This window comes from Chroococcidiopsis cubana SAG 39.79 (assembly GCF_003991895.1).
Lineage (GTDB): Bacteria > Cyanobacteriota > Cyanobacteriia > Cyanobacteriales > Chroococcidiopsidaceae > Chroococcidiopsis > Chroococcidiopsis thermalis.
Window position 1 is genome coordinate 1 of the sequence record NZ_RSCK01000042.1, and the last position, 56597, is coordinate 56597.

A 56597-nucleotide genomic window follows, 5' to 3' on the forward strand; every position below is an offset into this window, starting at 1 on the left:
CAGCTATTTATGCTGTTATGACTCGAATTATGCTACGTCGCCTATCTGCTTAAAGGTTTACTTTATAAATAGGTTCTAAAGCAGTGCCTAATATACAAAGTGTTAAATACAAAACTTGCACCATCTCAATTTCTCCTTTTCAGTTGTCAGTTGTCAGTCATTAGGCGAGAGGCGAGAGATAGATTCTGACTTTTAACTTTTAACTTTTGACTTTTCCTCGGTTTTTTATACCGAACATGCGTTATGCTTTGAAACAAATAAAATCTATAGTTGAATTGCTGTTTCTACCTGTAAATTTGTCAACCCAGCTACCTGTTGACTAGCTTCTGGAGTTAGGCGAATCTCCACCTCTACTATGCGCCGATCTAGATTTTCTCCAGGTTGGTTGCTGAAGACATTCTGTCGATCGACTTGTAAACCGATTTGGGAAACCTTACCGCGCAACTGTCCTGTAATTGCTTGACTGGTAATGACGGCTGGCTGTCCCAACTGAACTTTACCGATATCAGTCTGATAAACTTCAGCGACAGCAACCATTTGAGCCGTTTGTCCCATTTCTACAATCCCCGAATCACTAATTTTTTCTCCTTCTCGCGTGCGAATCTTGAGAATTTGCCCAGACATAGGGGCGCGAATATAGGCTTCTTGTAGCTGCGTTTCCGATGTTTTCACAGCGGCGATCGCAGTATCCACTTCTGTTTGGGCTGCATCCACATCTACCGGACGTACCTCGGCAATCCGATTCAGGGTAGCTTTGGCTTCTTGTAGTTGAGCCTGTAAAGTTTCCACCGTGCGGTTTTTCCCCGAAAGCGCTTCCTTTAATTGTGCTTGAGCGGTTTCTAGGGTTAATCGCCTGCTATCTATGTTCGATGCAGAGATTGCACCTTGACGATATAATTGTAAAAAACGATTATACTCTGCTAGGGCGTTGTTAACTTCTGCTTGATAGCGAGCAATAGTAGCATTTTGAGTTGACGTTTCTCCAGCAATTTCTGCTTGTATCCGGGTAATAGTCGCTTCTTGCGCCTTAATTTCTCCTGTTTTTGCCCCTGCTCTCACCTGTGCTAACTTAGCTTGGGCAACTCTGACTTGTTCGCGTGCTTGTGCCAAAGCATTTTGCAAGCGATCACGAGAATCTAAAATCGCAATAGTTTGTCCTGCTTTGACGCGATCGCCTTCTTTAACTAATAATTGGTCTACGCGATCGCCATCCAATGCAGATGGGGCAAATAAGCGAATTGCTTCTGTTTCTGGTTCCAGTCGTCCCAAAGCCGTAACTTGCGTCACTGGGGGAGTTGTCGCCACAGGAGGAGAAGGCTGAGAAGATTGAGAAACGACATAAAAGCCAGTTGCCCCTGTTATAGCAGTTGCCGTCAGAATTAACCCCGCTATCCAGCGATTTGAAGGTTTTAAAATTTCATTGGTCATTGGTAGTTGGTAATTGGTAATTGGTAATTGGTAATTGCTCCCTGATAACTGATAACTGATAACTGATAACTGATTATTTCAGGTATGCTACAAGAATTTTGCTGAGTAAGGTTGCTTGTTCTGGATAGGAAATTGTTTCAGTTTCAAATATTCCTCGCATTAATAAACCGTAAAGATAGTTCAGGACAAAATCCGCGATCGCTTTATCTGGTACTTGCAAATAGTCGGCGATCGCTTGCGTAGTCTTATCCCAAGAGCTGTGAAAAGCATTATTTTTGGTCAGTTCAGCTTTTTCCTGCTGGTAGAATTCCACCCAAAGTAAAACTTGCTTGCAAAAATTATCTTCATTTTTAGCAACAAAATTGAACATAGTTTCAATTCGCTCTGTTAAGGTGGGTGGATTTCCCGCCTCAGCCAAGAAGTTGAGCAAGTCTTGTCTGTCTAGTTCTTCTACCAACTGAAGAAATAAGGCTTGTTTGCTGGGAAAGTAATGATAAAGCGTCCCTGTAGACACGCCCAATCCTTGAGCTAACTGTCGCATGGTGATCGAACCGTAGCCTCTTTCGGCAAATAGATCGAAACTCTTGAGCAACAGTTCTTTACGATATTGGTCGTGGTCTACAATCTTGGGCATCGGGATAATTAATTTGACTTCATGTTAAATCGAACGTTTGATATAAATAAATATAAAACAAATGTCCAATATAAATCAAGTAGGAGCGGGTTTGTTTTACAGCAAATATGTCAAGTAACAAATACATTTGCTAGCAAACCCGCCCGTACTTTAATTTCCCCCCTTTTTAAGGGGGGTTAGGGGGGATCGAAATCCCGCTTCTTCAACTGCGGATTTCCTCTCAGTCTCCGAATCAGGCATCATCCAAAGCAGCAATACCGGGTAGTTCCTTACCTTCAAGTAACTCCAAGCTAGCGCCGCCACCAGTTGAAATATGGCTCATTTGCTCAGCTACACCGACTTTCTCCACCGCTGCTACAGAGTCACCACCACCGATGATGGAAGTTACGCCTTGCTTGGTGAGATCGGCAAGAGTACGAGCGATCGCTTCTGTACCTACAGCAAACTTGTCAAACTCAAATACACCCATCGGTCCATTCCAAATCACCGACTTGCACTCAGCCAGTGCTGCTTGGAACGTCTTGACCGAATCTGGACCAATATCCAAACCCATACCATCAGATGGAATATTATCCACACTGACGGTCTGAGCGTTGGCATCAGCAGCAAATTTATCTGCTACCACCACATCTGTAGGTAACAATAGATCGACACCACGTTCTTTTGCCTTAGCTTCCAAAGATTTAGCCAGTTCTAGCTTGTCTTCTTCCACCAGCGACTTACCAACATTCAAACCCCGTGCTTTGTAGAAGGTGAAAATCATCCCACCACCCAACAGCAGCTTATCGCACTTGTCCAACAGCGTTTCGATTACGCCAATCTTACTGGAGACTTTCGAGCCACCAATAATTGCCGCTAGGGGACGCTGAGGATTTTCGATCGCGCTTTGGAGATACTGAAGTTCTTTTTCAATCAAATAACCTGCTACCGAAGGGCTGAGGTAGTGAGTTACGCCCTCAGTTGAAGCATGGGCGCGGTGAGCCGTACCAAAAGCATCATTTACGTACAAGTCCGCATTTGCAGCTAACTTTTGAGCAAATTCTGGATTATTCTTCTCTTCTTCGGGATAGAAGCGAACGTTTTCCAGTAGCAACACCTGACCGTTTTGCATTCCTGCAACTTTGCCAGCAACCTCATCACCGATACAATCGTCGCACTTAATAACCTCTTGACCGAGTAATTCGGAAAGGCGCTTAGCAACGGGAGTCAGACGCAATTTATCATCTACACCTTTGGGACGACCGAAGTGACTAGCCAGGATGACTTTAGCACCCTTTTTAATTAAATCTTGAATTGTCGGCAGTGCAGCACGAATGCGGGTATCATCGGTGATGTTGCCTTGGTCGTCTAGCGGTACGTTAAAATCTACCCGTACTAACGCCCGCTTCCCAGATAAATCTGACGAGGATAAATTTGCTAGAGTTTTTTTGGACACAGCGTCAACCTCCTAATTGCCTTTTTGGTCTAGTCCATCATTTAGCGCCGTCCACATTTTACCGAAGCATGGGTATCGGAGTTACCACAAATGTTTAAGACTGTTCTGTTTCCGATCGATCGCAGCCGCGAAACACAAGAAGCCGTAGGAGTCGTGGTTGAAATCGTGCAAAAGTATGGTAGCCGTCTAATACTGCTATCGGTAGTAGAAGGATCGGAAGAGGCTGACGAGGGCATGGAATCGCCTGATGTCGTAGCCCGACTTCTCGAAGATGCCCAGTCCGTCTTCAAACAGCAAGGCATTCAAACAGAGGCATTTGAGCGGCAGGGCAAGCCTGCATTTGTTATCTGTGATGTAGCCGACGAAGTTGGTGCTAACTTAATTGTCATGGGTTGCCGAGGACTCGGGTTAACAGAAGAAGGAGTCACCGAAAGCGTCACCAACCGCGTGATCAATCTATCTCCCTGTCCGGTTTTAGTTGTACCTTAATGAGGGAGCAGAGAGCGAGGAGTGAGGGGGACAAGGAGGACAAGGAAGCAATTCCAGCCAACTACCAACTACCAACTACCAACTACCAACTACCAACTACCCATTCACAAATGACCAATGACAAATGACCAATGACATTCAATGGTATCCAGGTCACATTGCCAAAGCAGAAAGAGCGCTTGCCGAACAACTGAAGTTGGTTGATGTGGTATTGGAGGTACGGGACGCACGGATTCCACTAGCGACCCACCATCCGCGCGTGCCAGAGTGGGTAGGCAATAAAACACGAGTATTAATCCTCAACCGCGTCGATGCAATTCCTCCTGCGGTGCGGCAGTTGTGGCAGCAGTGGTTTAAGACACGGGGAGAAACAGTTTACTTTACCAATGCTAAAGATGGTAACGGTGTAGGACAAGTATTGCAGGTAGCGCAAAGAGCAGGTGATGAGATTAATCAACGCCGCAAAAATCGCGGCTTGTTAGCCCGTCCCGTGCGGGCAGCGGCGATTGGATTTCCCAACGTGGGTAAGTCAGCGCTGATCAATCGGCTATTGAAGCGGCGGATTGTTGTCAGTGAGGCTCGTCCTGGGGTAACGCGCCAGTTGCGCTGGGTCAGAATTTCCGATCGCGTCGAATTGTTAGATGCACCTGGGGTAATTCCAACTAAGCTAGAAGACCAAGCAGCAGCAATTAAGTTAGCTATCTGCGATGATATTGGTGATGCTGCCTACGATTCTTACCAAGTGGCTGTTATCTTTATCGATTTGCTGCAAGATTTAATGGCAACTGCTCCCGAACTCATGCCTGACAATCCCCTATCTCGCTACAAAATCGATTCGTTGGGCATGACAGGAGAAGAATTTGTCTATGAGTTATCGGCAAAACGCGATCGCGGTGACTTGGAACGCACGGCAAGACAGATACTGATAGATTTTCGCAAAGGAATTTTGGGGACAGTTCCCTTAGAGTTACCACCGAATTAATTTTTGTAACTTTTCTTTTCATCCAAATAAACCAAAAGAGGGAAAATAGCTCAAAGCTACTCCCTCCCTTATCCATTGATGGTATATCGTATGAGTTTTAGAGATCGCCGTTGCGAAAGGCAAGGACAAAAATAACTGCTGGACCAGCTAGCATGATCAGGGCAACGCTTACTAGTTGAAACAGAGTTTCCCACTGAAAACTACCGATCGCATCAAAAATTCCAGACATAAGATTTATCTCTCCTCCCAGCTTGTCTATTTAACGTCGATTTCTTACATAAAAATCCGCACCTTATTTTACCTAGAGGAGAATTACCGGATTTAATTAACTTAACAAATCTATAACAAACCACAAATAAACTCTTGCTGCTCTCATTTTAGTGATGGGGTAACTAAAATCGCTAAGCTTGAGTAGCGGGAACGCGATCGTCACCCAATCTGAATATTATGGCGACTTGGAAATGGCAACTTGGAAATGTGTAAAGCAGTGTGGCGCTTGCTGTCATCTCGACCCAGAAGAACGCCCAGACATAGCAGAGTATTTGACACCAGAAGAGTTATCACTCTATCTCAGCATGGTAGGTGAAGGTGGTTGGTGTATTAACTACGACCATCTCAAGCGAGAATGCAAAATCTATTCCAACCGCCCTCGCTTTTGCCGAGTCGAGCCAGAAATATTCTTAGATATGTATGGCATCGAGCCGGAAGAAGTCAACGATTTTGCGATCGAGTGCTGCGAGCAACAGATTTCCGGCGTTTATGGCGATCGCAGCCTGGAAATGGTGCGATTTAGTAGGGAAGTTGGCGATTGGTAGTTGTTAGTTGTTGGTTGTTGGTTGTTGGTTGTTGGTTAACTGGTCACTGGTCACTGGTCGCTGACAACTGATAACGGGGTTGCCTTTTGTCACGATTTGGCAGAAAATGAAAGGAATATGAAAAGTATCGCGTATTGAACTGAGTTGCCCGTGAAACTGGAATCTGCACCCCCACAGCGATCTAGCTTATCTGACCAAATAACAGCACTGGAGAAACAGGTTTTGGAAACACACAGCCAACCTGTTGTCAGCGTTAGCGATCGCCCCCCGCAACAGCAAAAGCAAACACAGCAGTCTTGGTGGGCAATATACGCCTCGACATTTTTCACCATATTTTTGGCAGAATGCGGCGACAAGACTCAACTTTCCACGCTCTTGATGAGTGCAGAGTCTCAATCACCCTGGATTGTCTTCGTAGGTGCAGCCGCAGCGTTAATTACGACCAGTTTACTAGGCGTACTCTTGGGACAGTGGTTAGCAAAACACTTATCACCTAGAAAGTTAGAAATTGCCGCGGGTACGAGTTTACTACTGATCGCGATCGCCTTAGTAGGGGATATTTTACTCTCGTAGAGATCCCTCCTAGCCCCTAGCCCTCCTTAAAAAGGGGGGAATAAATACAGAAAAGTCCCCCTCAGCTCCCGATCGCTCCCTCAGCTCTCTTCAACCCCTCACTCCTCAACTTCATGGACTGGAAACTACTAGGAATCACTTTTGTAACTGTATTTCTCTCAGAATTGGGAGACAAAAGCCAACTAGCAGCGATCGCCCTCAGTGGCGGTTGTAAATCTCCACGTGCTGTCTTTTTTGGCACGGCTAGCGCTTTGATATTGACAAGTTTGCTGGGAGTTTTAGCAGGTGCGGGTGCAGCTCAGTTGCTACCTGTAAAATTCGTCAAGGCGATCGCGGCTGTGGGTTTTGCCGTGCTTGCAATTCGGTTATTATGCTTTGGAGACAATTCTCAGGAAACGGAGGAAACTACGATTTAAAAGGTGCAAATTCTACCTTTTGTCACCACATACTAAAATATTTCGGCTGAAAGCGGTATTGTGTGAACAGGTATAAAAAACAAAGTTTTATGACTTATGACCGCCCTTCATCCTACCGACCATAAGAAAGCTAAAGCCCTCAAACCTGGCAGCCGTCGCCCAGCCAAAGAACTTTGTAGCGAGTGCGGCTTGTGCGATACATATTACATCCACTATGTCAAGGAAGCCTGTGCTTTTTTAAATCAGCAATTTGACCAATTAGAAACTCAAACGCACGATCGCAGCCGTAATTTAGACAATCCAGACGAACTTTACTTCGGCGTGCATCAATCGATGACAGCAGCGCGGAAAAAAGAACCGATTCCAGGGGCGCAATGGACGGGTATTGTTAGTACCATTGCGATCGAAATGCTAAATCGCGGCATTGTCGAAGGCGTAGTCTGCGTCCAGAATACCAAAGAAGACCGCTTTCAACCGATGCCAATTATTGCCCGTACCCCAGAGGAAATTTTAGCCGCACGGGTAAATAAACCTACGCTGTCGCCTAACCTATCGGTGCTAGAACAAATAGAACAGTCAGGCATGAAACGGCTGTTAGTAATTGGTGTCGGTTGTCAAATTCAAGCATTGCGGGCAGTAGAAAAACAACTTGGCTTAGAAAAGCTTTACGTTTTAGGAACTCCTTGCGTGGATAACGTTACCCGTGCGGGATTGCAAAAATTCTTAGAAACGACTAGTAAATCGCCCGATACAGTAGTACATTACGAATTCATGCAAGATTTCCGCGTTCACTTCAAGCATGAAGATGGTTCGGTGGAAACAGTACCTTTCTTTGGTTTAAAGACAAACCAACTCAAGGATGTATTTGCACCTTCTTGTATGAGTTGCTTTGATTATGTCAATTCCCTTGCCGATTTGGTTGTCGGTTACATGGGTGCTACCTTTGGTTGGCAGTGGATTGTTGTCCGCAACGATCGCGGTCGCGAAATGCTGGATTTGGTGCAAGATAAATTAGAGCTACAACCTGTTATTTCGCAGGGCGATCGCCATCAAGCAGTACAACAGAGTATACCTGCTTACGATAAAGCGGTGACTCTGCCCATGTGGGCGGCGAAGTTAATGGGTGTAGTCATTGAAAGAATTGGTCCGAAAGGGTTGGAATATGCCCGGTTCTCGATTGATTCTCACTTTACGCGGAATTATCTGTACGTGAAGCGGAATTATTTAGAGAAGTTGGAAGCGCATGTACCGGAGTTTGCTAAGCGAATTGTGGGGCAGTATAAGTTGCCGGATTAATGTCACGCAAAGGCGCAAAGGCGCAAAGATGGGAAGGGTTTTCGCGTTCAGTATTACAGTTGTATTTAGGCTCAACTAGATTTATCAGTAAATATGGTTGAGCAATGCTAGATACATCCAACGTATTCTTAACAGGTGTTGCGTTAGAAGCACTCCCGCAATGGAGTGAAACACTCAGGAGGTTCCAGCAACAGTTGGGAAAGCACTTTGCTCGTTCGGAAGCACGCAAAGCAGCCTTTAATTATGTCCCAGCACGAGTGAGTCCGGTGGAGCGCAAGAATGGCGCTGCAAAGGGCAGAACAGGTGGGACACAATAGCCCATACCGTTTGCAACATTTACGCTTGTCGAGCCGCCTGGGATGCCGATGCTGTATGTAAGGAGGTTCGTTCATATGTTGTGGAACATCTTGGTAGTAATGACACACGATCTCAACTGGTCTGGTCGATGCAACTTCTAACCTGATTCAAGAACAAAAGCAAGTGCTGCTCTTGACCCAGGCAGCGAAGAGAATTGCCATAAATTCGGTTAAACTTGCCTATGCGATTCCAATTGCTGCACTACTGGTGTGGGGGACTCTAGCATTCTTTGCTGGCAAGCTTCACGAATACAACACAGTCGATGCTGTCAATAATCGAGCCTTAGCAAGTCTTGCGTTGCGCGTAAGAAAAAACTGCCAGCAGCAATACCTGGCAAATCCCCAGAAAATGAATCCTAGCGGCGATGGAATTGTGAGAAATTGTCCTGGTTTTGAATATGTAATTCCTGCTGGACAACGAAAAGTAGCCAAGTAGCTTTAGTAAAGCCAGCTCTAATATTGTGTATAGCAATAGAGCGATCGCACATAGTCTCAACTAGCGGTGTACACTACGAGAGAAAGCGATCGCGCTCAGAGCGGTAGTAGTAAGGCGTATGAATACCGAACAATTGTTACTAGAAAAATGGCGATTGCTACCTCCAGAGCGGCAACAAGAAGTGATTGATTTTGTAGAGTTTTTAGAATTAAAGAAAGCCACTACAAGCAGGCAAGCAGCCGAACCGAAGTCTAAGTCAACGCTGGGTGAAAGGTTACAACAGATTCGTGAGGAAATCGTTGCGTCTGGCGAACCTTTGCTGGATTGGGAAGGAGTTGAGCGTGAGAAAGCCGAGCGTAGAGGCGGATATCAGGAAGACGTTGAGTGACTTGCACATTTCTTGATTCAGGCGTGCTAATTGCTGCCGCACGGGGCGAGGGAGCTATTGCCCAAAGAGCCTTAGCAATTCTTAGAGATCCCAATCGTGACTTCGCATCTAGCATCTTCCTGAAGTTAGAGGTACTGCCTAAAGCAATTTACAACAGTCGTAATAGCGAAGTTAGGTTTTACAAGGCATATTTTGATGCAGTTTCTTACTGGGCTGAAAATATCGACCAAATAATTCAAAATGCATATCGAGAAGTGAGTGAATCGGGATTAGGAGCAATGGATGCCCTACACGTAGCGGCAGCTGTACTAGTTGGCGCAGAAGAATTTATTACTAATGAGAAGCTTGAAAAATCTATTCACCGTACTGAGAGCATACCAGTGATTTCAATTCGGTACGTTTGGCAATATTTTTCGAGAAACGCTACCGTTGACACTGGCTCTCTACGCTCATCCACAGCCACAGCCTAGTTTCTAACACTCCTTTTCTTATTTTAATCCTGCCAAAGCAACAAAAGAGGAATCAGATATCAAATGATAAGAAATTTATTTCTATAGTTGGTGAGTATAAGAGAGAATTGGTTGCATGGAATTTAAATGACTGGACTTGAGCAGGTAATTGTCTGTGAAAGAAAGACAACGCTTCATTGTCATCTTTAGGTAGGTGACTAACTATAACACCGTTGTCTGAATTCTCAGGAATAATTCTGTAGTCTCATTTGCTACCATCTGCATAAGTTACTTGCATAGTTACAGGTGGACTTCTAAACAAGCTTTTATAGATTTTCCCAAAGAGAGAATACGTAAATTTAACTTTTGCAAGAATTATAGAGCGATCGCTTGCTTCTATATGCTGAGAATTATTCCAACGTACAGTTGACGTTTTACTTGTTGAAACACTTGGAGAACATCCACTTGAAAACAGTTTTTCTAAAAGTAATAAGTTTGTTGGATAAGAAAATTTATTTTGTTGGCTAGACTTAGGGAGATAAGAATTTAACTTATAGTTACAAAAAATATAAGCAAAAGTTCTCGGTTCATCAAAGAAAGGATGTCTACCATCTATGGCAGAAAAATCATAGAAGATATAGTCTCTCGGTTCTGCTGATAAACTTTTAAAGTTGAGGTTATCAAGAGTAGTTGTATAAGCTGAGTAAGATTGAAATATTGGTCGCGGCTTCCAGTTTAGGTTGTTTGCTGCTACTAATGATATTTCCCAAGGAACAATATCAACTTTTTTATTTTCTACTATGCTTGTCATGCTAGTAGGTAATTTTTCAACAGCTAAATTATTGTTACTATTTGCTTGTATACTAGAGTGCAAAGAACTTGGGTTAAATAAGTATGTCAAATTTTTAATCGCCATGTCTGGAGTAACAGAGCGAGGGCTGCTAGTTCCTAGTGGTATCCAAAATATAAAAGCTATAACTAACACATAAAAATATAGTAAATAAGAAAATTTTTGAATGCGAACTCCTCTGACTTTTGGTAGACATAATGAAACTACAATTAGCGTACACCAACTAAAAATAACGACATGATTGACACTATGACGGACAAAACCATGTTTAAAAGCTAAAAACAAACATAGAAATAAAGCTAAAGTAAAACCGAGGCTTCCCTGTTTTGCTACTAAAACTAAAAGAATAGATATCAAAGCTATTTCTGACACTGCAAGAATCAACTCTCGCTTGGAACCAACAAGGCTCATTGCGCTGGAATAGCTAGATGCTACATCTAAAGAATGCTTTAAATAGTCTATTAATGAAGGATAAGAGGAAAAAATTGTTACGACAAGACCAGAACAATAAATTATATAAAAGACGTACCAACTGGCAGTTCTAATACGAGATTTACTGATTAAATTCCTGCTACTAGTAATTTTCTCACCCGCTTTAAGAACAACCTTACGATCTAGCTTTAGCTGATTAAACCAAGCTAGTAATCCACTAGTACCAGAGACAACAAGACAAACTAGTATTTTATAGAGGTTTGATATATAGAAATCCGGGGACAATAATATAAATGATACGGATATGGCAGCTAATAATGAATCAAGTAATGCAAAGAGATTAATCAGGTAATTTGAGTTTTTCTTAATAGAATCAAAAAAGTTTCCCAGGAATAATAAACATAGAGAACCAGCAGTAGCAATTCCAAGAGTGAACTTGGTTAATAGACAGAAACCAGCAAAAGCTCCTAAACTTACAGCGCACCATCTCGTTAACTTGATAGGTAAGTTATCAACTATAGATAAAATGATTAAAAATATAAATAGAATCTGGTAGCCTGTTGATATATTTTGATAAGTTAGAGATATGTTAATCGAAACAAGTAATAACCAGCTTGAAAATATTGCTAATTTCTGTAGTTTCGTTTTTAGCTTTGCTATTTTTAAAGATACCGCCACAAACAAAATGAAATATACAATAAAACGAAATTTTGTGACTGTAATAAAATTTTGCTCTAACGCTGCTCCATGAACTAAGTACCCTAACGGACCATATGTGAATATAATATCTTTTCCAAAAATAAGTTTGTCTACTGCTGCACGGCTAATTGCATATTGCCAAGATAGCTCTAAATCTGTTCCTAGACTATTTGGTATTGGTACAAAAATTAGAAAAAGGTATAATGATACGAGTGTCCAAATTAAAAAAAATAGGGGGTATTGAATTTTCTTAAAAGTAGTTTTTTGCATTTTTTATGCTAGGGGATATATAGCCACTTTACTCCACTACATTTACTTTAATTTCACCATCTAATTTGATAAACTGCTTACCTACAGGCTCGTATACCCAAGCTTGTATTACGGTTTCTCCAGGTGGTAACGACTCGAATGAAATATTAGCTGACCATTCTACTTTATTAAATTGAATCGAGTTAGGAGTTGTGTCAACGATCGGACTATTTGGGTTTACAAGCGCATCGGCAAAAAATGATTTACGATCGCCATAGGAAAACAATACTATATTTGGAATTTCCTGACTGTCTGGTAAGCTAGCCCAGCCTGCTACATCCAAAGTTCCATTTCTGCTAACAGTAATGAGGGTTCCTTCTGTAGGGGTAGAGTTTAAGTGACCATAGTTCTTGGCTGGCTCAGTAATAAAGGATACATCTTTCGGAAACTTTCTAAAACCTATTTCCTCCAGAATTCCTGATAGCTTTCTTAGCTGACTAGTAAGAGGTGGTGGAAGAATAGTTTTTTCTAAACAGCTATGTTCTAAATTATTTATGAATTTTATTAACTCTAAGCAAGTTTCACCAGCAAGTCTTTGTTGGTGAAGAGCTATTGTCGGGGGAATCCGGTTAATAGAATTCATGAAAATAAACCCTATGAAAATACTAGTAATAAAGACATTTCTTGAAAAAGATAGCCGCCAAAGATGAGCAACAGCAACAACTAATAATATTGAGCAAGTTGTATATCTTGACGACATAGATTCTCCATAACCTAAACGACCTAATGTGGTTATAAGAGCGAAAAGTATGGCAAATAAGCCTATTGATACCCAAGGTGCTATCTCTAAACTAAAATTAAATTTTGATTTATACTTTACAAAATAAAATACTAGTAAGAAAAAAGTTGAGAAAAGTATAGCCCCTAAAGTTTTTACAATAAGGGGAATATTAGCATGATATACAATAGGCGCTCCCAGAAGAGTAAAAAAGTAGTATAAAGTACCAAGTGGGTGTTTCAGAAAAAGAAGCGTATCGGGGTGGTGACTTGGTTTTTGATAACCTATAAAATAAATAGTAAAAGTTCCGATTAAAAGTAAAATCCAGACTGTGATTCTTATTATTTTTTGCCTATAACTACCCTTAATAGAAGCTATTGATGGCATTACAGCTAGCCAACTTAGCAATCCATGCGCTGCAGAGAAGCTAGCTATAAAACAAGGTATTGCTGCTAAATAAAGCCTTTTAGGAAAATTATTAGATGAAGCAATAATTAAAACAGCTACTGCCAAACAAGCATTAATTAAGAACCATAGTAATTGATAACCCCATAACCAGTTTTCGTACTGGATTATGGAGAACAATAAAATACAGGTTAAGAAATTTGTTAAGTGTTTTGAATTGCTAAAATTATTTCTGCCTTCTAGTAGGGAAAGTTTATATAGCAGTAAAAATGTCATGCCTACTAAAAATACGCTAAAATATAATTCATATTTAATGTTCCAGTTTGATATTAAAGCCAAACCAACAAATATAAGCTTTGGAAAAAATGTTCTATGTTCGTTGTGTTGAGCAAAAAAATCTTCAAAATCTGCTTTTCCTGTTAAAACTTTTTCAAACAGGCTAACTAAATCCCATTGATCTCCTAAGGGAGCATTGACACTAAAAAAAGCTATAAAACATAGAGTAACTGTAGGTGGAATGAGAAAAATTGTTGCTAATGGTGGCTTGAATTTAGAAATGGTAGTTTTATACATTAAAGTTTATTTTTTGTGTAATAAACAAGGTATTTTAATAATAGAAATTTACTATCAATAGCCTTCTTATTGCTGGTGTTACAACTAATCCTTAAAGAAAAATCTCGCTAACTTGATGCTCGAATTTATGCAGCCACTCATAAATTTCAGTTAGAGTTGTTTTTGCATCTTTCTGAGGTTGCCATCCAGTGGCATACATGACCTTGCTAGAGTCTGTAATAAAAATTGGTACATCTCCCATTCGAGAGGCTGGAAGGGGAGTAATTGGTATGCTATGCCCGCAGATTTCCTGGCAAAGCTGCGTCGTCTCGCAGAGTGAAAGTGTATTGTTTACCCCACCGCCTACATTAAATGTCTGTCCAGCTAATTTTGATAATTGATGAATTTGCAGGTCAATTAAGTTTAGGAGATCGCTTACATGTAAAAAATCTCTTACCTGCTTGCCCGTTCCACCGTAGCCAATGTATTTCAACGATCGCTTGAAGTAGTGAAATGCCATCCACAGAGCAAATACGCCTTGATCGACCTTGCCCATTTGCCAGGGTCCAGTCAGCACGCCACAGCGGTTAATTATAGTTCTTAGTCCATAAGCCTCGGCATATTCAGCCACCAACAGCTCTGACGCTAACTTAGTAGCACCGTAAAGCGATCGCGACCCATTTAAAGGAAAATTCTCAGCAATACCTTGGCTCGATGCTCCTGGTAAACTTTGTTGCTCTAAGAGTTGAAACCGTGTTTCTGCCTCTTTAAACTGCAAACTACTAAGGCTCTTAATTGGATAGATTCTACTAGTAGAAAGAAAAATAAAATCTGCTTGAGTTTGTCGAGCCAATTCCAGACAGTTTATCGTTCCCACCAAATTTGTTTGTAGTACGTACCCTGGAGACGCATATCCCGCTAAAACTGATGGTTCTGCCGAACACTCTACAATTAAATCGGGTTTAAGTGCCACTGGATCGAGATCTTCTTGATTTCGTACATCTCCATGAATAAACTGAATACCTGCTTGCTTCAATCGAGGTAAATTTAGCTCTGAACCCCGCCGCTTGAGGTTATCTAAAGCAGTAATCTGCCAGTCAGGATAGCGCTGAGCCAACCCCAACGCTAAAGTACTACCTACAAAACCTGCTCCTCCTGTAATCAAAACTTGTCGAGTCATCAGATCTATCTCCCGATTGCTGGTAATTCATTAACTTTGGAAGGTTTAACTACTTTCACAAACATTTGTCCTCCTAAAAACCTCCACAAAATTTTCAATTTAAGGTAGAGTCTTAAAAGCTGAGGTGAGGTCAATCTACCTTTTGTTGAATAAGGTAGGAATCTGGGAATTAACACATCAATCTCAAACCCCACAGTCTCTAAGATTTCTTTCAAAGAAAGATGAGTTAGTGGTAATTTATGATCGATAAAGTCATAGTATTCCTTAAATGAGTACTTAAAGTTGGGCTGAATAATTAACAGAGAGCCACCAGGTTTAAGGCGATCCCAGCAAAATAATAAAATCTCAATTAACTCTTCTTTATTATTTAAATGTTCAAAAAAGTTAGAAATAAAGATCCGATCGACACGCTTGGTAAACAAATCTCGTTCTTTAAAGTTTAGAAGATTAAGATGAGCAATCCTAACGTCAGAATTAGCAAATACTTGAGAGTCAGGATTTAAATCAATTAAGTATTTTTCTTTTGCTTGAATCTGATTGATAAACTCGCAATATCCTCCCCCAATATCTAATACAACTGAGTCTTGTCCGACATGTTTTTGTAAAAAGTTTTCTATTAAAACTTTCCATAAAGCAATTTTAGCTCTCTTCTCTTTATAATTAAATCGATTATTGTAAAGTCTTTTGAGATATTTCTCTTGGTTTAAATGTGAAATAGTCATAAATTTATGAGCTTCCTCAAATTAAAAAGTATTCCTTTTCAGGCTCATCTACGAATTGCAGATTGTAAGTTCTTCCGAACATAATCTCCTCTAGAAAGTTTCTTTTCTAGAAAGATACAGAGGGCAATAAATAAATAACGGCTCCCCATCTCTTTTAGCTTTAACTTAGACACTCCTGTTGTACGATTGCGCCAGGAAATTGGTATAACTGCGTAAGAGTAGCCTCGCGCGATCGCTTTAAGCGGAATTTCAACCGTAAGATTAAAGTGATGAGATAAAAGTGGATAAACTCCCTTAATGACTTCTCGGCGATAAGCCTTAAAAGCATTAGTCGTGTCATTGAAGTTTAAGCCAAATAAGATTTGAATAAATAAATTGGCTAAACGATTCACAATTAACTTATGAGCTGGATAATCAATGACTTTACCACCTTTAATAAAGCGAGAACCAAACACGCATTCGTAACCTTGGCATAGCTTATAGTAGTAAGCAACTATGTCTTCTGGAGCATCAGAGCAATCTGCCATCACAATCGCTACAGCATCCCCTTGAAAATTCTCTAAACCGCAGCGTACTGCAAAACCAAAACCATTAGGATAATAGTTATTAATGTAGGTTACTTTAGGATTTTGTAAGCGAAGCTGTTGTAAAACTGCTTCTGTGCGATCGCGACTATTATCATTAACTACTAAAATGTTGTAAGGGATGTACTTCTCTTCTAAAACTTGGCTAATCGATTGGATTGTTCGGGCAATACAATCCTCTTCGTTATAAGCTGGAATGACTATTGAAAGAACCAGAGTAGGTTCAATACTTGTGGAGGTTACAGGTAGTTTGGCTGAATTTGACGGAGTTGCTAAAGCTGGTGCTAATCCTTCTGGATAATAAAGCTCGGTCTTTTTTCTAGTTTGAAATACTAAGCGATCGCTAATTATATAGTTAAGAATAGCACCTAGTAGCACACCTATTAGGGTATTATTTTGAGGGCTAAGACTTAACCAATCGAGGATAGGAAAAAGTATTAAACGTATAATTATGCTCGAACTAGCAGATACATGATAGAGCGGTAACTGTCGCCACAAAACTTTTTCTAGCCTCCAATCACCACCAGTCCATACCCAGATGCGGTAGATGAAAAAACTAAATAATAAGGAGATCTCCATTGATATTGCATTGGCTATATTTCGCAATTCAGGTGTATGAAACCCTAAGCGATCGATTAATAGAGAAATGAGCCAAATGTTCAGTGCTGCTGCTACACCTCCACCAATGAAAAATTTAACTGTTCGTTGTTGAAATATTTTTTGCATCACTACTACTCCAATATAAATGAAGCTAAGAGAGTAATTCGCACGACTTAAACTAGCTATTTTTTAATTCCAACGACTTGTATTTTGAATGTAAATCTCTTTGATAATGTTTTTGATGCCATAGGTTAAATTCCAGCCTAGATAATGCTGCTGGAACTTCCGAACATCGCTAATCCACCAAATATGATCTCCGCTTCTATTGACTTCTTCATAACTCCAATTGAGTTTTTTCTCAGCGATCGCTTCACATTCTTGAATCGCTTCTAATATCGAGCAATTACTGAATCGACTTCCCCCAATGTTGTAAACTTCAGCAACACGAGGAGCTTGGTAAAAATGATAGAAAGCATTGACCAGATCGTAGCTATGAATATTGTCTCTGACTTGCTTACCCTTATAGCCATAAACCCGATAGGGTTTTCCTAACATCGTGCATTTCATTAAATAAGATAAAAATCCATGTAATTCAGTCCCTGAGTGACTAGGACCTGTTAAACATCCACCTCGAAAACTAGCAGTTTTCATGTCAAAGTAACGTCCGTATTCTTGGACTAATACATCCGCTGCAACCTTGGAAGTTCCAAATAAAGAGTGTTTGCATTGGTCAATACACATTGTTTCATCAATGCCAACACTGTATGGGTGCGTTTCCTCAATCTCCCAACGCCACTCTTGCTCGATTAGTGGTAAGAAATTCGGTTTGTCTCCATAAACTTTATTAGTAGAACAAAAAATGAAAACTGCATTTGGACAAATTTGACGGGTATTTTCTAGTAAGATCAAAGTGCCGTTAGCATTGACTGTAAAATCAGTGTAGGGGTCGCGAGCTGCCCAGTCGTGTGAAGGCTGAGCTGCTGTATGAATAATTAAGCTAATGTCTGTGCCATAGTCTTGAAATAGTTTGGTAACTGCCTCGCGATCGCGAATATCAATATTATGATGAATGTAGCGTTCTTCATATTTTTCTAATAGCAAATCGCGGTTCCATTTAGTTGAGGCATTTTCCCCAAAGAATGTTTGCCGCATATTATTATCAATTCCTACAACGGTATAACCCCGGTCGCAGAAAAATCTCACTGATTCAGAACCAATTAATCCTGCCGAACCCGTGACTAGAATAATTGTCATAACTTTTTATAGTAGCTTTAGCATGTATCTGCTGTCAGATTGCAGCTTCACAACTACCTCTAGTAGCTCTTAAAGCTAAATTTAAAAAAACCTTAAAATAGTCCTCGAACAGTTTACTAGTAGGTAATAGTAAGTTGAAGTACTACTTTAGGAAGCAATCTAGTCTCTATATTCTGCTAGAAGCTATATTTTGTTAAGACAGAAAAGTTCAGGAATTGCAAAATAATGCAATTGGCAGCAAAGTAAGATGTCTTATTCAAAGCATTATGACAGATGAGGATGCGCTTGATTTACGCTTCAAACCAAATTTCAAATAGTTCTTTTGATGGTCTTAAATTGCTTTTAAATCCTCTGGGGCAATCGCAAAAGCGAAAGTTGTAAAGTGAGTGCCAAAAGTCAAAATACTTGATGGCGGATCGAGGTCGCATGAATATCTTACTCTAACTCATTCAACTTTAACTCGAAGCAACGGAGCGATCTTGTTGCCGATTCTCGATCTTTCTTCTTCCCCAAGGTTTAATTACGGAAATAGCAACGATCGCTAAAATACAGCCAGTCTGTATGGCAGCACCTATTAACACTGCTTTTTGGTCAAATACATAAAGAGGGTTTTGCCATGCTTGAATTCGCTCTGTTTGAGCAATAACAGTCATTGCATTTGTCCAGGGACCAAGCCAGATAGTACCCGTGACAATTAGGGTTACAGTCATCACCCATTTGACTATGACCCAGTAGTGTTTGAAAAACCCCCAAATTGTCAGCCAGCAAAGCAATCCACCTGTGATTAGCGACAGGACAGCCGCAGGGATAATGACAAAATCATCTAGCAGTTTCAGAACTGAGTTAATTGCATAAAGTTCATCGCCATTGATGGTGTTGCGGTTATGTAATGCGATCGCAACCATACATAAAGCCGTGCCAAACCACATACTGCCTACAGCAACGTGGACGGATAGCAGCCAGTTTTTTTGCTTGACGCTCAGTTTTTTCATATATTTAGTACTCCATTACTAGGATATTAGCTGCCGTATAATTAGGCGGCTAACTATATACTACAGCACGATCGCGAATCGGTTCAGTTTCAGTTACGGTTCGCGCATCGCAGCACTACCAGAGCGCAGTTTACCGAGTAACTCGATCAATGTCTTTTTTTCTGCTGTCGTCAACTGAGACATCATGCTTGTCGTGCGGCAAAAATGCTCTGGAAGCAGATTTGAAATGAGTTCTCGTCCCTTGTCAGTCAGATGGATCGTTAGCATTCGGCGATCGCCGGGATAGGGTTGGCGCTGCACTAATTTTTCCCGTTCTAATCCATCTAACAGTCCGGTAATAGTTGCACGAGTGACACCCGCACGTTCGGCAAAACCCGAAGGTGTAAGTCCCTGTTCCCCAGCCACAAACAATTGCATTAGTAGGGTAAACTTGCCCACAGACAAGCCGTGGCGGGCAAAATGAGTTTCCAGGGCAGTATAAACTTCAGCAGTAGTATCGAGAAAAGCTAAACAGGTTTCGACTGAAGCAATATCAACTTCTGGAAATTGTTGAGCCAGCTGTTCTATAGTCTGGCGGTTGGGGATACTGCGGGAGGAAACCATAGGGAAGTCGGAAATTAGAAGTCAAAAGTCAAAAGTCAAAACCAAGAACAACTAACCATCGATCGCTACAAATGACCAATGACCAATTACAACTTAATTTGACAGGTTTTGCTGGCTATCTTGGCTGTTTCTGTGGCATGTGTGGTAATAACGGAATGCGCTTGTAGTTTGTTGCAAGCTGTTTTCAACCAAGTTGAGAAACTGCCACCTTGCCATAATTGTACTGTTTTGTCCCAACTCCCGCTGACAATATGCTGCCCATCGGGGCTAATTGCAATTGAGGTGACAGAAGCTTCATGCTTTTGCATCGGTTGACCGATCGCATTGCCTTGCAAATCCCACAGTCTTACCGTGCGATCTCGACTACCACTAACGATATATTCTCCATCTGGGCTGAAAGCAACGGATGTAACGAGACTACCATGCCCTAAAAAAGGTTGACCGATCGCGTTGCCTTGGCGATCCCACAATCGTACCGTGCGATCGCGGCTACCGCTAACGACATATTTTCCATCTGGGCTAAAAGCTACTGAGTGGACTTCATCTGGATGTCTACGCCAGGGTTGACCGATAGGATTGCCCTTTAGATCCCACACGCGAATTGTTTTGTCGTTCCCACCACTAATCATTTGTTGTCCATCAGGACTGATAGCCACTGAGAATACGCCACCTTCATGTCCTTGGAAAGGACGCGCGATCGCATTACCTTGTTTATCCCATAATCGAATTGTACCGTCTGCACTACCACTGATTATATGTTGTCCATCAGTACTGATAGCCACTGAGTGTACAGCATCTTCATGTCCTTGAAAGGGATGAGCGATCGCATTACCTTGTTTATTCCACAATCGTACCGTGCGATCGTCGCTACCACTGGCAATATATTGTCCGTCTGGACTAATAGCAATTGAGTTGACAGCACCTTGATGACCTCGTAGCTGAGTCAGAGGATTTCCAGATTTATCCCACAACTGAATTGTCTTGTCAGCACTACTACTTGCAACGTACTGCCCATCGGGACTAATGGCTACAGCCAAAACTGTATCTTGGTGTCCTGTCAGAGTGGAATCGGTTTCAAAATCGGCTCGATTCCAGAGGCGAACTGTACTATCTTCGCTACTACTAACAATTGTCTCTCCATCAGGACTAAAGCCAACTGAGTAAAGATAATATTCATGTCCAATCAGTGGTTGACCGATTTGATGTCCTTTTAAATCCCACAACCGCAGCGTTTTATCATCGCTGCCACTTAAGATATACTTTCCATCGGGGCTAAAAGTGACTGCACGGACAAAATCTTCGTGTCCGGTGAAGGGTTGAGCGATCGCATTGCCTCTGAGATCCCACAAGCGAATTGTATTATCGGCACTACCACTGGCAATCGCTTTTCCATCGGGACTGAAGGCAACTGCAAACACCTGGTCTTGATGACCCCGAAAAGGCTGACTGCGTGGATTTCCTTGTTTGTCCCACAGCCGAATCGTGTTGTCAGTACCACCGCTAGCAATGTATTGTCCGTCTGGACTGAAGGCGACTGACCAAACTTCTCCTTGATGTCCCTGGAAGGGTTGACCGATGAGGTTGCCCTGTAAATCCCATAACCCGATCGTGCTATCATCACCCCCACTAGCGATGTACTGTCCATTAGGGCTAAAAGCGACTGACAGCACCTTACCCCGATGACCTCGGAAGGGCTGACCGATAAGATTACCCTGTTTATCCCATAACCTCACTGTGTTGTCACCACCGCCACTGACTATATATTGCCCGTCTGGACTGAAAGCGACTGAATGAACAAAACCTTTATGACCCCGAAAGGGTTGACCGATGGGATTACCCTGTTTATCCCACAACCGCACCGTCCCGTCATCGCTAGCACTGACAATATACTGACCATCGGGGCTAAAAGCAGCTACCCAAACAGCACCCTGATGTCCTCTGAGGGCGTTGCGTTCTGTAGGTACGGCGATCGCATCCCGTAAACTAGAACGTACTTGGGGTAAAGTCTGTGCGAATCGATCGCCAAATCGGTCTATACTTTCACCAGTGAGGGCGATCGCACTCGTGACTCCTGCTACTGGGTTAATGTTTAGTAAGTTGGTAGCTTGATTTGCCCGTTCGCGCAAGCTTAAAATTGTTTTCTGTCGTTCGGCTTGTTGCCACTGTATCCCCGCTAAGAGGGATAGCCCAGCAAAAACTACAGATGCGCCTGAAACTGCTATTAGTAGACGTTTTCTACGTGCTTCTGCTTCCCAAAGACGGCGATCGCGTTCTGCTATGCTGGCATCGATAAATTGATTTTCTAACTCAGTTAACCCACCCAGGCGATCGAATTCTTGCTTCTGTCGCAGTTCTTCTACCCGTTGCAACTTAGAACCATTCCAGAGTTCATCTGAGGGTGTACCTGCATCTTGCCAGCGTTGGGCATCTTCTGACAATCGATTGCGAATGGCGATCGCTTCTTTACTATCTTCGATCCATTCTTTCAGAGTTGACCAAGAGTTAATTAAAATTTCGTGAGCAATTTCTACAGTCGATTGTTCTTGACGATTGCTAACTAATAAGTTGCTATCAATTAATCGATCTAAAATATTTTGAACTAATTGGTTATCAAATTCGGTCAGATGAGCGCGACGACTGATAGCTTTTCCTACTATATTGAATTCTTTTTCTGTTGCAGTTAAATCGATTAATCTGAGAAAAATTTGTTTTGCTGCCAGTTGTTCTTGTGGTTGTAAATGCTGATAAATGCGATCGACATGAGTTTGTAATGCGCCGCGCACGCCGCCCAGTTCTCGATAAGTTTTAATATTTAAAGTGCGGTCTGAAATATCTTCATTTTGCCAAAGTAAATCTAAAGTATATTGTAATAAAGGTAAAGAACCAGCTTGTCCTTGGATATCTCGAATAATTTTTTCTACTAATCCGGCTTCAAAAATAATACCATGATGAGCAGCAGGTTGTTCGATCGCCAGTCTCAACTCATCTGGGTGCATATCGGTGACGAGATGAATATTCTGCTGTGCAATTTTACCTAAGTTTGGGTAGGGACTAAAACGATCTAAAAAATCTGCCCGCATTGCTAAGATAATTTTGACAGATTGGCGATTCGATTTTGCAATAGCAACTAAATTATCAATAAATTTTTTACGTTGTTCTAAATCTTGACATAATGTGAAAGTCTCTTCAAATTGGTCGATAAATATGAGCCATTGCGAATCTTTCTCTTTCAAGGCGTGAATACCTTGATTGAGAGGTAATTTAAAATTATCAAAAGCAGTTTCTACTTCGGATTGTCTATAGCCTTTGCTAATTAAACTAATCCGAAAAGACTCAAAAGGATTTCTGTCAGGAGTAAATGTGAAATCGCGAAATTTAGCACCTAATTTTTCAGCAAGTTGAGGGAGAATTCCAGCTCGAACTAAGGATGACTTGCCGCTACCAGATGCACCCAAGAGTAGGATCAAATTACTTTGACTGATGACTTCAATTAAATTGGCAATCAGGCGATCGCGACCAAAGAAAAGATCTTTATGATTAAATTCAAACTTTCTCAGTCCTCGATAAGGTGATGTTGGATTGAGGGGACGAGTTTGAATTGCAGAAGCAGTGACGTGGAGGATTTGGTTAATCGTAAAAACATTTCCATTGCCTAATGCAATATCACCAAAACTTTGTACTTGTTGTTGACTATTTAGCATTTTTTGTCATGTGAGTGGCTGGTGGTTAGTGGAACCAGTGGCTGGATTCTTTTCTAGTCACCAGTCACTAGTCACAAGTCACTGATAACCGTTAAACTATCATGGCGATGATATTCGCAATAGCCAAGGCAGGATCGGCAAATTCTGCTACTTTTTTACAACAATTTTCTAAAGCGCTTCCTGCTTGAGTCAGTAAATTTTTATCTGGTTTGGGCTTAGTAATTTCTTCTTCTACAACTGAAATCGTTGCCTCAGCATTTTTCTTTTCTAATACATTCAGCTTCTCAGTTTGAGCAATTCCTTGTTTAAGCGTTTGCAATAAGTCTAAAGCTTCTTGAATTTCTTGTTTAACAAATTCACCTTTGTTTGTACTACGGGTTAAGTTTACCGAACCTTCAGCAGAAATCTGATTGGCATCAAAAGTATTGCCACTACCAAGGGTAACGTTACCAAAAGATTGAGATTGTTGGTTTCTACTTGAAGGTGTTACACCTGCTGGAGAATTTAAAGCTGTAGCTAGTTGAGATTGCAGGGCAATTTTTTCTTCTGGAGTAAAGGTTTTAATGATATCTAGAACATCTTCAACTGTGTATTTTGGCATGATAAAGTAAGTCAAAAGTCAAAAGTTAAAAGTTAAAAAATTAGACGTGGATAGCAGATGAATTTTGTGGTTCAACAAAAAGTTCTATGACTCTCCTATTTAAGAAGGGATGAAAAGATCTAAATCGATCCTAACGAAAAATCTTATTGCCCCCCTTTTGAAGGGGGGTTGGGGGGATCTAAATTCGCTGCAAAACAACAAATCCATTTGCCGGAATGACAACATGAATCCACCCATTGCTAGAACCAATAGATCCGCCTAAATTACCGACACTATTTCCCCCATAAGGTTCGGCATCGCTATTAAAAACTTCGCGCCAAGAACCATTGCCAAGACGAGAAGATTCGATCGCATATCCCGATCCAAAGGGATTATTATTCAGACTGGCAACAATTAAAAATTCTTGGGAGTTGTCCCAGCGTCTAAATGCAATAACTCGGTTAGCATTGTGGACGTGGATGATGTCAATGTTGTGCGATCGCAATCCTGAATTGTTGAGTCGCAATCGAATGATATCCTGATAAAATCGAAACAATCGCTGTCCGTTGGTTTGCCGTTCGCCGAGTAAATCTTCGCGGTTGTTCATGAAATCGCGGTATCTGTAGGCTTTTTGCGCCCCAATTTCTTCACCCATGAGAAACATCGGCGTACCTGCACTCAACATTGTCACGCCACAAGCAAAGTGACAGCGTGCCTCAGCAAAGCGCCGCGTGTCGCCAATTAAAGGTGCAGAGTTCACCGCTGCTACAATCGTGCGCCGAGATTCAACGCGATGACCACCTTCGTCGTAATATGAGTTACCCGCTTCGTCGTGGGATTCGTGGTAGACAACTTTGTGACTGCCAGATGCTGCTAACGCGCCTGCAAAATAATCCATTGCTAGTGGATCGTTGTTACCATAGCCAGCCGTGGGAATTAATTTGGCATATTCTCTTCCAGCGCTGGCATCGCCGACTAAATTATGGTAAAAACTGGAATACCAAGCCGCATCAAACCCCAAACCACCATTTTCAGTTGACTCGGTGACTCGATCCCAATCAGAATGATCCTCCGCCATCAACATCACATCTGGGCGGATCAGCTTCAACGTCCGACACCATTCTCGCAGGAATTTAGCCCCAAAAACATTAACGTTTCCTAACGGTCTACCATCGGCATGTAGTACGTTATATGAGTGCATCGAAGTTGTTTGATCGACGCGGAAACCGTCAACGTGAAACTCTTCTAATAGAGTCGCGGCACTGCTGATAAACATCTTCCGTACCATCTCTTCATGAAAGCGGGGAGAGAAACCAGTAGACATGTTGTCTACATATCCGCCTTCTGGGAAATGCCTGCCGTCCGAGTAGAAATAGTTGCTGGAGTTGCCCTCGTACCAGTAATAGATGTTTTGTTCGGGAACGTCCGAATCGTAAGCCCATTGGGCGCGTCCGGCATCTGGAGAGTAGTGGTTATAGACCACATCCATAATTACAGCAATACCGTTACGATGGCACTCGCGAACGAAATGCTTCAATTGGTCGCGACCACCCGCGCTGTATTCTAAAGCAAAGTAGTGGGATGTTTCGTAACCCCAATTTTGCTCGTCTCTAAATTCAGACATGGGCAGTAATTCAACCGCATTGACACCCAAATCAACTAAGTAGGGCAGCAGTTGTATAGCATCGGCAAAATTACCAGGTCGATTCGTACCGTATCCCAACGCACCAACATGCAGTTCGTAGATAACGAGATCTTCAACGCGACGGGGAAGGGGACGATTAGGATTAAATTCGTTTTGCCAAAACTCTGCTTCAGAGGTAAATTCTTGTGAAGATGACGTAATGCTATCTCCAGGTTGCATCAAAACGCGATCGGGATCGACAACCACCGAACAACTCACCGAACCATCGAGTTCGCGGTAATCGCCAGTATAAGCTGCGCCGTTGGGATTGATATTTCCTTGCCCTATCTGACAGCGGGAATATAAATCTGTTTTGTATTCTACTCTGCCACTCTGTTTCGTAATCCGATACATATAGGGCAGATGGTCGAAATTAGAAAAATTAGCCAGGGCGGAATTAGCAATATTTGTTAGCCAAATGCCGTTATTTTGTCGAGACAAAGCCAGAGTACTGCGAGAGGAGTCGATACCAGAACCGTCATCACCTATGTAACCGCTAGTGCCACCAAAAACTACTTCCACATTCTGAGCGTTAGGCGACCAAACGGCAAATTGAATCGCTGGTTGGGGAGCATCGTTATAGTATTTTTGCGCTCCCAGAAGACGGGAATGGGTGAGGTAATAGCTTTCTGGTTGCGGTTTACCGCTGTCAGGTTGTAGTGTAAAACTGCGGTAGCGATCGCTCGAATTACTATCGTTAATCTCAGTGGCAATGCCCCACCGATCTGCGCCTGCTGAACTATCTAAAATTACACCCCAACGAAATAACCAACCAACTTGCGAATCATCTAACTCAACTGTTGTTGTAAAGCAGGGACAACCATCTTCACCAATAGCCTGTTGCATGGGGATAGTCGTCCACTGCTCCGAATAACGTCCGTTGCCGTCCCAGTTACCAGTTAAGCGGACGTTGGCAAAAATCTCTCTTCTTAATCCCGTGCAATATGTAAATTGAATGGTAGGCATAGCAAAACTCTTGTTAACGTCTTTATGTTTTTCTTTCGCTGTCGAGCATAGCCATCTGTCCGGCATCGTAGCGATCGCCCGCCACCGCAGTTGTTGGGACTGCCTTTTCGATTCGAGCGAGATCTGCCACAGACAGCTCTATTTCCAACGCACCCAGCGCCTCAGCAAGGCGATCGCGCCGACGCGCCCCAACTAGGGGAATAATGTCCGATCCTTGTGCTAAAACCCAGGCGATCGCGACTTGAGCCACTGTCGCCCCTTTCTCGTGGGCGATCGCCCGTAACGCCTCGACGAGGGCAAGGTTGCAATCTAAGTTTGCGCCCGTAAAGCGGGGCAGGTGGGCGCGGAAATCGCGGGCTGTTGCCGATCGCTCTTTCGACCAGTGACCGCTCAAAAGACCGCGCGACAGGACTCCATAGGCAGTAATTGCGATGCCGAGTTCGCGAGCTGTCGGCAGAATCTCAGTTTCAATGCCGCGACTGAGGAGCGAATATTCAATTTGCAGCCAGCTAATCGGGTGAACGGCTTGGGCGCGGCGCAGGGTTTCGGCTCCTGCTTCTGAAAGCCCGATATGGCGCACGTAGCCCGCTTTAAGCATTTCGGCGATCGCGCCGACTGTCTCTTCAATCGGTACTGTATGGTCTATCCGCGCTGGTTGGTAAAGATCGATGTAGTCAGTTCCCAGCCGTTTGAGCGTGTAGGCGAGGAAGTTTTTCACGGCGGCGGGACGGCAATCAACACCAATAAAACCACCGTTAGGCGATCGCATCGCCCCGAATTTGACAGCGATAAAGACATCTTCACGCCTGCGACCTTTCAGGGCTTCGCGCAAAAGCATCTCATTATGACCCGATCCGTAGAAGTCTCCTGTATCCAATAACGTAATTCCAGCTGCAATCGCATCGTGTATGGTTGCGATACTTTCAGCTTGGTCAGCGGGACCGTAGAAGTCTGACATCCCCATCAGCCCTAGACCGAGAGCAGAGACATTGGAACCGTTGTTGCCGAGAGTGCGTGTCTGCATAATTTTGTGTCAAAAAGCAATAATAGAAGGACACAATATCACAAGCATTTCGTTCAATCCATTGGATGCTTCTGGAGAAAAGCCAGGGCAGCTTGTCCAACTTCTACAGGATTCATGCTTTGCATCCCGTGAGTTGCATTCATGATGCCGCACCGTTCGGCTTGCGGCAGCCAGTCCATCAGAAACTGCTGCGTTTCGCGAAAACCAGGCATCGCCGCTTCACTGTCCAATCCCATCGCCGCTAAGATTGGCATAGTTGGTTTTTTCTCGACTAGCCGATCTGCCTCTGACATTCTGAATCCCCAATTGGAAATTGCCGGGAAATCAATTGTGAAAGCGATATTGGCATCAACAGCAACTCTGTCCCACACATCAATTGGATTTGTCATATCGACAGCACTCAAAAAACTGTGTCCGCAGACATCCACCATGTAGCGCTGAGCCGCACCCAGGCGATCGCCAGCTTTAAACAGATCCATCGCTCGGTTAAAGGCATTCACGTTTGCTTCAACTGCCTCTGGAGCTTCTCTCGGCAAGTATGGTTCGAGCAGGATGGCAGAATGTACCATCTCAGGATAGGAAAGCATGAATTGAAAGCCAATCACACCACCAAAGGAAAAAGCTAGAATATGTGTTTTTTCAATCCCTAAATGCTCCAGCAATTGTTTAGCGTGTTCTGCGCCTTCTTCAATACTCAAACTATCTTTTTCTAGCGTGCTGCCGTTATAGCCAGCTCTGTAGTAGCTAATAAACTGGTATTTTTCAAACAACTGGGGATAAAATTGCAGTGGCGTAATCAGGCTGTCAGCAATATTCGTGCCGTGAATGCAAAGTACGGGTTCGCCACTTCCCACCAGCGCATATCTGAGTTCGGCGTTTTTGACTTTTGCCCGCTGGTTATGCTCGATTGACCAATCGCGACCGATATACATTTATTGTCTCCTACGAAGATACTAAATTGCTTGTAAAAGGAATGCAGATGGTAATTGGTAGTTGGTAGTTGGTAATTACGCAACGTGTAACTGTCTCTTGCTCTTGTTCCCCCCTTTCTCAAGGGGAGCCACTTGCGTGGGCGGGTTTCCCGACTTGAGCAAAGTGGCGTGGGTTAGGAGGGATCTCTTCGTGAGTGGTGTAGTTTGTCGATCCCCCAACCCCCTTAAAAAGGGGGCTAAGAAAAAAGTCGCACGCGAGGTTAATTGGTAATGGGTAGTTGGTAGTTGGTAGTTGTCCCCCTGCTCCCTTGTCCCCCTTGTCCCCCTTGTCCCCCTTGTCCCCCTTGTCCCCCTCAGCTCCCTCAGCTCCCTCAGCTCTCTTCTCCCTGCTCCCATTTCCTATGCTGTTAGCACTTGCCGCAGCACATCATCCATTGCCTGTCTGTCTTGCTCGGTTAGGGAGAATGTGGTCAAGTGTCCGCCGATGCTGTTAACTTCCCAGTATTTAGCGTTGGGAATCCTTTCAGCGTCACGCTGGCATTCTTCCGGCGGAAACATGCGATCGCCAGTGAAAGCAACTACAAACATCTGTGCTTTAATGCGGCTGAGTGCGGCGGACAAGTCACCACCAGCACTGGGGTCTGCGGCGCGGGTCTTGCGCGATTGATTAATCAAATTGTTAGGGTCTTGGGGCAGCATAAAGGCTTCCCAGAAACGAGAAACGAAGTCATCCATAGAAGCAAAGCCGATCGCCCGCCAGACTTCTTCGCCTTCACGGTAGAATCCCAGAGGTGGTAATGTCAGCGCCATGACGTGTGCTTGACGGCGCAATCCAGCTTGTACGGCTTGAGGATCGGTGTAAAAGCCGTTGTTCCAAGCTGGATCGGCTAAGATCGGTTCCTCAATTGCCGTGCGCAACCACAAAAGAGTCCACGGAGAAGGCTTGGGAGCGCCTGCGATCGAAGCCGCACGCTTGACCATGTGGGGAAAGCGAACCGCCCACTCATAAGTTTGCAACGCACCGACAGACCAGCCCAGGACTAAATACAGTTCGTCGATGCCGAATTTTTCAGTGACGAGCCGATGTTGAGCGATAACATCATCTGCAATGTGAGTTTGCGGGAAGGCTCCGCGATCGAATGGTGCAGCTGTGTTGCTGGGCGAGGAAGAGACACCGTTGCCTAACAACCCAGGTAAGATGATAAAGTATTTGCGCGGGTCGAGCGGGCGATCTTCGCCAATATAGATTTCTAGAGCTTCTGGCGCTCCGCCTAAAAAATGTGGAAACAAAATCGCATTGTCTTTGGCTGCGTTCAATTTACCGTGGGTTTTATACGCTAGTTTGGCGTTAGAAAGGATGAATCCAGTTGATAGTTGGAAGTCACCTAAATCGAAAATTTCTGTTTGTGATTGTTCTGGCATATTTACCTCTGTTGTTTAATAAAATCTGCGACTCTTTCGCCGATCGCGACGATTGTTGTATGGGGGTTGGATGAGGGGATGGCAGGCATGACGGAAGCATCTGCGACGCGCAATCCTTCCACGCCGTAAACTTTGAGTTGCGTGTCTACAACTGCCATGCGATCGACACCCATTTTGCAAGATCCTACGTAGTGGTAGTAGGAACCGACATTGTTAATTACCCAATCTCTAAGTGCTGCTTCAGTGTTGACTTCTGGACCTGGATTGATTTCTGTCAAACCTAACTTAGTAAAGGCTTGAGTTTGATAAATCTGACGTGCTATTTTTACCATCTCGACCATGCGATCGATGTCTGATGTTTCTGCGCCATAATTGGCGTTAATCAGCGGATTAGCCATCGGATCGCTACTTGCCAAACGCACCCAGCCACGCGATAGCGGACGCACTAAACCAGGTAGTGCCAAAATGATTCTCGGATCGACTAACTGGCTGACTGGCGCAATTGGTTGATTTGTTTGCAGGCGTTGAATAACGTTACCGAAAAATGATTCGCCAAATGGAGCGCGATGCACCAAACAAATTTCTAAGTCGGGAACCAGCATCGACGGTTCAGATTTCCAAAATAAGGCAACTTCGGTCATGTTGCCTTTGGGATCGGCTCCTGGTGCGGACATCATGCCCATAGGACCGATAATCAGCGGATGATCGTGAAAATTTTCTCCTACACCTGGTAAATCGACTACTGTAGGTATGTTGAATTGTTGCAGTTGTTCGGGATTGCCAATGCCTGAAAGCAGCAATAATTTTGGCGATTGAATTGCACCCGCACAAACAATCACTTCGCGATCGGCTCTGGCAGTCTTTAAAACTCCGTCCTGTTGATATTCAACTCCTACACAACGATTGTTTTCTATTAATAGTTTTGTTGCTTGGGAATTGCTACTTAAAGTAACGTTAGAACGAGCTAAAGCTGGTTCTAAATAGGCAGTTCTGACTCCAGCACGTTTACCATTTTTAATATCGACGTGATGCCAACCAACACCAAAATCCTCGGCATTAAAATCTTTGACGTAAGGATATCCTAGTTCTACACAGGCATCGATAAAAGTTTGTGAAGCTGGATTGCCTTCGTATTTGGCATCAATGATATTAATTGGACCACCTTTACCCGCAGTAGGGTTGGTGTCGTCTTCCTGATTTTCGAGTTTTTGAAAATAAGGCAGCACGTCTTTGAAAGACCAGCCAGCACAACCATTGTAAGCCCAATCATCAAAATCGGCGGCTTTACCTCTGGTATGAATCATGTGATAAATATTGGAAGTTCCGCCGATCAGTTTGCCAGCCGCAGAATAGATTTGTCTGTTAGCTAATCCAGGCTGGGGAACGCTCATGTAAGCCCAATCGATTTCGGTCAATAACAATTCATTCCAACGATAGGGAACGTCAATAGCTTCCCAATTTTGAGTTCCGCCAGCTTCCAAAATTAAGACTTTAGCATCAGCAAGTTCGCTCAAACGATAGGCAACGGTTGCACCTGCTGCGCCCGAACCGACAATAATATAATCAAAAGTTTCTGTCACGATCGCCCCCCATTCATTAATTTTTGTTTTTAGTTTTGCTAAACTACCGAGTGGCAATAATTAAATCGGCTGCTTTTTCACCAATAGCGATGGTAGGAGCATTCGTATTCCCGCTCGTAATTGTGGGCATAATCGAAGCATCGGCAACTCGCAGTCCTTCTACTCCATAAACTTGCAGTCGAGAATTAACAACGGCATCGCGATCGCTTCCCATTTTGCAAGTCCCAACTGGATGCCAGACAGTAGAAGCAACTTGTCGAATATAGGTGCTTAATTCTGCTTTGCTGGTGACAGAAATTCCTGGGGCTAATTCTTCACCGCGAAATTCATCAAAAGCGCGAGTATTCACTAATTCTCTCGATAATTCAATTCCTCGAATTAACACATCGAGATCGGTTTCAGATTGCAAGTAATTAGGACGCAAAACAGCTAAATCTTGAGGATTGTTAGATCTTAAAGAAACAGTTCCTCGACTTTGTGGCTGAACTAAAATTGGTGCAAAAGTAAAGCCAGGACCATCAACTCGATACTGAGGTTCTAAAAATTGTACGGGTCCAAAAAAGAATTGCAAATCGGGTGAGTTTGTACTGCGATCGATGTCGCTGCTGGTATAAGTAAATAAACCTGCTTCGGAAAGCAGATTAGGTACGGGTTGTTCTTGCTTGCAGCTATAGCCAACTCCAAATAGCAAATGATCTTGCAGATTTTTGCCAACTCCAGGTAAGTCAACTACAAGGGGAATACTATGAGCTTGCAAATGTTCGGCGGCTCCAATACCGGAAAGCATTAATAATTTCGGAGATTCAAATGCACCACAACTAAGAATTACTTCCGCTTCGGCTTTAACTTGGTGAATTTTGCCGTCTTGCAGATATTCCAAGCCAATAACTCGCTGTTTAGCAAATAAAAGTCGGGTGACTTGCGCGTTAACTTCTACTGCAAAATTGGGATGTCCGAGAATTGGTCTGAGAAAAGCAACAGCCGTACTGCAACGCCGATCATCTTGCGTGCGAGTCGATTGATAGAAAAATGCGCCATTTTCCTGTTGTGCGCCGTTGCAGTCCCAGTCATTACCCCTATAACCCAATTCCATCGCTGCTGACACGAAAGCCTGGGATACAGGTGCGGGATTGCGATAGTTAATGACGTGTAAAGGTCCGCCTACACCTCGATATTCCGAGGCTCCACCTTCATAATCTTCCGATTTTTTGAAATAGGGTAAGATTTCTTGGTAACTCCAACCTTCGTTACCTAAATATTTCCAGCGATCGTAATCGCGACGATTGCCTCGAATGTACATCATGGCATTGATTGAAGTTCCGCCGCCCAAAACTTTGCCTTGGGCGATGGAGATTTGGCGATCGCCTAAACCTGGTTCTGGTTCGGTTGAGTAACCCCAATCTGCATTAGAACCCCACAGAGAAGTCATCGACTGCATATCTGTGTTGTGGATAGCGGGGTTGCTATCTGGACTGCCTGCTTCTAGTAACAGAACGCTACAACCCAGATTTTTCATCAGTCGGTAGGCAATGACACAACCAGCCGCGCCAGCACCTACAATAATGTAATCAAATGTACGTTCAAAATTCATTGACTAGTCCACCTTTTTTACCGGTTTAGAAACTCATCAATCTCTTTTTGGGATAAACTATCAATGACATTGGCAGCGAGATATTCCAGATAGTATTTGCCCCACATTGTTTCCCACAAACTAAATGTCAAATCGAAATTTTCCCCTAATTTATTCGCTAAATAAATCTCAAGTTCCCAAACAGTGTCGTCGAATTCTTGCTCGGTGAACTTATAACCTGCTTGCGCTGCATATGCCAAAACTTCTAGTTTAGGAAGAGTTTTTAATTTGGTTTGCAATTCGGACTGGTGGACGAGTTTTTGTAAAAAATTAACAACTTCTATTCTTGCCATAGGATTTTGACGAGTTTAAAAACTTAGTTAAGAAACTGTTTTAGTTCTGCCTCAGAAAAAGCCTGAAATAATTCTTCAACTACATAGTGCAGGCGAGACTTGCCCCACATTTTCCGCCATAAACTACTATTAGCGCCGATCGCTTCACCCATTCTCTCTGTAATAATTTGAGTTTCCATGCCTCCAATAACCTCAGCTAATTCCTCACCATTAAAGCTGTAACCCAAACTTTTAGCGTGAAAAATAACTTCGGGTAAGTTTTTCTGCTCGAATTTTTCTAGCAATTTCGTATCGCTATGACAAGCTCTAAAAAAATCAATTACGCTTGCTTTCGACATAAACATAATCTCCTCTAACGAAAATCTGGACCAATAATCCAGTTTTCACTTGTCACCATACTATGAACGTAATTAGTTTCAAAAAGATGCCCAAATTCCGGTAGAATTAGATTTTCATATTCTGGCGAATTCAAAGCTTTCTCAAGAGAAGATAAATCATCAAACCAAAGTTGCGATACACAGTCGAGAATAGACTCACCGATCGCATAAAAACTATCGCGAACGTGGCATTGAAGATAGCGTTGCAAACCTGGAATTTTCATAACTTTAGCAGCATGACCGCGCAACATAGTTTGACGAAATTCTGCTAATGGCATTCCAGCTTTTCGCTTCACCATGATCAAAAGCTTGATGCGCTTAGAATCTCTTTGTAACGGTTCGCCTTCCATTAAAACGTGAGCTGTAGTATCTAGCCCAACCGTCCGCCAAAATGCTGCCCAGTTTGGTTCATCTCGTCGCGCTCCTTCGATAAACTCTTTAGACTGAAGCGAAGCAATTTGTTCTGCTTCATTTTCTAACCAAATTTCAGCAACACCACTAAAAAGCGGATCTACTGGCTCGGCTCCAAAAGGAATTCTGAGATCGATTAAATACCTTCTAATTTGAGGAATTTTGCTGGCATAATTTACCGCATGAATGTTAATCCAATAGTCTTGAAAATCTTTCTCACTCATCCCTGGTCTGGGATGGGCAAATATTAATTGGTGAATCATGGTGAAGAAAGGGTGTGGGGTGTAGGGTGTGGGGTGTGATGGGGAGAATTCAGAATTAATTTTGAATTTTGAATTTTGAATTTTGAATTTTGAATTGCTCCCCCAGCTCTCTTCTCCCTAGCCGATCGCTCCTGGGACTTCATTACTAATGACAAGATCGATCAGGAAAGGACCGTTGTGGAACAGAGCTTGAGCGATCGCGGGTTTGATCTGCTCTGGTGTTTCCACGCGCACGGCTTGTACTCCCATCGCCCGTGCTAGCTCGTCAAACCGCAGATCGGGATGACATAAATCGAAAGATGCAGGAAATTCGGCTTGCGGAAGCTGCTGTTCTTGCCAATACTGCAAAATATTCAACTTTAGAATGCGATAGCTGCGATTGTTGCAGATGACAAATTTAGCGTCGATATTGTGGTGAGCAGCCGTCCACAATGCTTGGATCGTGTACATTGCGCCACCATCACCCGAAAAACCAATCGCCGTTTTATCGGGATGGGCGAGCTTAATCCCAATTGCACCAGGAATACCCACACCGAGAGAACCACCCCGCGTCTGAAAATAATGCCCCAGCGTCGTTGGTGGAATGTAGCGACACAGCTCTTCAGAATGAGTAATAGCCTCATCGAAGACGATCGCGTTTGGTGGTAAATGTCTGGCGAGTTCCTCAGCAAACTGTGATAAATGCAGAGGTACTATGTCATGCACAGCTTTGTCAGCTTCAAACTGTTCCGTCATGTGCTGCTTTTTCGTTTCAGCAATTTGAGCAATTCTTTGACCGACTAGCCGCTTTTGCTCGGCAGTCATTATTTTTTCTAATTCAGCACCCAATTTAGCAAGGGTCATTTTCGGATCGCTGACTATACCGAGATCTACAGGGAAATTTTTAGCAATTTCGTAAGCATTCAGATCGATATGAATGATTTTTGTATTAGGTGCAAACGCACCGGATAATGCAGGAAAGACTTCGGGGAAAACATATGTACCGCAGATCAGCACGACATCAGCTTGAGATGTAATGCGACTGCTGACTTCGCCAAACATATGACCTAGCAAGCCACCAAACAACGGATGGGTTGCACTCATATTTGGTTCCGATGAATCCGAACCCCAGACTTGAGCGCCAGTTAATTCGGCGACGCGGGTTAATTCTGCTTGAGCGTCGGAATAAGCTATACCATCACCAACGATCATCAGTGGTTTGGATGCTGTAGCCAGCATTGACGCTGCTTTCGCGATCGCCTCCGGTTCGGGAGCAACTCGCGTAATGGGGATCGAGGTGGGAACGACTTCTTCCTCATTTGGCGCATCCAACACATCCATTGGCAGAGAGACAAAAACCGGACCCATCGGTGGCGTAGCGGCAATTTTGATCGCTCGACGCAATACCCGCAGCAGCGAACTCGGATGAACGACCCTAGTTGCCCATTTAGTGACAGGCTTTGCCATACTTACTAAGTCTGCTGCCATCTGCGCATCCATCGCATCGTATTGGATGCCAGATTCACCCGCCAGTACCACTAGCGGCGCATGACCGCGCATTGCTTGATACAACATTCCGATCCCATTACCCAGACCAACGCCACTATGCAGTTGCACGACAGTAGGCTTTTTAGTAGAGCGAGCGTAGCCATCAGCAGCTGCTACCGCGATCGTTTCTTGTAAGGCAAGAATGTATTCAAATTCTGGATAATAATCGCTGAGTGCATCGAGAAACCCCTCTTCAGATGTACCGGGGTTGCCGAACATGTAGCGGATACCATCAGCAAGTAATTGCTCGATAATTGCAAATCTACCGTTTCTTTTTTCCATGATTTTTTCCTTTTAGAGAGGGAGCAGGGAGCAGTGACCAGTAACCTGTAATTTCTCCCTTGTCTCCCTTGTCTCCCTTGTCTCCCTTGTCCTCTTCCACTACCAGCCGTACCGTCTCAATCCCTTTTCCAAAACCTCTACCAACCGCTGACCAGTTGCATAGGAGTCTGGGGTGGAACGACCTGTGACGAAGGGGTAATCGACAATGACTGAAACTTCATGCCCGACGTTACCGTGGAATTGCCCTTCTGGTCCCGTAGCATCGCGCAGAATGTACTCTAGTGGATAGAACGGAGGACCGAAGTTAATATCACCTAAGTTAGGATTGACGTTCGCTCCCATAAATCCCGTACCGTCTTTGTAGTCATATTCCAAACAATGACCTGTAACGTGCTTGCCCCAGATAATGCTTTTGCGATCGTTGATGTCGCGGGCAAAGGCAAGGCAGGGAACGCCATAACATTCGGCAGCAATGGGTTTATCCATTTGATAGAAGTTGAGGATCAAATCGTGGACTCTTTGGTTGTTGACCAAATCCACCAGAGGACCGCTACCACCAACGATTAACATCGAATCGTATTGACTTAAATCTTTGGCGCGGATTTCCTCAAGTCTGCGGTAGTAGGCTTCCATTTCCCGCAGAAATTTAGGAGAACTCCAATAAGGTTTTTCAGGTAGCCAATCTCTCAAGCTGATTGGATTATTTAAGCGGGGGTTATTGGGGTCGTCTATAGCGCGGACTTTCTCTGCCATTTCTTGAGAAACGACAGGGCGACCTAAAGGCGGATCGACGAATGTAGCATCCATGCTAGGGGTGAGGGCTACAGGTCTTTTGCCTGTTGGCGTTGCAAAGTCCACTTGATACCCAGCAGCATCGAAGGTTTCTAGGGGACCGATCAATTCTTCGCCCCAGTAACCCCATTCCGATAGAATAATCAAAATCTTTCTAGTCATTGGAACCTCTTTTGGTAATTGGTAATTGGTAATTGGTAATTGGTAGTTGGTAATTGGTTGTAGGGGCGAGTTTGTTCCTAGATTTCTGTACCACACAAGTTATTTGTTAGGTAAAACCGCCCGCACATTAGTGCGTAGTTAATTCCGAATTCCGAATTCCGTAGCTTGCTTCCCCGCAGGGGTATTCCGAATTCTGCTTGATTTGAGTCGCGATCGCATCGATAAATGCGTGAACATCATGTCCTGCTCGTCCCGTTACCATGTCGCCGTCGATCGCAATATTTTTGGGGTCGTTTGGCTCGGAATTAGCAGGGGGTGGTACGTAAATTGCACCTGCATTCGTGATGTCTGCTAAGACAACTTCGTGACAAATCACTCGTCGTCCTTTCAGTAGCTCTGGCATTGGTGTAAGCAACCATAACCCGTGGCACAGCAGCCCTTTGATGATTTTGGGATTCGCCATTGCTTTAGCAAAGAATTGGACTGCTGGAGCGGTGCGAGTCTGTTCTGGACTGATTTGTTGTCCTTGTGGGGGTTGAAAGTAGCGCAGGCGGACGCTGGTGTAATTTGCAGCCATGATGACAGCTGCATATTCATTGAGATCTACGTTTTGAAAGTCTATGTTGACTTCTAATGTTGCAAGGGGCGCTTCCTGTCTATTGATCCGATCTGCTACTTCTACGCTATCGACATCAGCGGCAAAGCGAACGCTGGGCTGTTCCCATAGCCGAGACATCAAATCTACGGTTGCACCTAGTTCGGCAAAGCGTGTTTGATATGCTTCAATCTCGTAGGGAATGTATTCAGTTTCAACCAGTACGGCGATTTTCTTGCCTTCAAGCATTCTCGCGGTCATGTGTTTGCTCCTACGCGCTTAAAGGCTTCAGTTGTACGACGATTTCTGCTTCCGAACCGAGTTGAAATTCTTTTTCGCTCAGATTAATTCGGAAGTTATCGGGATCGATATCATCGCGATCGCTACCATCAATGCTGATGCGGCTAACCTGCAAGCTATGAGGTCTGACAAAATCAGGTAAGACATTGATCGAGCGCTGCCGACAATTTTTATTCGGTTTGAAGTAAAGGCAGAAAGGTTGTTTCGTGACGTAAGAACTCACGTATATATGAGCTAAATAATTTAGCTCGAAGGCATGGTAGCCGGAGATCGCGTGTCCGCCTTTATTCCCATAACCACCTTGAATTATGGGCATTCCGCTTTCGGTGACTCGGAAAAAGATCCCTTTGCTGTCTTGATCGAGGAAGAATAAATTCCAGAAAGCGGCTGTCTCTTGCGCGAGTTCTAAATACTTTTGCTTTTGCGTCTCATCTTCATTACTGCAACCATGCAGAATTAAGTAGGCTAGGAGAGCCTGTTCTTGTTGCCAAAAGTCTTTTGTGTTGCTCCAAGGGAATTCTAATGGAAATCCGTTGCTGGGATGGCGCTCTACAGTATCAAAAATTCCGCCTCGGAATAGATCGACACCAATCTCAGCCATTGTCGAACCTAATTTATCTGCAAGCTTCATCAACTTATCGGCAAACTGTTTTGTTGGCTCTGCCGCTTCTGGGTTTTCAGCTACGGATTTATCAGCTGTAAAGTAGTAGTAATTAGCAACGCGAGTCAGGTTCCAAGCAATCTTTAAGTTGTGTCCGATCACGGCACGATTTTGCTGCCAGCGCCAAGATTGATCTGGTTGCCAGTTGCGGAAAAACCTCTCGTTCACAAATGGTATGCTCGAATCTGGATCGGGAAACTGCTCGATGATAATCGTGCTGGTCGTGTGGAGAATCTTTTTGCAGATATTTAAAAACTTCTGAAGTTCTTCAAAGTTGCCACAAGTTCTTGGCAATGGCTCAAGAGCTAAGATCAGATTGACCAAATAAGCTGGAATATGGTCTCCAATGGAATTCCAATTTTTCCTCGCTTGATTGTCACCTAACGCCTCATTATCCCAACTTAGGGTTGCATAATCGAGGTGTGAGAAGTAATCTCCAAAAGCATTCTCGCCATACTTCGATTCAAAATCTAGATAGTAATCGTTAAAGGTACGAATTGTTCGTTGAATATCATCTAGTACTTCCCAGTCGAGAGTAATTCGATAGTATTGGGCTAATCCAGCTAAGGCATATATTTGTTCGTAGAGCGGAATTGTGTTGAGATCGTCACTATTTTGCGATGTCATGTACAGTTGATAGCTGTAATCTGTCTTGCGCTTACCAGATGCCCAAAAACAATGTTTGCCATCGCTAGTTAAGCCGCGAAAAGTTTCTCTTTGATACTGAACTCCCGCACGCGCCGCTGATAAATAGCTTTCGCATCCAGTGAGTAAGTAAGCAGAAGAGAGACCGTAGATCAATCGCGATAGCGTCGAACTTTCTTGCAGGTTATCATCGGTACGCAAACCGATAATGTTTAAGTTAGTCTGATACAGTTTGAAATCATCAATTTCATAAGTCATCTTATTTGGAAATAAGAAACCTAACCAAGTATCAGCTAAACGAGCAATTTGAACCAACCACCAATGCGTTTGCTCGAATAGGAATTTGCCGTCAGGAGCATGTAAGATATTAATAATTCGCGCATCGAGGCGGCGATTGGGATCGTCTTCAAGATAAACTCCTTGAACGGCAACTAAGCGATCGCGTTGAATATATTTTTTGACTAACTGTGACGGACTCCAAGCAAAGCCTTCTGGAGTTGGATAGCGATCGCGGTTAATTCCATCTAAATTTTGTACAAACTGAAATTGGGTTTCTCTACCTACATTGACGACGAGTTCGTCACCACTTCTGCATTTAATATGAAAGGCAGCTTCTTGCTCTCTGATTTCAGTCACGTTACCCATTAGGGTCGTACTAATTGTAAACTGTCTCATTGTTTTTGTCCTCGAATTAGGGCTGATTGCATCATCTCAACCTTCAAAAATGTATCGATATTTCAACTTTGCGATCGATATAATGCAGAAATCACAAACTACTATTCGCAAAATCATCAATTTTTTTCAAATCAGAGCATTAACTGAAGAAATTGTTAAGTAGAACTATGTTTTAAAGTTCCGCTCGTTTGACTACATTACATTGGTCGATCGCCCTTGCTCTATTTGTTCTATGTTTACTAGTTTATGCAAGATAAACTCGAACATCAATGGACATTTTTTTTGTACAATTGGACATTTTTTATGAAAAAGATTAGCAGATCGATTCGATATTTTATACTTGTGGCTTCTCTTCACTCAATCTCGCTAAAATTATGCAAGTGAAAGATTAATTTACATTCAAATCTTTGAGTGCAAATAATCAGTAGGGTGGGCATTGCCCACTCTACTTGTGACTTCAATTAGCTAAAATTATGTAAGTGAAAGATTAATTTACATTCAAATCTTTGAGTGCAAATAATCAGTAGGGTGAGCGTTGCCCACCCTACTTTTGACTGTTAACTTTTGATTGTTAACTTTTATGCTAGCCGCGATACATAACTCGCCATGCCTGGGGGGTTGTGCCGTTCAGTCGTCGAAATAGGCGACTGAAATAACCCGCATCACAATAGCCAACTGCTTCAGCAATTTGAATGACAGCCAGATCGGTTTCTAAAAGCAAGCGACGAGCTTCTGTCATCCGACGTTCGACAATCCAACTTAGTACAGTTTTACCAGTCTCTCGACGAATCATATCAGTGAGATAAGCAGGAGAAAGGTTAACCTCTTTAGCCACTTCTTGCAGTCCGATGGAGTTGCGATAATTAGCATCAATGAAGCACAAAACTTGTTTTACTATGGGGCGAGCTTGCAGCGAAGATTTTTTTGATTCAGGTAGTTCAGATGCAGCGAGTCTAGCAGTTTCTATCAGTAATAGAATTAACAGAGCGCGGGTTGCTTCAGTAGAACCAAATCCCCGATCGCAGAGTTCGCTTTTGAGCTGTTCCAACAGAATTAACCAACGCGATCGAATCTCAGTTGGAACGTAATAGTGTTTGGTTCGGGCATTTTCAGTTTGAACAAATGAGTTTAGCAGGCGATCGGGTAACATTAAGAGCATATCGGCTTCAGCACGGGTAGGGTTAAGAGCTTCGGCACTAAAACCAACAACCCACTTAGTTGCATCATCGAGTCCACTCGGATCGTGAACCTCACCAGGAGCGAGTAAAAATAGATCTCCAGGTTTAGCCCAAATAGGGCGATCGCCTATTGAATACCAACCTTCACCCTCTTCAACAAAAAAAAGTTCAAAAAATGTATGAGAGTGAGGGCGTGATAATTGTGAATTTGAAGAGCCTGTAGAGTGAAATACTATTATGCTTTGTTGCTCGGGGGTTTGTTCAGGTAAAGTCAGAGTCCGCAGTGGAATTGCAACGCGATTAGCTAACTGCATGACAAAATATGATATAAAGGCTACTCTACTTAATCACTACAGGCAGAGTTTGCTACTTTCCAGAATCATGCTTAGATATTTGCCAAGCTTTTCTAATGATTTGTAATAGAATTCTCACGAAAAAGAAGCTTTTAAAAAAAGTGTGTGCGTAGTTAAAGAAAAGTTATGTAGCAAATTTTACTACTTAAAAATCTCAATTCTTTATTAATAATTAAAATTAACTTTTTTGCGCATAATCGTTTTTTCTTGTCCATATACGTGTTGTTTGCGCTGTAAAACAACTATGTTAGCGTCAAGAATTGAGTGATACTTGCGTAAATATAGCCTTTGCCATAAGCGATCGTCGCTCTATTCCACTCTATTTCATGAGTTGAAATCGCTCGGGATCGGCAAATAGCCTTATCTTTTCGTGCATCAGTCTTACGATCTCATTACACGAGTGTTGTCCGATCGCTAAGAGCAAGCGATTTTACTTAGCTACTTTCGTTTTCAAAGCTTTGCACAACAACGGGTTTCAGTCTTTAAAGTAGTTTGACTTGTCAGTATAAAATATTGCATTTAATTTTAAAAATATAGTAGCAGAGGACAAAAAATCACCTTTGCTTAGACCTCCTGCGTAAATATTTCTTAACAAACTCAATTGCCTGATTTGTAGGGAGCTTTAGAGATTTCTAACTTTAGGAAAATAGCCTTATTTCGTATTCATGCAGGAGGTCTCTTGCATCAGATTCAGTATTCGTGACATGATGACTAATCGTTAAGAGTTTCCTGAAGGATCGGCAGCGTGAATTAGTTCTGGCTGATGAATCGGCGGACGCTCGATAATTTGAGCGGCTGAAGGATGTTGTTGCTTTTCTAGCTTGCCTAACTTGACAGGGCTACCAGTTTCAATAGCGCGATCGAGGGCGCGGATAATGCGAATATCGTTTAAACCCTCAATCCCTGATGGCTCAGGATCTTTGTTTTGTAGTATGCAGTCAGCAAAATAAATTAATTCTGCGGCAAACTGATCGGTAGGTGGAAAAGTCCGTTCCTGAGTTTTACCATCGATTGTCAGGTAATGCGTTAGCGCTCCTTGAAAATCATAACCAGGATCTAGCCGCAAATCTCCTTTCGTACCAACGATTTGATAGCTCCCTACCGGAGCAGCACCGAAGCTACAAGTAAACGTTGCTATCCGATCTTCGGGAAACCGCAAAGTGACACTGTACATTTCTGCTACTTCCTGAAAACGCGATTCTGGCTTGCTAGCCGCCACAGCGAAGACTTCCACTGGCTCGTCTTGAAATATGTAACGAGCGGCATTAATGCAGTAGATGCCCATGTCGTCTAGAACGCCACCACCCAAAGCTTTTTTGACGCGGACGTTTGCCTCTTCTACCTGCTGGGCAAACACCGAGCTAAAAAACCGTGGTTCGCCAATTTGTCCTGATTTCACAATTTCTACTGCTTGCATATTTGCAGGCTCGAAATGCAAGCGATAGGCAATCATCAGTTTGACGTTACGATCTTGGCAAGCTGCAATCATTGCCTCGCAGTCTTGCTCCGTAACTGCCATTGGTTTTTCGCAGAGTACGTGTACCCCAGCTTGTGCGGCTCGCACGGTGTACTCTCGATGCAGGTGATTGGGTAAGCCAATGTATACAGCATCAACCTCACCACTCTCAAGGCAGCGATCGTACTCTGCATAAGAATAAGTCTTTTGCACCTTATATTTTTTGCCCAAATCCTCTCGCTTGGTTGGATTGTCTGAAACCAGAGCCACTAATTCAGCATTTTCAGCATTGGCAAAGGCTGGTAGTACTGCGACTTGGGAAATCCACCCCAAGCCGACTACTGCATAGCGAATTTTGCGCTGTTCGTTTGAGGCTGTCATGTGTTACTCCTGGCTTCCGTCTATATAATGCAATTGAGCGATCGCTACTTGAAGTAGATATTACTGCTCGTGCGCTCTCTACTCTCTATTTGTCAAACTATTCACAATTTTTCTCAACCACCCAACTATAGTAAAAAGCCAAGCAGATTCTTTCCTCTAGCCAATGGTGCGAGTTATTTTTCTCAAAGCTCTACCTAACGGATGAGTCCAGTATATATTTGCGGTCAAGACAGCGCCTCTAAAACTCCGATCTCCTCGGCTGAGCAGCGCCCAAGTTACTACGAATGGCGATCGCCTTGTTTTTGTTGCTCCAGCAACCGCAATCTATACTCATTCTGCTGCAACAACTTTCTAATAGCACTAGAAACAAGCAGTATTATCAATAGCTGAAGCTGCCAAGGAGCTAAAATCAAACTCAAAATCAAACTAACAACTGCAATGACAGCGGTAAGATATGCTATTTCACCTGGGCATTTTTGGCAAAGATAACCAGTAAAAAAACAAGTTGCTAATGGAATCAGAAAAATCAAATTCATAAGCTTCTACTTGTCGTTGTAAATCGGGAGTCGGAAATCGGGAATCGGGGAAGAGAGCAGAGGGACACAATCAAGTCACAAGTCACAAGTCGTGCATTCGCAAGTAAAACCCGCACTACTCCCTCAAGCAGCGATCGCCCGTCCAGGTAAAAACGGTCTGCGGAAGCGGTCTTCTAAACCATCCCACTGCATAACTACCTGACTTCCCATCTGTTCTTGTTGCTTTGCCCACATCGAGATCAAGTCCATGCTGGAGTGGTCGATGTAAGCCAGCTTGTCTAAGTGAACGTGCAGTTCTTTTTGAGGTGGCAATTGTTCTAAAGCTGCTGCTAGTTTGGGCAACCGAATAAATGTTGCTGCTCCCTCTAAGTAGATATCGATTCGAGGGCGATCGTCGTCTCGTTGCATATGGATATTTAAGCGAGACATTTTGTACAGCAGTGTCATTGCTGTTAAGACGATGCCAATCAATACGCCTGAGAGCAAATCTGTGACAACAATGCCGATAAAGGTAGCGAAGAAAATGGCGAGGGGAGCTTTCCCGTAAAATTTCAACTTGCGAATGTGTTCGACCTCGATCAGTTTAATACCTGTTACCAACAGAATCGCCGCTAAGCTGGAGGTGGGAATCATCCGCAGCAAACCAGGGGCAGCAACGACTAAGATTAGTATCCAAACACCGTGCAGAATAGCAGATAATTTTGTTTTTCCGCCCGCTTCGACGTTTACCGAACTACGAGCAATTACCCCTGTCATTGGTAACGCCCCCAGTGCGCCGCAAATCATGTTGCCAATTCCCTGCGCTGAAAGTTCTTTATCAAAATCTGTTCTCTCACCTGAGTGCAGGCGGTCTACGGCAACAGCAGAGAGTAAACTTTCGGCACTGGCGATAAAGGCGATCGCTAGTGCTTCCAAAATCAGTGGTGCGTGCAGCAAGCGAAATAATCCAGCAGGTTGCGGTAATTGTACTGCTTCTAATAAATTGCCAGGGACGTTGACATACTGGATTGGCAGTCGTAGCGAAGTGGCGATCGCCGTGGTTAAAACTACACCAATTAATGCTCCGGGTAATAATCGTAAAGATTTGGGTTTAAACTTGTCCCACAGAATAATTGTGATAATGGTGGCGATCGCAATGAGTGCGGCAATATGATGGTTGCTGCTAGCAGGGGGTAAGATTGCTTTTTGAATTGAAGCGGGAATAGCAAGCAAATTATCTAACCCGTGGGTGTGAGGTTTTTCATCAATGGCAACATGGAATTGAGAGGCAAAAATTAACACGCCAATTCCTGCCAGCATTCCATAAATTACGGCTGGGGACATGGCACGAAAGATCTGCCCGAGTTTGAACGCTCCCGCCAGCCATTGCATGAAACCTGCTAATAGCAGCACTGGACCTAACATTTCGATTCCGTATTCTTGAATCAGTTCCGCAACGACCACTGCTAGTCCGGCAGCGGGTCCGCTTACCTGTAAGGGTGAACCGGAAAAAATATTGACCACTATCCCGCCGATAATGCCCGTAATTAAGCCCTTTGCTGGTGGTACTCCAGAGGCGATCGCGATCCCCATACATAAAGGTAAGGCGACGAGAAAGACGACGATTGAGGCAAGAAAATCATTGGTTGCAGAGCCGCGAATGAAAGCGCGTTTGTTTTTGATCCCTTCTCGAATTCTCATGCTTTCCTCCATTTATGACTCTATTTATGAATTGCATCGAGCGCTTTCTAGCAGCGATCGGACATCACCAACATCTTTTTCAGTTCCGCTGATTCGACTGGCGAAAATTAGTAAATGAATTCATTTGTGCATTTTGTGTGCAGTCGATCTTTTTTCTCGTTCTGCTCCATTTTTCGTAGCACAGTTAACAAAAAATCGGATAAAGTAGAGTTGGACGGTCGAAAAAGATTTGATCTTTTGTTTTCTATTTTGTTTCAGACTTGTTTCATCACTAATATCAAATTGACCAAACCTCAAAATATTTTTACAAGCAGCACAAAGCTACCGTTCGCCTTTAGAACAGTTAACAGGATGCTTGCTTGCTAGTTACTAGCGATCGCCTCGATCTTAGCCAAGACAGGAACAATGCCAGCCATGATGAACAGTTCAGCCACTCTTTTGATGATTTTGAGAGGCGAATTTCATCAAGATTTACTTATCTTAATGATAGAGTAACAACACCTAAATATTCAAGGATTTTTGTGAGTTTTGCATGAAGCTTGAATGAGAAAGTTCTCACGTTTATCTAAAACTGGCAGTAATCCAGGTGAAATTTGATGATAAACATTGCATAAAGAAAGCTATGAGATTTTTCAGCCATGCCGTCTTGTATCTTAACCAATAAAAGTGACAATTTCGTAACAAGTCAGGAGCTAAAAATTTGCGATTCAGGTTTAAATTGTTAATCAGTTAATATTATTTTTTCAAACTTCATCTATCGAAAGATAGGTAAGTTTAAATAAAAAAAATCTCCTAGCTTTTCAGTCAAGGTGGGCATTGCCCACCCTACATTTGAATTTCATGAAGAATGTTGTGGAATCACTCTTCCACAGGGATAAGTCGCGATCGGTTGTTCTGTAGCAGCATCAGCCACCGCAGCCGGAATCTTATCTGTGGGCTGAGTTTTAGCAGCTAAGTAATCGGTGCGGAGTTGTTCTAGGATCTGTTCGCGGCGATCGTATAGGCGTTTCAGGGGACGCTGGGGACACTGGTTGAGAACGTATGCGGTAACGAGGGGAAGGGCGATCGTGCTGTCGGTATAACAGACAACTGTACTGGGAAGTTCTTCAGGATCGATTTTTCCCCAACTGACAGCTTCGCTGGGGGTAGCTCCAGATAAACCGCCAGTATCGGGACGCGCATCGGTAAACTGGATAAAGTAGTCGTGTCCCCGTTCTTCCAACCCTAGTACTTCGTGAAGTTGGGGTTGGGTTTGCAATAAGAAGTTTTTGGGACTACCACCACCAAGGATCAACGCCGCGCTTTTCCCTTCAAATTCTCTAGCAGAATAGGCGATCGCGGCTGTCTCATTTACATCTAGCGACGGATCGAGGATTAACTTCGATCCTTCCAAAGCCAAAGCTGCAACATTCATCCCAATCGAACTATCTCCAGGCGAAGAAGTGTAGATCGGTACGCCGCATTCATAAGCCGTCGCCAGTAAACAAGAATGTTTTACCCCAACTTGCTTTTCAACTTCACGGATGTATTTACCCAGCAAGTAGTGGAATTCTGCCGTTCCCATGCGTTTTTGGAAAGGTTCTGCTTGGAGGATCTTACGAATAAAAGCATCTGTTTCCAGCAGCACGTCATAACCGAACATAATATCGTAGATGCGAATCGTGCCTTCCTGACGCAACTTCACATCGTCTACAAACGGATTACCCTTATACAGTTCAAAACCTAAACCATAGTGCATGTCGTGATAGAGATTCGCACCAGTACTGATCGCCCAGTCGATAAAACCATGTCGAATTAGCGGCGCTAAGGCAGAAACTCCATATCCAGCAGGGGTCATAGCTCCTGATAAGCTTAAACCTACAGTGACACCCTCGCGAAACACCTCTCGACTCAATAGTTGGCAAATTTCCCGCAATCGTGCCGAATTATATGCTGTGAAGTAATTATCGATCAGATCCACAACGCTAACATCCGCCGTCATGGGTGCGGGATCGATCTTGTTGCTGGGCAGTTTTGACATTATTTCACTCCAAATTAGAAGGTATAAGGAGAACAAGGGGACAAACCACATTGTAGAGACGTTACATGTAACGTCTCTACAATGATTACCGACTCCCGACAAAAACAGATACGCCGATCTAATTTAGCGATGTTTCACCCACTTGTTGCAATGCTTTAAGAAAGCGATCGCATGTCGATTGACTAAAACAGACAAGAATGACTTGCGAGATCGAATCATTGGTAGACAAAAAAGCCTGAACTTCGCTCACAGCAATTTGTGCGGCGCGATCGACAGGAAAGCGATACACGCCCGTACTAATAGCAGGAAAGGCAATGGTTTTAATTCCATGTTGCACTGCTAAAGTCAAGCTACTACGATAACAACTCGCTAAAAGTTCATCCTCACCGCGATCGCCACCTTCCCAAACCGGACCGACTGTATGAATCACCCACTTGGCGGGTAAGTTATACCCTTGAGTAATTTTAGCTGCACCTGTGGCACACCCCTTTAACTGACGACATTCTGCTAACAACTGGGAACCAGCCGCGCGATGAATTGCCCCATCTACGCCACCACCACCCAACAGTGAATTATTAGCAGCATTGACGATCGCATCCACCTGCAACTGAGTAATATCACCTTGAATCACTGAAATTCTCTCTACCATTACCAATTACCCATTACCAATTACCCATTACCAATTTATTTCAACATCAAACAGCACCCAGATTTTGTTACACTTTGGCTGGATATCTTTGAGATCGATTCATGACTGCCACCCAGATCGAATCCCATTCCCTCAGTGCGATCGCTCTTTCTACTCGCGATGCCGCGCGTCAACTTGCAGTCTTATCTACCGAAGCGAAAAATCGAGCAATTGAAGCGATCGCTCAATCATTAGAAGCCCAGGCTGAGGAAATTTTGGCAGCAAATGCGGCTGATTGCAAAGCAGCTGAAGCGGAAAAAATTGCCAAACCACTATACAGTCGCCTCAAATTGGATGCAACTAAACTCAAAGATGCGATCGCGGGGGTGCGAGATGTGGGTAAATTACCCGATCCCGTCGGTGCGGTGCAGATTCACCGTGAATTAGATACAGGGTTAGTTCTTCAGCGAATTACTTGCCCTCTGGGAGTATTAGGTGTCATCTTTGAAGCTAGACCCGATGCAGCAATTCAAATCTCCTTATTGGCAATCAAATCGGGAAATGGTGTCATCCTCAAAGGTGGTAAGGAAGCCGTGCGATCTTGCGAGGCGATCGTCAAAGCGATCCACCACGGACTTTCTCAAACAGAAATTAATCCAGCCGTAGTCCAATTGCTGACAACGCGAGAAGAGACAATGGCACTGTTGCGATTAGATGAATATGTCGATCTGATTATTCCCAGGGGTTCTAACTCTTTCGTGCGCTTCGTACAAGAAAACACCCGCATTCCTGTTTTAGGTCATGCAGATGGTATCTGTCACGCTTACATAGATAAAGCAGCTGATATTGCCAAGGCAGTAGAAATTACTGTTGATGCCAAAACCCATTATCCCGCTGCTTGCAATGCCATAGAAACTCTATTAGTACACCAATATATTGCCCCTGAATTTCTACCATTAGTTGCCCGTGCGTTACAAGAACGTCAAGTAGAATTGCGCGGTGACGATCGCACTCGCAAAATTATCGATGTAGCCGCAGCAACCGAGGCAGATTGGACGACGGAATACAGCGATTTGATTTTGTCAATAATGGTGGTAGATTCTCTAGAAGAAGCGATCGCCCACATTAATACCTACGGATCGCGACATACAGAGGCGATCGTCACTGAAGATCCGATAACTGCCAAAACATTTTTAGCCCAAGTCGATGCAGCAGGAGTTTATCATAACTGTTCGACTCGCTTTGCTGATGGTTTTCGCTACGGCTTTGGTGCAGAAGTTGGCATCAGCACCCACAAATTACCACCCCGTGGTCCTGTTGGTTTAGAAGGATTAGTTACATACAAATACCAGCTAACAGGCGACGGACACATCGCTGCTACCTACACGGGGACGAATGCTAAATCTTTCACCCACAAAGATTTAGGTTATACCAATTCTTTATGACTATGCCGCAGAAGATCCCCCCAACCCCCCTTATTAAGGGGGGCTATGGGCGGTTCCCCCTTGTTAAGGGGGCTAGGGGGATCGGCTCTTTGCAACAATATCTACCTTCAAACATTGATAACTACAAAAATTAGCATATGGCGCATCCTCAACGCATTCAACCCGCTGCTGGTCAAGAATCAGTCTGGGATTACCCCAGACCTCCTCGATTGGAGGATGTTAACAAGCAGATTCAAATTATTTTCAATGGTGTAGAAATTGCCAATACTCGCCATGCCAAGCGCGTACTCGAAACCAGCCATCCTCCGGTTTACTATATCCCTCCTAGCGATATTAAAATGGAGTACCTCGTCAGAACACCCAATTCGAGTTTTTGCGAATGGAAAGGTCGAGCGGGATATTACACTATTGTTGTCGGCGACAAACAGGCTGAGAATGTAGCTTGGTTTTATCCCGACCCAACGCCAAGTTTTGCCACGATTAAGGATTATGTAGCTTTTTATGCCCATGTCATGGATGCTTGCTATGTCGATGGGGAAAAAGTACAGCCTCAACCAGGTAACTTTTATGGCGGCTGGATTACGAACGATATTGTGGGACCATTTAAAGGCGTTCCTGGTAGTTGGGGTTGGTAATTTTTAAGCAGGGTGTAGGCTGAAGGGTAGCCTCATCACTCAATTGAGAAAATTGAGAGGATTTTACATGGAAGAAATTTTGGTTTTTTTCATTTTTTCATTTAAAGGTATTGAATACACATTCATAAGGTAATTTCAGAATTCAGTGCTTTAAAATTTTTAACCTCATTGTCTAGCTAGTATTGCTAGCATCTAGAATGTTTGTGCTTGGTAATGTTCACGCTCAGCCTATTGTGGTGAGGTTTCCTATGTCCGAGTTGGAAATCGACGCAAGCAGAGAAGAAAGAATCGAGATGGAAGTTGTCGTTGATGCTTATGACGAAGAAGAACGGCGACTAGGTTGGTATTACTATCTCGATAACAAAGTTAAATTTCCTTTCAACGCCATTTGGATTTCAGAAGAGCGTCCGATTGATTCGGAAGATGAAGTAGAAATCGAAGGTGAAGAAGTCGAAGTTATCGGAATGGCATCGGAAGAAGAATGCCAAGACGATATGTATGTAGAAATTGTTTATCAAGAAGAGGGTACGGAAGATACTTTTGCCGTACCTTTATATGATGTCGTACCAATGGAAGTTGATGACGACACGTTAGAAGCGATCGAAGATTGGTACTATTGGGTCGAGCGCGGCTATGAGTGGTAATTGAGGGAGCAGGGAGCAGTTATCAGTGACCAGTGACCAGTGACCAGCGATCGCGACCAGTTATATTTCTCCCTTATCCCCCTTGTCCCCCTTGTCCCCCTTGTCCCCCTTGTCCCCCTTGTCCCCTATTTATTCCCGTAATAAAAAGCGACTTCCTTATCTTTAAGTGGAACAAAACCAGCGTCGAGTAACATTTGGTTGAGTTCCGCTTGGGGGATGTGCTTCGCACCGATGCGCACGATCCGCGATCGCATCGTATTTGACACGCCACTGCGCTGTCTTCCAGCTTCTAGCGCCATGACTTGATGGTAAAGCTCCAACTTGACAGGAGGAATTGGGGAGCCGTCCAAATCGATCCCATCCGCGATCGCGCGATCGACGGCATCTGCTCCCAAAGTGTTATCTAGTGACGTTTCCGCAGACATGGCTATATGAGAAGATCTACGGATGCATTCTACCAAGAGAGATTGGCAAAATCAAAACAAAAAGCATCGACAGGAATTTTTCTGTTACAAATGGAAAAAATCTGCTCGGTTGTGCGTGAAGCGAAGCTATCCCGAAGGGAATCGCCTACTTGTCACTCTCAACATTTTCGATCTAACCTCAAGCCAGCCACTCACAAGCGCCACTATGTCAGACTCTCTCAAACCCAACTCCAACGACCGTTCGTTGCAAAGAGCATTTACTAACAGGATTGTAGACGAGTATTTTGACCATACTGAAAGTTGGTTGCGGGCAATTTTGCGCATGTCTGTCTTTTCTCTGACTTACCTTGACGGACACTCAGCCATGCTAATTGAATGCCCCAACCAGGCTGTAGCTAGGCGGCTCAGTCGCAAAACAACCCCTCTACAACAAGTAGTATCTTACATCAGTAGCAGCTACCCATATAGCCACCGCGTCTTGATTTGCTACCAAGAAGCAGAACAGTTGAGCTGGCGCTGTTTTGACACGAATACCAATACGTGGAAGAGTTGGGAGAGCTTGCAAACACCTACTGCAACCAGCGACCAGTGAACAGTTATCAGTTGTCGTCGGGGCGGGTTTAGCAAGCAGATTCACGGGCTTTAGCCATAATCTTCACTTCATACCCACCCGTACAGTTATCAGTTGTCAGTTGTCAGTAGCCCTTCGTTGTGTTGCCAAACCAGCCAGTAACGCACCTACCACTTCGCCAACCCAAAATCCAGTGGTACTACCTTGCCAGAGCGCTCCTGGGATCGCCCAAGCTTGACAAATTTCCTTGCCTCCCCACTGGAATTGTTGACAGTTTTGCTGGTGTACCCATGCACTAATTTGCCCACCTGCGATCGCACCAAAACATCCCGCTGCCAACGCTACAAAGGTGCAAACCAACATTCTTTTTTTATTTGTCATTGGTCATTTGTCATTGGTCATTTGTAAATGCGATCGCCAACTCCCAACTACCAACTACCAATCAACCAGTATTCCTCATCCCGGCAGCAATCCCATTGATAGTTAACAATGCACCGCGCAATAATTCGCCTTTACTATGACGAGAATCGATGATGCCTGTCGTACTCGGGTTGCTATATTGCCGCAGTCGCTTCAGCAACGAAACCTGCAAAAATCCTAACGGTACAATCGTGGCGCTTCGCAACTGTACGGACTGCTGTAGGACTGGATCGCCATCGAGCAGGCGTTTATGACCTGTAATACTCAGTACTAAGTCAGTTGTGAGGTGAAACTCTTGCAAAATTTGCTCGAATAGCCGCTCAAATCGTTCTAAGTCTTGGGGTTTCGATAACTCCTTGACGTAGTGATGAGCGATTTGCATGTCTACTTTTGCCAGCGTCATCTCTACTTTAGAAATTGCCATTTTGAAGAAGGGCCACTTCATGTAGAAATAACGTAGCAATTTGAGATGTTGCTCGGGTTCCTCGTTTAAGAATTCCTGCAAAGCTGCGCCAACACCATACCAAGCAGGTAAGAGAAAACGGCTTTGCGTCCAACTAAACACCCAAGGAATTGCCCGCAAACCACTTAAATCTTTTTTTCCGCCTTGTCGTCGGGCGGGACGAGAACTAATTTGAAGTTGGCTGATCTCGTCAATCGGAGTTACTTGGTGGAAAAAGTCAATGAAATCTGGTTGTTCGTAGATCAGGGCGCGATAATGTTGCCGCGATCGCGCCGCTAGCTCTTCTAATATTTCATTCCACGGTTGAATATTATCAAATCCCGTGCGTAGCAAGCTAGCCTGAATCACGGCAGTCGAAATCGTTTCCAAATTGTAAAGCGCCAACTCTGGCAGCGAGTATTTAGAGGCTAAAACTTCACCTTGTTCGGTAATCTTAATTCTGCCATTAATACTATGTCCGGGTTGAGCCAAAATTGCCTCGTATGCAGGACCACCACCGCGTCCTACTGAGCCACCGCGTCCGTGAAAAATTCTCAAATCGACTCCATGCTGTTCGGCAACTTGTTGGAGTGCTTTTTGCGCTTTGTGAATTTCCCAATTGCTGCTGAGAAACCCAGAATCCTTGTTGCTATCTGAGTAACCCAACATCACCTCTTGTAAGTGAGGAGTGAGGGGAGAGAATTCGGAATTCGGAATAGACGCTGACGCTACACTGCGTGAACGGAATTCGGAATTCGGAATTAGTTGCGACTGGTGACTTGAATTGCCTGTCTTGTCCCCCTTGTCTCCCTTGTCTGCCTTGTCTTTGCCAGCTCCCTCAGCTCCCTCAGCTCTCTTATACCCTCCCGCTAACAAAGCGCGATAAAACTTCAGCTCGAATAGCTGTTGCATGATGCTGGGGGCGCGTTGCAAGTCTTCTACCGTCTCAAATAGAGGTACAACTTGGATCGTGCCGATTCCTGTTGCTGGATCGTAGAGTCCAGCTTCTTTAGCTAGTAACAGCACCTCTAGCAAATCGCTCAGATCGCGGCTCATGCTGATAATGTAAGTCTGGCAAACCTGCACGCCAAACTCTTGCTGTAACAAACGCACGACACGTAAAGTTTCGATCGCTTCGTTGGTTTTTTCACTAAAAGGTAGTTCGGCGGGAATCAACGGACGACGAGTCTGCAATTCTCCCGACAACCACTTGACTCTTTCTGCTTCTGACAATTCGTTATATGACTGAGGCAGAATTTGTAGATATTCCAACACTTCATTAAAAGCATGGGCGTGGCGAGAAGATTCTTGGCGAATATCGAGGTGAGCTAGGTTAAAGTCATAAATTTCCACCTGGCAGATCAGACTGTCCAGTTCTCGGCAGTTTAAGCCTGTTTCTGACAAGTTGCGTTGAATGAGTCGTAATTCTGCGAGAAAGTCAAGCCCGGATTTATAGACTGCCGTAGTCACGTTCTCTTCTTGAATTTCTTGCTTGCGCAGATTCTTGTTGTACAGGCGCGCGTTACGCTCGAATGTATTCTCTAGTCGCTTCAAAATGTAGGCAAGCTTGAGTCGATACGGTTCTTGACGATACCGCAGGGCAAGTGCTTCATACACTTCGTTCATCTGCAACCGATCCTGCTCCAGAGATTCTAATAAATCTGGCAGGACATCGCTCCAGTGCAGCGATATGCTCAATAAGTTCGTCAGTCGCTTGACTGAATGAATGTATTTTTCCAACACCAACTGGCGCTGATAGCAAGCCGTTTGCCACGTAACCTGGGGTGTCACTGAGGGGTTGCCATCCCGATCCGATCCTACCCAGGAACCAAATTTGCAAAAGTTATTACTAGGCGGACGCAAGCGGGGAAAGGCAGCTGCCAGAGCGTGTTTAAATCTGTGATTCAGCAAGGGAATTTGCTCGAACAGAACTTCTTTGAAGTAGTGCAGGGCGTACTCTACCTCATCTAACACTGCTGGCTTAAATTGGTGTAACTCGTCAGTGCGCCACCAGAGGCGAATTTCTTCTGTGAGCTGTTCCCGCAGGGCTTCTGCTTCCCAAGGATTAGCACCTTCAATACTGCCCGTACTTTCCTCAATCCGATCGAGCTGTTGCAGTAGCTTGGCTAAGCGTCTTTGCTTGTCCCGAATTGTAGAGCGCACGATCTCAGTGGGGTGCGCCGTGAAGACTAATCTGACATCTAACTGGTCGATCAACCGTTGGATGTGTTGCGGCGGTACGTTCATCTGCCGTAGATGGGGAAACAAGGTGTGGAAAGTCCCTTGTTTTTGCTGTTGCTGGGTAGCGTGCCAGTTTTTTTCTAACAGCTCTACGCCAGGATCTCGATTTACATCTGCTGTTTGATGTCCGTTAATTGTGGAGGTGGGTTGTGGCGTTTGATGTAGCTGCTTAGCTGCTTTTTGATGCAAAGCGCGACTGATACTCAGCTGTTGGCGTTGCTCGTAGTGCTGCTCGACAATGTTAATTAACTGAAAATAGAGTGCAAAGGCACGCGCAGCGCGAATTGCTTCGTTCAATTCTAACTGAGAGATTAATTGTACGACTTCCGCTATTTGCTCGTCGATCGCTTGTCCTTCTGACGAGCATAAATCGCGTAATTGCGCCAAGAGATTTACTAATTCTTGACCGCATTCTTGTTTCAGAACAGACTCCCACAACTCCTCTACTGTTTGCAGGCGTTGCCTCAAAAACAAATCAAAGGGAGAGGTGCTGATAGTCAAAGCTTCATCATGGGAGTGGAGGAGCGAAGTCATAGGGTCTGTTCGAGTAGAGCCAGGAACAATTAATAATTGTAGAGTTGAATGCTGTCCTAATTCGTTGTCGAAGCGACAATCTTTATCTTTAATCGAAATCCTGACGAATTAGGCACGATGCAAATTATGCGTCACTAGAGTCTGATGTCGTCTCTGCTTCTGGAAATGGCAAAACTGGCAAGCGATCGCCACGAAATACTTCTTCACTGGCTTGCCCAATAGCTGTGACTGCCTGAGCTACAGCTTTACCTCCAACTAGCCCAAGTAGTAGAGAGCCAGTACCGAGCTGCAATAGGAAATTGTTGGGAATTGAAAAAAATAATACTTTTACGCCTGCGGTTTCTTTGAGGTTGGAATTGGAAGTAGGCATCTAAACCTCGATTGGAGTGAGTCTTTACCTCTATTTTAGGAGGCGCGATCGCGCAAATTACGACTGTTTAAGTCACTTGCTAGGGCTGCTGAAATCTAAATTTTTTTCATCCCCCTTTAGAAATATACCTTATTACATTCAAATATTTCCCCACTGAGGATTTTTCAAATTTATACTACTTTGAACCAACTATTTGCCTACCAATTCTGCTTGACAAAGCAGCGACTGCCCTCACGTCAGTTGCTGCGATCGCTATAAATTTATTACGAATATTACTTACAGACAGAAATTTTCCTCTTTAAATATAACTTTTTTTTATATATATCTTGTTTTAATATTACTTAATAGAATTAACAATATGTGAAATTTTTGCTGAAGTTGTGTAAAGATATATTTACAGGCAACCAAGTACGGAGCCTGATTCATACCAAAGCAAGCAACATTCCTGTTGTTTAATTAGCAATACATAGAACCATGACAACCACATTACAAAGACGCGAAAGCGCTTCCTTGTGGGAACAGTTTTGTAACTGGGTAGC

Annotated in this window: 52 protein-coding genes and 1 pseudogene; 15 read left to right on the forward strand and 38 right to left on the reverse strand. The window is 43.7% G+C overall.

What is annotated here, in order from left to right; genetic code table 11:
* Nucleotides 1-264: 264 nt before the first annotated feature.
* The 3 genes from DSM107010_RS21740 to DSM107010_RS21750 all read right to left on the reverse strand — a co-directional run bounded on the left by DSM107010_RS21740 (nucleotide 265) and on the right by DSM107010_RS21750 (nucleotide 3497).
* Nucleotides 265-1428 carry an ABC exporter membrane fusion protein gene (locus DSM107010_RS21740; RefSeq protein ID WP_106169641.1) on the reverse strand — a complete coding sequence of 388 codons (1164 nt, stop codon included), beginning with the start codon at nucleotides 1426-1428 and terminating at the stop codon, nucleotides 265-267.
* A 73-nt stretch (nucleotides 1429-1501) separates the two neighbouring features.
* Nucleotides 1502-2062 carry a TetR/AcrR family transcriptional regulator gene (locus DSM107010_RS21745; RefSeq protein WP_015153170.1) on the reverse strand — a complete coding sequence of 187 codons (561 nt, stop codon included), beginning with the start codon at nucleotides 2060-2062 and terminating at the stop codon, nucleotides 1502-1504.
* Between the two features lie 232 nt (nucleotides 2063-2294).
* Nucleotides 2295-3497, reverse strand: coding sequence for a phosphoglycerate kinase (locus DSM107010_RS21750; RefSeq protein WP_015153171.1), 1203 nt, complete (start codon nucleotides 3495-3497; stop codon nucleotides 2295-2297).
* Between the two features lie 90 nt (nucleotides 3498-3587).
* Between DSM107010_RS21750 and DSM107010_RS21755 the strand changes: the two genes are divergently transcribed.
* Genes DSM107010_RS21755 through ylqF form a run of 3 tightly spaced genes read left to right on the forward strand, consistent with a single transcriptional unit; the run spans nucleotide 3588 to nucleotide 4968 of the window.
* Nucleotides 3588-3986 (forward strand): universal stress protein, encoded by a 399-nt coding sequence (locus DSM107010_RS21755; RefSeq protein ID WP_106169644.1) that lies wholly within the window; start codon nucleotides 3588-3590, stop codon nucleotides 3984-3986.
* The gene (locus DSM107010_RS42375; RefSeq protein ID WP_258184032.1) at nucleotides 3986-4114 is read left to right on the forward strand and encodes a hypothetical protein; all 129 of its coding nucleotides are present in this window, start codon (nucleotides 3986-3988) and stop codon (nucleotides 4112-4114) included. Before DSM107010_RS21755 ends, DSM107010_RS42375 begins: the two co-directional genes overlap by 1 nt.
* Nucleotides 4111-4968, forward strand: coding sequence for a ribosome biogenesis GTPase YlqF (gene ylqF / locus DSM107010_RS21765; RefSeq protein WP_106169646.1), 858 nt, complete (start codon nucleotides 4111-4113; stop codon nucleotides 4966-4968). The genes DSM107010_RS42375 and ylqF overlap by 4 nt, the downstream gene beginning before the upstream one ends.
* Nucleotides 4969-5065: 97 nt before the next feature.
* On the opposite strand, the gene psb30 is transcribed toward ylqF, so the two are convergent.
* Nucleotides 5066-5188, reverse strand: a complete 123-nt coding sequence (psb30, locus tag DSM107010_RS21770) for a photosystem II reaction center protein Ycf12/Psb30 (RefSeq protein ID WP_039717506.1) — start codon at nucleotides 5186-5188, stop codon at nucleotides 5066-5068.
* A gap of 241 nt (nucleotides 5189-5429) precedes the next feature.
* On the opposite strand from psb30, the gene DSM107010_RS21775 reads away from it, so the two are divergent.
* The 8 genes and pseudogenes from DSM107010_RS21775 to DSM107010_RS21810 all read left to right on the forward strand — a co-directional run.
* A complete protein-coding gene (locus DSM107010_RS21775; protein WP_106217494.1) occupies nucleotides 5430-5783 on the forward strand; it encodes a YkgJ family cysteine cluster protein in 354 nt (117 codons plus the stop codon).
* A 150-nt stretch (nucleotides 5784-5933) separates the two neighbouring features.
* Nucleotides 5934-6356, forward strand: coding sequence for a TMEM165/GDT1 family protein (locus tag DSM107010_RS21780; protein WP_106169558.1), 423 nt, complete (start codon nucleotides 5934-5936; stop codon nucleotides 6354-6356).
* A gap of 113 nt (nucleotides 6357-6469) precedes the next feature.
* Nucleotides 6470-6772, forward strand: a complete 303-nt coding sequence (locus DSM107010_RS21785) for a TMEM165/GDT1 family protein (protein ID WP_106169557.1) — start codon at nucleotides 6470-6472, stop codon at nucleotides 6770-6772.
* A gap of 96 nt (nucleotides 6773-6868) precedes the next feature.
* The gene (locus DSM107010_RS21790; protein WP_106169556.1) at nucleotides 6869-8068 is read left to right on the forward strand and encodes a Coenzyme F420 hydrogenase/dehydrogenase, beta subunit C-terminal domain; all 1200 of its coding nucleotides are present in this window, start codon (nucleotides 6869-6871) and stop codon (nucleotides 8066-8068) included.
* 104 nt (nucleotides 8069-8172) lie between these two features.
* A complete protein-coding gene (locus DSM107010_RS21795) occupies nucleotides 8173-8385 on the forward strand; it encodes a hypothetical protein (RefSeq protein WP_106169555.1) in 213 nt (70 codons plus the stop codon).
* A 163-nt stretch (nucleotides 8386-8548) separates the two neighbouring features.
* Nucleotides 8549-8860 (forward strand): hypothetical protein, encoded by a 312-nt coding sequence (locus tag DSM107010_RS21800; protein ID WP_015153179.1) that lies wholly within the window; start codon nucleotides 8549-8551, stop codon nucleotides 8858-8860.
* Between the two features lie 118 nt (nucleotides 8861-8978).
* Nucleotides 8979-9248: a DUF2281 domain-containing protein gene (locus tag DSM107010_RS21805; RefSeq protein ID WP_015153180.1), complete on the forward strand. Its 270-nt coding sequence runs from the start codon at nucleotides 8979-8981 to the stop codon at nucleotides 9246-9248.
* Nucleotides 9245-9640, forward strand: a pseudogene (locus DSM107010_RS21810) (type II toxin-antitoxin system VapC family toxin); the annotation flags it as partial. The gene DSM107010_RS21805 and the pseudogene DSM107010_RS21810, both read left to right, overlap by 4 nt.
* Before the next feature lie 322 nt (nucleotides 9641-9962).
* Here DSM107010_RS21810 and DSM107010_RS21815 read toward each other — a convergent pair.
* From DSM107010_RS21815 to DSM107010_RS21960, 30 genes are all read right to left on the reverse strand, one after another.
* Nucleotides 9963-11948: a hypothetical protein gene (locus DSM107010_RS21815; protein WP_127023925.1), complete on the reverse strand. Its 1986-nt coding sequence runs from the start codon at nucleotides 11946-11948 to the stop codon at nucleotides 9963-9965.
* A 28-nt stretch (nucleotides 11949-11976) separates the two neighbouring features.
* Nucleotides 11977-13683 carry a hypothetical protein gene (locus DSM107010_RS21820; RefSeq protein ID WP_106167886.1) on the reverse strand — a complete coding sequence of 569 codons (1707 nt, stop codon included), beginning with the start codon at nucleotides 13681-13683 and terminating at the stop codon, nucleotides 11977-11979.
* 91 nt (nucleotides 13684-13774) lie between these two features.
* Nucleotides 13775-14842 carry an NAD-dependent epimerase/dehydratase family protein gene (locus DSM107010_RS21825; RefSeq protein ID WP_106167885.1) on the reverse strand — a complete coding sequence of 356 codons (1068 nt, stop codon included), beginning with the start codon at nucleotides 14840-14842 and terminating at the stop codon, nucleotides 13775-13777.
* Between the two features lie 5 nt (nucleotides 14843-14847).
* Complete coding sequence (locus tag DSM107010_RS21830; protein WP_106167884.1) at nucleotides 14848-15564, reverse strand: class I SAM-dependent methyltransferase; 717 nt, start codon at nucleotides 15562-15564, stop codon at nucleotides 14848-14850.
* 44 nt (nucleotides 15565-15608) lie between these two features.
* Nucleotides 15609-16877, reverse strand: a complete 1269-nt coding sequence (locus DSM107010_RS21835; protein WP_106167883.1) for a glycosyltransferase — start codon at nucleotides 16875-16877, stop codon at nucleotides 15609-15611.
* A 60-nt stretch (nucleotides 16878-16937) separates the two neighbouring features.
* Nucleotides 16938-18002, reverse strand: a complete 1065-nt coding sequence (locus DSM107010_RS21840) for an NAD-dependent epimerase/dehydratase family protein (RefSeq protein ID WP_106167882.1) — start codon at nucleotides 18000-18002, stop codon at nucleotides 16938-16940.
* Nucleotides 18003-18457: 455 nt separating this feature from the next.
* Entirely contained in the window at nucleotides 18458-18994 is a 537-nt protein-coding gene (locus DSM107010_RS21845) for a hypothetical protein (RefSeq protein WP_106167881.1), read from the reverse strand.
* A 93-nt stretch (nucleotides 18995-19087) separates the two neighbouring features.
* Complete coding sequence (locus DSM107010_RS21850; protein ID WP_015153191.1) at nucleotides 19088-19597, reverse strand: MarR family winged helix-turn-helix transcriptional regulator; 510 nt, start codon at nucleotides 19595-19597, stop codon at nucleotides 19088-19090.
* Between the two features lie 86 nt (nucleotides 19598-19683).
* Nucleotides 19684-23298 carry an nSTAND1 domain-containing NTPase gene (locus DSM107010_RS21855; RefSeq protein WP_127023928.1) on the reverse strand — a complete coding sequence of 1205 codons (3615 nt, stop codon included), beginning with the start codon at nucleotides 23296-23298 and terminating at the stop codon, nucleotides 19684-19686.
* A 91-nt stretch (nucleotides 23299-23389) separates the two neighbouring features.
* Entirely contained in the window at nucleotides 23390-23899 is a 510-nt protein-coding gene (locus DSM107010_RS21860; RefSeq protein WP_127023931.1) for a hypothetical protein, read from the reverse strand.
* 178 nt (nucleotides 23900-24077) lie between these two features.
* Nucleotides 24078-26528, reverse strand: a complete 2451-nt coding sequence (locus DSM107010_RS21865; protein ID WP_127023934.1) for an alpha-amylase family glycosyl hydrolase — start codon at nucleotides 26526-26528, stop codon at nucleotides 24078-24080.
* A 22-nt stretch (nucleotides 26529-26550) separates the two neighbouring features.
* Nucleotides 26551-27552: an aldo/keto reductase gene (locus tag DSM107010_RS21870; protein WP_106170438.1), complete on the reverse strand. Its 1002-nt coding sequence runs from the start codon at nucleotides 27550-27552 to the stop codon at nucleotides 26551-26553.
* Nucleotides 27553-27605: 53 nt separating this feature from the next.
* On the reverse strand, nucleotides 27606-28484 hold the full coding sequence (locus tag DSM107010_RS21875; protein WP_106170436.1) for an alpha/beta fold hydrolase: 879 nt from the start codon (nucleotides 28482-28484) through the stop codon (nucleotides 27606-27608).
* 75 nt (nucleotides 28485-28559) lie between these two features.
* Nucleotides 28560-28880, reverse strand: coding sequence for a hypothetical protein (locus DSM107010_RS21880; RefSeq protein ID WP_127023937.1), 321 nt, complete (start codon nucleotides 28878-28880; stop codon nucleotides 28560-28562).
* Nucleotides 28881-28883: 3 nt separating this feature from the next.
* The gene (locus tag DSM107010_RS21885; RefSeq protein ID WP_106167709.1) at nucleotides 28884-29906 is read right to left on the reverse strand and encodes an alpha/beta fold hydrolase; all 1023 of its coding nucleotides are present in this window, start codon (nucleotides 29904-29906) and stop codon (nucleotides 28884-28886) included.
* Nucleotides 29907-29908: 2 nt separating this feature from the next.
* The gene (locus DSM107010_RS21890) at nucleotides 29909-31486 is read right to left on the reverse strand and encodes a GMC family oxidoreductase (protein ID WP_106167710.1); all 1578 of its coding nucleotides are present in this window, start codon (nucleotides 31484-31486) and stop codon (nucleotides 29909-29911) included.
* Nucleotides 31487-31529: 43 nt separating this feature from the next.
* Nucleotides 31530-33077, reverse strand: coding sequence for a GMC family oxidoreductase (locus tag DSM107010_RS21895; RefSeq protein WP_106167708.1), 1548 nt, complete (start codon nucleotides 33075-33077; stop codon nucleotides 31530-31532).
* A gap of 17 nt (nucleotides 33078-33094) precedes the next feature.
* Complete coding sequence (locus DSM107010_RS21900) at nucleotides 33095-33409, reverse strand: Nif11-like leader peptide family natural product precursor (RefSeq protein ID WP_106167707.1); 315 nt, start codon at nucleotides 33407-33409, stop codon at nucleotides 33095-33097.
* 23 nt (nucleotides 33410-33432) lie between these two features.
* Nucleotides 33433-33747 (reverse strand): Nif11-like leader peptide family natural product precursor, encoded by a 315-nt coding sequence (locus DSM107010_RS21905; RefSeq protein ID WP_106167706.1) that lies wholly within the window; start codon nucleotides 33745-33747, stop codon nucleotides 33433-33435.
* 14 nt (nucleotides 33748-33761) lie between these two features.
* A complete protein-coding gene (locus tag DSM107010_RS21910; protein ID WP_106167705.1) occupies nucleotides 33762-34460 on the reverse strand; it encodes an EthD domain-containing protein in 699 nt (232 codons plus the stop codon).
* Between the two features lie 117 nt (nucleotides 34461-34577).
* Nucleotides 34578-36269: a thiamine pyrophosphate-binding protein gene (locus tag DSM107010_RS21915; protein WP_106167704.1), complete on the reverse strand. Its 1692-nt coding sequence runs from the start codon at nucleotides 36267-36269 to the stop codon at nucleotides 34578-34580.
* 99 nt (nucleotides 36270-36368) lie between these two features.
* Complete coding sequence (locus tag DSM107010_RS21920; protein WP_106167703.1) at nucleotides 36369-37223, reverse strand: type 1 glutamine amidotransferase domain-containing protein; 855 nt, start codon at nucleotides 37221-37223, stop codon at nucleotides 36369-36371.
* A 127-nt stretch (nucleotides 37224-37350) separates the two neighbouring features.
* Nucleotides 37351-38079 carry a DJ-1/PfpI family protein gene (locus DSM107010_RS21925; protein ID WP_015153205.1) on the reverse strand — a complete coding sequence of 243 codons (729 nt, stop codon included), beginning with the start codon at nucleotides 38077-38079 and terminating at the stop codon, nucleotides 37351-37353.
* A gap of 10 nt (nucleotides 38080-38089) precedes the next feature.
* Entirely contained in the window at nucleotides 38090-40099 is a 2010-nt protein-coding gene (locus DSM107010_RS21930) for an AGE family epimerase/isomerase (RefSeq protein ID WP_015153206.1), read from the reverse strand.
* 583 nt (nucleotides 40100-40682) lie between these two features.
* Nucleotides 40683-41591: an AraC family transcriptional regulator gene (locus DSM107010_RS21935; protein WP_106167702.1), complete on the reverse strand. Its 909-nt coding sequence runs from the start codon at nucleotides 41589-41591 to the stop codon at nucleotides 40683-40685.
* Nucleotides 41592-42348: 757 nt separating this feature from the next.
* Nucleotides 42349-43467, reverse strand: coding sequence for a Gfo/Idh/MocA family protein (locus DSM107010_RS21940; protein ID WP_106170780.1), 1119 nt, complete (start codon nucleotides 43465-43467; stop codon nucleotides 42349-42351).
* Nucleotides 43468-43745: 278 nt separating this feature from the next.
* Nucleotides 43746-44003 carry a hypothetical protein gene (locus DSM107010_RS21945; RefSeq protein WP_106170777.1) on the reverse strand — a complete coding sequence of 86 codons (258 nt, stop codon included), beginning with the start codon at nucleotides 44001-44003 and terminating at the stop codon, nucleotides 43746-43748.
* Nucleotides 44004-44126: 123 nt separating this feature from the next.
* Nucleotides 44127-45683 carry a SulP family inorganic anion transporter gene (locus DSM107010_RS21950; RefSeq protein WP_106170775.1) on the reverse strand — a complete coding sequence of 519 codons (1557 nt, stop codon included), beginning with the start codon at nucleotides 45681-45683 and terminating at the stop codon, nucleotides 44127-44129.
* Between the two features lie 838 nt (nucleotides 45684-46521).
* A complete protein-coding gene (locus tag DSM107010_RS21955) occupies nucleotides 46522-47703 on the reverse strand; it encodes a homospermidine biosynthesis protein (protein ID WP_106169618.1) in 1182 nt (393 codons plus the stop codon).
* Between the two features lie 118 nt (nucleotides 47704-47821).
* Complete coding sequence (locus tag DSM107010_RS21960) at nucleotides 47822-48352, reverse strand: O-acetyl-ADP-ribose deacetylase (RefSeq protein WP_106169616.1); 531 nt, start codon at nucleotides 48350-48352, stop codon at nucleotides 47822-47824.
* A 101-nt stretch (nucleotides 48353-48453) separates the two neighbouring features.
* Here DSM107010_RS21960 and DSM107010_RS21965 point away from each other — a divergent pair, with 101 nt between their 5' ends.
* The 3 genes from DSM107010_RS21965 (at nucleotide 48454) to DSM107010_RS21975 (ending at nucleotide 51055) form a co-directional block, all read left to right on the forward strand.
* Complete coding sequence (locus DSM107010_RS21965; RefSeq protein ID WP_106169613.1) at nucleotides 48454-49776, forward strand: glutamate-5-semialdehyde dehydrogenase; 1323 nt, start codon at nucleotides 48454-48456, stop codon at nucleotides 49774-49776.
* A gap of 137 nt (nucleotides 49777-49913) precedes the next feature.
* Nucleotides 49914-50411 (forward strand): DUF427 domain-containing protein, encoded by a 498-nt coding sequence (locus DSM107010_RS21970; RefSeq protein WP_106169610.1) that lies wholly within the window; start codon nucleotides 49914-49916, stop codon nucleotides 50409-50411.
* A gap of 248 nt (nucleotides 50412-50659) precedes the next feature.
* Entirely contained in the window at nucleotides 50660-51055 is a 396-nt protein-coding gene (locus DSM107010_RS21975) for a calcium-binding protein (protein ID WP_106169620.1), read from the forward strand.
* 125 nt (nucleotides 51056-51180) lie between these two features.
* Here DSM107010_RS21975 and DSM107010_RS21980 read toward each other — a convergent pair whose 3' ends face one another.
* Nucleotides 51181-51480: a small RNA NsiR4-regulated ssr1528 family protein gene (locus DSM107010_RS21980; protein ID WP_106169569.1), complete on the reverse strand. Its 300-nt coding sequence runs from the start codon at nucleotides 51478-51480 to the stop codon at nucleotides 51181-51183.
* A 22-nt stretch (nucleotides 51481-51502) separates the two neighbouring features.
* Between DSM107010_RS21980 and DSM107010_RS21985 the strand changes: the two genes are divergently transcribed.
* Entirely contained in the window at nucleotides 51503-52072 is a 570-nt protein-coding gene (locus DSM107010_RS21985) for a hypothetical protein (protein ID WP_241994304.1), read from the forward strand.
* A 96-nt stretch (nucleotides 52073-52168) separates the two neighbouring features.
* Here DSM107010_RS21985 and DSM107010_RS21990 read toward each other — a convergent pair whose 3' ends face one another.
* The 3 genes from DSM107010_RS21990 to DSM107010_RS22000 form a co-directional block, all read right to left on the reverse strand.
* Nucleotides 52169-52432 (reverse strand): hypothetical protein, encoded by a 264-nt coding sequence (locus tag DSM107010_RS21990; RefSeq protein ID WP_241994305.1) that lies wholly within the window; start codon nucleotides 52430-52432, stop codon nucleotides 52169-52171.
* Between the two features lie 61 nt (nucleotides 52433-52493).
* Nucleotides 52494-55688: a phosphoenolpyruvate carboxylase gene (locus DSM107010_RS21995; protein WP_106169567.1), complete on the reverse strand. Its 3195-nt coding sequence runs from the start codon at nucleotides 55686-55688 to the stop codon at nucleotides 52494-52496.
* Nucleotides 55689-55812: 124 nt separating this feature from the next.
* Nucleotides 55813-56058, reverse strand: coding sequence for a hypothetical protein (locus DSM107010_RS22000; protein ID WP_106169566.1), 246 nt, complete (start codon nucleotides 56056-56058; stop codon nucleotides 55813-55815).
* Nucleotides 56059-56597: the final 539 nt, after the last annotated feature.

Coding starts and splice junctions, on each gene's coding strand:
- ylqF (WP_106169646.1), top strand. CDS start 4,111: ATGACCAATGACATTCAATGGTATCCAGGTCACATTGCCAAAGCAGAA.
- DSM107010_RS21990 (WP_241994305.1), bottom strand. CDS start 52,432: ATGACAAATAAAAAAAGAATGTTGGTTTGCACCTTTGTAGCGTTGGCA.
- DSM107010_RS21900 (WP_106167707.1), bottom strand. CDS start 33,409: ATGGCAAGAATAGAAGTTGTTAATTTTTTACAAAAACTCGTCCACCAG.
- DSM107010_RS21865 (WP_127023934.1), bottom strand. CDS start 26,528: ATGCCTACCATTCAATTTACATATTGCACGGGATTAAGAAGAGAGATT.
- DSM107010_RS21880 (WP_127023937.1), bottom strand. CDS start 28,880: ATGGGAGCAGGGAGAAGAGAGCTGAGGGAGCTGAGGGAGCTGAGGGGG.
- DSM107010_RS21930 (WP_015153206.1), bottom strand. CDS start 40,099: ATGAGACAGTTTACAATTAGTACGACCCTAATGGGTAACGTGACTGAA.
- DSM107010_RS21980 (WP_106169569.1), bottom strand. CDS start 51,480: ATGTCTGCGGAAACGTCACTAGATAACACTTTGGGAGCAGATGCCGTC.
- DSM107010_RS21995 (WP_106169567.1), bottom strand. CDS start 55,688: ATGACTTCGCTCCTCCACTCCCATGATGAAGCTTTGACTATCAGCACC.
- DSM107010_RS21755 (WP_106169644.1), top strand. CDS start 3,588: ATGTTTAAGACTGTTCTGTTTCCGATCGATCGCAGCCGCGAAACACAA.
- DSM107010_RS21885 (WP_106167709.1), bottom strand. CDS start 29,906: ATGCCAGAACAATCACAAACAGAAATTTTCGATTTAGGTGACTTCCAA.
- DSM107010_RS21965 (WP_106169613.1), top strand. CDS start 48,454: ATGACTGCCACCCAGATCGAATCCCATTCCCTCAGTGCGATCGCTCTT.
- DSM107010_RS21840 (WP_106167882.1), bottom strand. CDS start 18,002: ATGACAATTATTCTAGTCACGGGTTCGGCAGGATTAATTGGTTCTGAA.
- DSM107010_RS21945 (WP_106170777.1), bottom strand. CDS start 44,003: ATGAATTTGATTTTTCTGATTCCATTAGCAACTTGTTTTTTTACTGGT.
- DSM107010_RS21920 (WP_106167703.1), bottom strand. CDS start 37,223: ATGACTAGAAAGATTTTGATTATTCTATCGGAATGGGGTTACTGGGGC.
- DSM107010_RS21970 (WP_106169610.1), top strand. CDS start 49,914: ATGGCGCATCCTCAACGCATTCAACCCGCTGCTGGTCAAGAATCAGTC.
- DSM107010_RS21745 (WP_015153170.1), bottom strand. CDS start 2,062: ATGCCCAAGATTGTAGACCACGACCAATATCGTAAAGAACTGTTGCTC.
- DSM107010_RS21740 (WP_106169641.1), bottom strand. CDS start 1,428: ATGACCAATGAAATTTTAAAACCTTCAAATCGCTGGATAGCGGGGTTA.
- DSM107010_RS22000 (WP_106169566.1), bottom strand. CDS start 56,058: ATGCCTACTTCCAATTCCAACCTCAAAGAAACCGCAGGCGTAAAAGTA.
- DSM107010_RS21960 (WP_106169616.1), bottom strand. CDS start 48,352: ATGGTAGAGAGAATTTCAGTGATTCAAGGTGATATTACTCAGTTGCAG.
- DSM107010_RS21775 (WP_106217494.1), top strand. CDS start 5,430: ATGGCAACTTGGAAATGTGTAAAGCAGTGTGGCGCTTGCTGTCATCTC.
- DSM107010_RS21915 (WP_106167704.1), bottom strand. CDS start 36,269: ATGGAAAAAAGAAACGGTAGATTTGCAATTATCGAGCAATTACTTGCT.
- DSM107010_RS21870 (WP_106170438.1), bottom strand. CDS start 27,552: ATGCAGACACGCACTCTCGGCAACAACGGTTCCAATGTCTCTGCTCTC.
- DSM107010_RS21940 (WP_106170780.1), bottom strand. CDS start 43,467: ATGACAGCCTCAAACGAACAGCGCAAAATTCGCTATGCAGTAGTCGGC.
- DSM107010_RS21815 (WP_127023925.1), bottom strand. CDS start 11,948: ATGCAAAAAACTACTTTTAAGAAAATTCAATACCCCCTATTTTTTTTA.
- DSM107010_RS21845 (WP_106167881.1), bottom strand. CDS start 18,994: ATGAAAAAACTGAGCGTCAAGCAAAAAAACTGGCTGCTATCCGTCCAC.
- DSM107010_RS21785 (WP_106169557.1), top strand. CDS start 6,470: ATGGACTGGAAACTACTAGGAATCACTTTTGTAACTGTATTTCTCTCA.
- DSM107010_RS21925 (WP_015153205.1), bottom strand. CDS start 38,079: ATGACCGCGAGAATGCTTGAAGGCAAGAAAATCGCCGTACTGGTTGAA.
- DSM107010_RS21955 (WP_106169618.1), bottom strand. CDS start 47,703: ATGTCAAAACTGCCCAGCAACAAGATCGATCCCGCACCCATGACGGCG.
- DSM107010_RS21985 (WP_241994304.1), top strand. CDS start 51,503: ATGCATTCTACCAAGAGAGATTGGCAAAATCAAAACAAAAAGCATCGA.
- DSM107010_RS21905 (WP_106167706.1), bottom strand. CDS start 33,747: ATGTCGAAAGCAAGCGTAATTGATTTTTTTAGAGCTTGTCATAGCGAT.
- DSM107010_RS21805 (WP_015153180.1), top strand. CDS start 8,979: ATGAATACCGAACAATTGTTACTAGAAAAATGGCGATTGCTACCTCCA.
- DSM107010_RS21820 (WP_106167886.1), bottom strand. CDS start 13,683: ATGTATAAAACTACCATTTCTAAATTCAAGCCACCATTAGCAACAATT.
- DSM107010_RS21875 (WP_106170436.1), bottom strand. CDS start 28,484: ATGTATATCGGTCGCGATTGGTCAATCGAGCATAACCAGCGGGCAAAA.
- DSM107010_RS21935 (WP_106167702.1), bottom strand. CDS start 41,591: ATGCAGTTAGCTAATCGCGTTGCAATTCCACTGCGGACTCTGACTTTA.
- DSM107010_RS21860 (WP_127023931.1), bottom strand. CDS start 23,899: ATGCCAAAATACACAGTTGAAGATGTTCTAGATATCATTAAAACCTTT.
- DSM107010_RS21795 (WP_106169555.1), top strand. CDS start 8,173: ATGCTAGATACATCCAACGTATTCTTAACAGGTGTTGCGTTAGAAGCA.
- DSM107010_RS21975 (WP_106169620.1), top strand. CDS start 50,660: ATGTCCGAGTTGGAAATCGACGCAAGCAGAGAAGAAAGAATCGAGATG.
- DSM107010_RS21895 (WP_106167708.1), bottom strand. CDS start 33,077: ATGAATTTTGAACGTACATTTGATTACATTATTGTAGGTGCTGGCGCG.
- DSM107010_RS21825 (WP_106167885.1), bottom strand. CDS start 14,842: ATGACTCGACAAGTTTTGATTACAGGAGGAGCAGGTTTTGTAGGTAGT.
- DSM107010_RS42375 (WP_258184032.1), top strand. CDS start 3,986: ATGAGGGAGCAGAGAGCGAGGAGTGAGGGGGACAAGGAGGACAAGGAA.
- DSM107010_RS21950 (WP_106170775.1), bottom strand. CDS start 45,683: ATGAGAATTCGAGAAGGGATCAAAAACAAACGCGCTTTCATTCGCGGC.
- DSM107010_RS21855 (WP_127023928.1), bottom strand. CDS start 23,298: ATGCTAAATAGTCAACAACAAGTACAAAGTTTTGGTGATATTGCATTA.
- DSM107010_RS21830 (WP_106167884.1), bottom strand. CDS start 15,564: ATGACTATTTCACATTTAAACCAAGAGAAATATCTCAAAAGACTTTAC.
- DSM107010_RS21910 (WP_106167705.1), bottom strand. CDS start 34,460: ATGATTCACCAATTAATATTTGCCCATCCCAGACCAGGGATGAGTGAG.
- DSM107010_RS21850 (WP_015153191.1), bottom strand. CDS start 19,597: ATGGTTTCCTCCCGCAGTATCCCCAACCGCCAGACTATAGAACAGCTG.
- DSM107010_RS21790 (WP_106169556.1), top strand. CDS start 6,869: ATGACCGCCCTTCATCCTACCGACCATAAGAAAGCTAAAGCCCTCAAA.